The sequence below is a fragment of the Rhodococcus rhodnii NBRC 100604 genome, assembly GCF_001894925.1.
In the GTDB taxonomy this organism is placed as follows: Bacteria; Actinomycetota; Actinomycetes; order Mycobacteriales; family Mycobacteriaceae; genus Rhodococcus_F; species Rhodococcus_F rhodnii.
The window spans coordinates 1-57,087 of record NZ_BCXD01000005.1; the positions used below are offsets into that span (position 1 = coordinate 1).

Annotated in this window: 52 protein-coding genes, 1 pseudogene and 1 riboswitch (1 of these 54 only partly in view); of the genes and pseudogenes, 23 read left to right on the top strand and 30 right to left on the bottom strand. The window is 70.3% G+C overall.

The window, feature by feature from the left end; translation table 11 throughout:
* Positions 1-246: 246 nt before the first annotated feature.
* On the top strand, positions 247-1,140 hold the full coding sequence (locus RR1_RS04520) for a LysR family transcriptional regulator (RefSeq protein WP_010839298.1): 894 nt from the start codon (positions 247-249) through the stop codon (positions 1,138-1,140).
* 40 nt (positions 1,141-1,180) lie between these two features.
* Here the strand turns inward: RR1_RS04520 and RR1_RS04525 are convergent, their stop codons facing one another.
* Complete coding sequence (locus RR1_RS04525) at positions 1,181-1,858, bottom strand: GAP family protein (RefSeq protein WP_010839297.1); 678 nt, start codon at positions 1,856-1,858, stop codon at positions 1,181-1,183.
* Entirely contained in the window at positions 1,855-2,346 is a 492-nt protein-coding gene (locus RR1_RS04530; RefSeq protein WP_071990764.1) for a tRNA (cytidine(34)-2'-O)-methyltransferase, read from the bottom strand. The genes RR1_RS04525 and RR1_RS04530 overlap by 4 nt, the downstream gene beginning before the upstream one ends.
* A 114-nt stretch (positions 2,347-2,460) precedes the next feature.
* On the opposite strand from RR1_RS04530, the gene RR1_RS04535 reads away from it, so the two are divergent.
* From RR1_RS04535 to RR1_RS04545, 3 genes are all read left to right on the top strand, one after another.
* Positions 2,461-3,066: a pentapeptide repeat-containing protein gene (locus RR1_RS04535; RefSeq protein ID WP_040774435.1), complete on the top strand. Its 606-nt coding sequence runs from the start codon at positions 2,461-2,463 to the stop codon at positions 3,064-3,066.
* 66 nt (positions 3,067-3,132) lie between these two features.
* Positions 3,133-3,993: a bifunctional methylenetetrahydrofolate dehydrogenase/methenyltetrahydrofolate cyclohydrolase gene (locus RR1_RS04540; RefSeq protein WP_010839294.1), complete on the top strand. Its 861-nt coding sequence runs from the start codon at positions 3,133-3,135 to the stop codon at positions 3,991-3,993.
* Positions 3,994-3,995: 2 nt separating this feature from the next.
* The gene (locus RR1_RS04545) at positions 3,996-4,280 is read left to right on the top strand and encodes a DUF3017 domain-containing protein (RefSeq protein ID WP_010839293.1); all 285 of its coding nucleotides are present in this window, start codon (positions 3,996-3,998) and stop codon (positions 4,278-4,280) included.
* Between the two features lie 24 nt (positions 4,281-4,304).
* Here the strand turns inward: RR1_RS04545 and metX are convergent, their stop codons facing one another.
* Together metX and RR1_RS04555 are read right to left on the bottom strand one after the other, a co-directional pair.
* Positions 4,305-5,429 (bottom strand): homoserine O-acetyltransferase MetX, encoded by a 1,125-nt coding sequence (gene metX, locus RR1_RS04550; protein WP_010839292.1) that lies wholly within the window; start codon positions 5,427-5,429, stop codon positions 4,305-4,307.
* Between the two features lie 23 nt (positions 5,430-5,452).
* Positions 5,453-6,799, bottom strand: a complete 1,347-nt coding sequence (locus tag RR1_RS04555; RefSeq protein WP_010839291.1) for a bifunctional o-acetylhomoserine/o-acetylserine sulfhydrylase — start codon at positions 6,797-6,799, stop codon at positions 5,453-5,455.
* A gap of 111 nt (positions 6,800-6,910) precedes the next feature.
* A riboswitch (SAM riboswitch) is annotated at positions 6,911-7,028 on the bottom strand.
* Between the two features lie 392 nt (positions 7,029-7,420).
* Between RR1_RS04555 and RR1_RS04560 the strand changes: the two genes are divergently transcribed.
* On the top strand, positions 7,421-8,644 hold the full coding sequence (locus RR1_RS04560) for an NADP-dependent isocitrate dehydrogenase (RefSeq protein ID WP_010839290.1): 1,224 nt from the start codon (positions 7,421-7,423) through the stop codon (positions 8,642-8,644).
* A 97-nt stretch (positions 8,645-8,741) separates the two neighbouring features.
* On the opposite strand, the gene RR1_RS04565 is transcribed toward RR1_RS04560, so the two are convergent.
* On the bottom strand, positions 8,742-9,482 hold the full coding sequence (locus RR1_RS04565) for a DUF427 domain-containing protein (RefSeq protein ID WP_010839289.1): 741 nt from the start codon (positions 9,480-9,482) through the stop codon (positions 8,742-8,744).
* A 148-nt stretch (positions 9,483-9,630) separates the two neighbouring features.
* Between RR1_RS04565 and RR1_RS04570 the strand changes: the two genes are divergently transcribed.
* Genes RR1_RS04570 through yhjD form a run of 4 tightly spaced genes read left to right on the top strand, consistent with a single transcriptional unit; the run spans position 9,631 to position 13,825 of the window.
* Positions 9,631-10,872, top strand: coding sequence for an MFS transporter (locus RR1_RS04570; protein ID WP_238559041.1), 1,242 nt, complete (start codon positions 9,631-9,633; stop codon positions 10,870-10,872).
* A 10-nt stretch (positions 10,873-10,882) separates the two neighbouring features.
* Positions 10,883-11,683 carry an exodeoxyribonuclease III gene (locus RR1_RS04575; protein WP_010839287.1) on the top strand — a complete coding sequence of 267 codons (801 nt, stop codon included), beginning with the start codon at positions 10,883-10,885 and terminating at the stop codon, positions 11,681-11,683.
* A 33-nt stretch (positions 11,684-11,716) separates the two neighbouring features.
* Entirely contained in the window at positions 11,717-12,757 is a 1,041-nt protein-coding gene (trpS, locus tag RR1_RS04580) for a tryptophan--tRNA ligase (protein ID WP_010839286.1), read from the top strand.
* A gap of 18 nt (positions 12,758-12,775) precedes the next feature.
* Complete coding sequence (yhjD, locus tag RR1_RS04585) at positions 12,776-13,825, top strand: inner membrane protein YhjD (RefSeq protein WP_010839285.1); 1,050 nt, start codon at positions 12,776-12,778, stop codon at positions 13,823-13,825.
* Between the two features lie 40 nt (positions 13,826-13,865).
* Here yhjD and RR1_RS04590 read toward each other — a convergent pair whose 3' ends face one another.
* From RR1_RS04590 to sdhC, 6 genes are all read right to left on the bottom strand, one after another.
* On the bottom strand, positions 13,866-15,134 hold the full coding sequence (locus RR1_RS04590; RefSeq protein ID WP_010839284.1) for a D-alanyl-D-alanine carboxypeptidase family protein: 1,269 nt from the start codon (positions 15,132-15,134) through the stop codon (positions 13,866-13,868).
* 84 nt (positions 15,135-15,218) lie between these two features.
* The gene (locus RR1_RS04595) at positions 15,219-16,205 is read right to left on the bottom strand and encodes a malate dehydrogenase (protein WP_010839283.1); all 987 of its coding nucleotides are present in this window, start codon (positions 16,203-16,205) and stop codon (positions 15,219-15,221) included.
* A gap of 121 nt (positions 16,206-16,326) precedes the next feature.
* The gene (locus RR1_RS04600; protein WP_010839281.1) at positions 16,327-17,094 is read right to left on the bottom strand and encodes a succinate dehydrogenase iron-sulfur subunit; all 768 of its coding nucleotides are present in this window, start codon (positions 17,092-17,094) and stop codon (positions 16,327-16,329) included.
* Positions 17,094-18,845, bottom strand: a complete 1,752-nt coding sequence (gene sdhA / locus RR1_RS04605; RefSeq protein ID WP_010839280.1) for a succinate dehydrogenase flavoprotein subunit — start codon at positions 18,843-18,845, stop codon at positions 17,094-17,096. Before sdhA ends, RR1_RS04600 begins: the two co-directional genes overlap by 1 nt.
* Before the next feature lie 15 nt (positions 18,846-18,860).
* Positions 18,861-19,316, bottom strand: coding sequence for a succinate dehydrogenase hydrophobic membrane anchor subunit (locus RR1_RS04610; RefSeq protein ID WP_010839279.1), 456 nt, complete (start codon positions 19,314-19,316; stop codon positions 18,861-18,863).
* A 1-nt stretch (position 19,317) separates the two neighbouring features.
* On the bottom strand, positions 19,318-19,722 hold the full coding sequence (sdhC, locus tag RR1_RS04615) for a succinate dehydrogenase, cytochrome b556 subunit (protein ID WP_071990763.1): 405 nt from the start codon (positions 19,720-19,722) through the stop codon (positions 19,318-19,320).
* 291 nt (positions 19,723-20,013) lie between these two features.
* Between sdhC and RR1_RS04620 the strand changes: the two genes are divergently transcribed.
* The 3 genes from RR1_RS04620 to RR1_RS04630 are packed head-to-tail and all read left to right on the top strand — an operon-like array spanning position 20,014 to position 22,856.
* Positions 20,014-20,415 carry a cytidine deaminase gene (locus tag RR1_RS04620; protein ID WP_040774425.1) on the top strand — a complete coding sequence of 134 codons (402 nt, stop codon included), beginning with the start codon at positions 20,014-20,016 and terminating at the stop codon, positions 20,413-20,415.
* Positions 20,412-21,734: a thymidine phosphorylase gene (locus tag RR1_RS04625; RefSeq protein ID WP_010839276.1), complete on the top strand. Its 1,323-nt coding sequence runs from the start codon at positions 20,412-20,414 to the stop codon at positions 21,732-21,734. The genes RR1_RS04620 and RR1_RS04625 overlap by 4 nt, the downstream gene beginning before the upstream one ends.
* A gap of 9 nt (positions 21,735-21,743) precedes the next feature.
* A complete protein-coding gene (locus RR1_RS04630; protein ID WP_010839275.1) occupies positions 21,744-22,856 on the top strand; it encodes an adenosine deaminase in 1,113 nt (370 codons plus the stop codon).
* A gap of 24 nt (positions 22,857-22,880) precedes the next feature.
* Here RR1_RS04630 and RR1_RS04635 read toward each other — a convergent pair whose 3' ends face one another.
* From RR1_RS04635 to RR1_RS04655, 5 genes are all read right to left on the bottom strand, one after another.
* Complete coding sequence (locus tag RR1_RS04635; protein WP_010839274.1) at positions 22,881-24,200, bottom strand: SatS C-terminal domain-containing protein; 1,320 nt, start codon at positions 24,198-24,200, stop codon at positions 22,881-22,883.
* Positions 24,201-24,264: 64 nt separating this feature from the next.
* Positions 24,265-24,597, bottom strand: coding sequence for a YbaB/EbfC family nucleoid-associated protein (locus RR1_RS04640; RefSeq protein WP_010839273.1), 333 nt, complete (start codon positions 24,595-24,597; stop codon positions 24,265-24,267).
* Positions 24,594-24,938, bottom strand: a complete 345-nt coding sequence (locus RR1_RS04645) for a hypothetical protein (protein ID WP_010839272.1) — start codon at positions 24,936-24,938, stop codon at positions 24,594-24,596. Before RR1_RS04645 ends, RR1_RS04640 begins: the two co-directional genes overlap by 4 nt.
* A gap of 56 nt (positions 24,939-24,994) precedes the next feature.
* Positions 24,995-26,146, bottom strand: coding sequence for a C40 family peptidase (locus RR1_RS04650; RefSeq protein WP_010839271.1), 1,152 nt, complete (start codon positions 26,144-26,146; stop codon positions 24,995-24,997).
* A gap of 4 nt (positions 26,147-26,150) precedes the next feature.
* Entirely contained in the window at positions 26,151-26,483 is a 333-nt protein-coding gene (locus RR1_RS04655; RefSeq protein WP_010839270.1) for a type VII secretion target, read from the bottom strand.
* Positions 26,484-26,611: 128 nt separating this feature from the next.
* Here RR1_RS04655 and upp point away from each other — a divergent pair, with 128 nt between their 5' ends.
* Entirely contained in the window at positions 26,612-27,235 is a 624-nt protein-coding gene (gene upp, locus RR1_RS04660) for a uracil phosphoribosyltransferase (protein ID WP_010839269.1), read from the top strand.
* 3 nt (positions 27,236-27,238) lie between these two features.
* Here the strand turns inward: upp and RR1_RS04665 are convergent, their stop codons facing one another.
* Complete coding sequence (locus RR1_RS04665) at positions 27,239-28,840, bottom strand: phospho-sugar mutase (protein WP_010839268.1); 1,602 nt, start codon at positions 28,838-28,840, stop codon at positions 27,239-27,241.
* Positions 28,837-29,667: a purine-nucleoside phosphorylase gene (locus RR1_RS04670; protein WP_010839267.1), complete on the bottom strand. Its 831-nt coding sequence runs from the start codon at positions 29,665-29,667 to the stop codon at positions 28,837-28,839. The genes RR1_RS04665 and RR1_RS04670 overlap by 4 nt, the downstream gene beginning before the upstream one ends.
* Positions 29,668-29,687: 20 nt before the next feature.
* On the opposite strand from RR1_RS04670, the gene RR1_RS04675 reads away from it, so the two are divergent.
* The 3 genes from RR1_RS04675 (at position 29,688) to RR1_RS04685 (ending at position 32,890) form a co-directional block, all read left to right on the top strand.
* A complete protein-coding gene (locus tag RR1_RS04675) occupies positions 29,688-30,389 on the top strand; it encodes an enoyl-CoA hydratase/isomerase family protein (RefSeq protein ID WP_010839266.1) in 702 nt (233 codons plus the stop codon).
* A 108-nt stretch (positions 30,390-30,497) separates the two neighbouring features.
* Entirely contained in the window at positions 30,498-31,733 is a 1,236-nt protein-coding gene (locus RR1_RS04680; RefSeq protein ID WP_143153712.1) for a M20 family metallopeptidase, read from the top strand.
* A complete protein-coding gene (locus tag RR1_RS04685) occupies positions 31,730-32,890 on the top strand; it encodes a M20 family metallopeptidase (protein ID WP_010839264.1) in 1,161 nt (386 codons plus the stop codon). The genes RR1_RS04680 and RR1_RS04685 overlap by 4 nt, the downstream gene beginning before the upstream one ends.
* 28 nt (positions 32,891-32,918) lie before the next feature.
* Here RR1_RS04685 and RR1_RS04690 read toward each other — a convergent pair whose 3' ends face one another.
* The gene (locus RR1_RS04690; RefSeq protein ID WP_010839263.1) at positions 32,919-33,392 is read right to left on the bottom strand and encodes a gamma-glutamylcyclotransferase family protein; all 474 of its coding nucleotides are present in this window, start codon (positions 33,390-33,392) and stop codon (positions 32,919-32,921) included.
* A 110-nt stretch (positions 33,393-33,502) separates the two neighbouring features.
* Here RR1_RS04690 and RR1_RS04695 point away from each other — a divergent pair, with 110 nt between their 5' ends.
* Positions 33,503-34,909, top strand: coding sequence for an NAD(P)H-quinone dehydrogenase (locus RR1_RS04695; protein ID WP_010839261.1), 1,407 nt, complete (start codon positions 33,503-33,505; stop codon positions 34,907-34,909).
* 209 nt (positions 34,910-35,118) lie between these two features.
* Positions 35,119-36,300 carry an aminotransferase-like domain-containing protein gene (locus tag RR1_RS04700; RefSeq protein ID WP_010839260.1) on the top strand — a complete coding sequence of 394 codons (1,182 nt, stop codon included), beginning with the start codon at positions 35,119-35,121 and terminating at the stop codon, positions 36,298-36,300.
* Here RR1_RS04700 and glpK read toward each other — a convergent pair.
* Positions 36,285-37,790, bottom strand: coding sequence for a glycerol kinase GlpK (gene glpK / locus RR1_RS04705; RefSeq protein ID WP_010839259.1), 1,506 nt, complete (start codon positions 37,788-37,790; stop codon positions 36,285-36,287). The genes RR1_RS04700 and glpK overlap by 16 nt on opposite strands.
* Positions 37,791-37,847: 57 nt before the next feature.
* Between glpK and glpD the strand changes: the two genes are divergently transcribed.
* On the top strand, positions 37,848-39,581 hold the full coding sequence (gene glpD / locus RR1_RS04710; protein WP_040774417.1) for a glycerol-3-phosphate dehydrogenase: 1,734 nt from the start codon (positions 37,848-37,850) through the stop codon (positions 39,579-39,581).
* 8 nt (positions 39,582-39,589) lie between these two features.
* Here the strand turns inward: glpD and RR1_RS04715 are convergent, their stop codons facing one another.
* Positions 39,590-40,951, bottom strand: coding sequence for an HNH endonuclease signature motif containing protein (locus RR1_RS04715; RefSeq protein ID WP_072713602.1), 1,362 nt, complete (start codon positions 40,949-40,951; stop codon positions 39,590-39,592).
* Between the two features lie 30 nt (positions 40,952-40,981).
* A pseudogene (locus RR1_RS22240) lies at positions 40,982-41,807 on the bottom strand (oxygenase MpaB family protein).
* A gap of 39 nt (positions 41,808-41,846) precedes the next feature.
* Between RR1_RS22240 and RR1_RS22245 the strand changes: the two are divergent.
* Complete coding sequence (locus tag RR1_RS22245; RefSeq protein WP_010839255.1) at positions 41,847-42,566, top strand: DUF1353 domain-containing protein; 720 nt, start codon at positions 41,847-41,849, stop codon at positions 42,564-42,566.
* 49 nt (positions 42,567-42,615) lie between these two features.
* Here RR1_RS22245 and RR1_RS04730 read toward each other — a convergent pair whose 3' ends face one another.
* The 8 genes from RR1_RS04730 to hglS form a co-directional block, all read right to left on the bottom strand.
* Positions 42,616-43,398, bottom strand: a complete 783-nt coding sequence (locus RR1_RS04730; RefSeq protein ID WP_010839254.1) for a DUF975 family protein — start codon at positions 43,396-43,398, stop codon at positions 42,616-42,618.
* Positions 43,399-43,562: 164 nt separating this feature from the next.
* A complete protein-coding gene (locus tag RR1_RS04735; protein WP_010839252.1) occupies positions 43,563-44,303 on the bottom strand; it encodes a DNA-formamidopyrimidine glycosylase family protein in 741 nt (246 codons plus the stop codon).
* 1 nt (position 44,304) lies between these two features.
* Positions 44,305-48,843: an ATP-dependent helicase gene (locus tag RR1_RS04740; protein ID WP_010839251.1), complete on the bottom strand. Its 4,539-nt coding sequence runs from the start codon at positions 48,841-48,843 to the stop codon at positions 44,305-44,307.
* Positions 48,844-48,910: 67 nt separating this feature from the next.
* Positions 48,911-50,299, bottom strand: coding sequence for an FAD-binding oxidoreductase (locus RR1_RS04745; RefSeq protein ID WP_010839250.1), 1,389 nt, complete (start codon positions 50,297-50,299; stop codon positions 48,911-48,913).
* Positions 50,300-50,344: 45 nt separating this feature from the next.
* Positions 50,345-50,827 carry an MmpS family transport accessory protein gene (locus RR1_RS04750; protein WP_010839249.1) on the bottom strand — a complete coding sequence of 161 codons (483 nt, stop codon included), beginning with the start codon at positions 50,825-50,827 and terminating at the stop codon, positions 50,345-50,347.
* Positions 50,828-50,848: 21 nt separating this feature from the next.
* Entirely contained in the window at positions 50,849-51,520 is a 672-nt protein-coding gene (locus tag RR1_RS04755; RefSeq protein WP_081634213.1) for an MmpS family transport accessory protein, read from the bottom strand.
* A gap of 113 nt (positions 51,521-51,633) precedes the next feature.
* The gene (gene amaB, locus RR1_RS04760; protein ID WP_010839247.1) at positions 51,634-53,163 is read right to left on the bottom strand and encodes an L-piperidine-6-carboxylate dehydrogenase; all 1,530 of its coding nucleotides are present in this window, start codon (positions 53,161-53,163) and stop codon (positions 51,634-51,636) included.
* A complete protein-coding gene (hglS, locus tag RR1_RS04765; protein ID WP_051111250.1) occupies positions 53,160-54,455 on the bottom strand; it encodes a 2-oxoadipate dioxygenase/decarboxylase in 1,296 nt (431 codons plus the stop codon). The genes amaB and hglS overlap by 4 nt, the downstream gene beginning before the upstream one ends.
* A 30-nt stretch (positions 54,456-54,485) precedes the next feature.
* On the opposite strand from hglS, the gene RR1_RS04770 reads away from it, so the two are divergent.
* The 3 genes from RR1_RS04770 to RR1_RS04780 all read left to right on the top strand — a co-directional run.
* The gene (locus RR1_RS04770; protein ID WP_040774312.1) at positions 54,486-54,950 is read left to right on the top strand and encodes an Lrp/AsnC family transcriptional regulator; all 465 of its coding nucleotides are present in this window, start codon (positions 54,486-54,488) and stop codon (positions 54,948-54,950) included.
* Positions 54,951-55,017: 67 nt separating this feature from the next.
* The gene (lat, locus tag RR1_RS04775; protein WP_010839244.1) at positions 55,018-56,340 is read left to right on the top strand and encodes an L-lysine 6-transaminase; all 1,323 of its coding nucleotides are present in this window, start codon (positions 55,018-55,020) and stop codon (positions 56,338-56,340) included.
* Positions 56,341-56,360: 20 nt separating this feature from the next.
* Positions 56,361-57,087, top strand: the 5' portion of a protein-coding gene (locus tag RR1_RS04780; RefSeq protein ID WP_010839243.1) for a tyrosine-protein phosphatase. It continues 122 nt past the right edge of the window; only the first 727 of its 849 coding nucleotides appear in the window; it begins with the start codon at positions 56,361-56,363; its stop codon lies beyond the right edge, outside the window.

The following is a 57,087-nucleotide window of genomic DNA, read 5'->3' on the forward strand; positions in this document are numbered from 1 at the left end:
CACCGATACGCGAGGGCGCCGGTGAGCGCCACGAGCAGCGTCGCGGCGCCGGCGGCGGCGCCGGCCGCGACGGCCCGCTCCGCTCCCGAACCACCCGCGCCGACGGCGACGATCGCGGTACCCATGACCGCTGCGAACCACTTCGGACTCATGGTCTCCACCGTCGCCGGATCGTCTCGCCGTCGGTAGAGCCCTCGTCGTTGATCGGTCACAAACAAGCCTTGTGGGATGGCCTATCCTGGGCGGATGGCGATGTCTCCTCGCGTCCCGGAACTGTCCGCGCTCGACGTACTCGTGTCGGTCGAGCGGTGCGGCAGCATGGGTGCCGCGGGCCGCGCCCACGGGCTGAGCCAGCAGGCCGTCTCGGCCCGTGTGCGCTCGGTCGAACGGCAGCTCGGCGTCAAGGTGTTCGACCGGGGGCCGAGCGGCGTACGACCGACCGCCGAGGGCGCACTCCTGCTCGAATGGGCGGGCCGGATCCTCGACGCCGCCGAGGAACTCGCGTCCGGCGTCGCAGCGCTGCGCGGGGAGCGACGCGGTGGTGTCGCCGTCGCCGCCAGCATGACGATCGCCGAGTACCTCGTCCCGGCGTGGACCGTCGTGATGCGCCGCCGCTTCCCCGACGTCACGACGACGGTGCGGCTCCAGAACTCCGCCGAGGTGATCGCCCGCGTGCAGTCGGGCGAGGCCGACCTCGGATTCGTCGAGGGCCCCGACATCCCGGCGACGCTGCGCAGCGCCCCCGTCGGCCGCGACCGGCTCGTCGTCATCGTGCCGCCCGCCCATCCGTGGGCGCAGCGCGAGTCCGTCTCGCTGACCGAGTTCGCGGAGACGCCGCTCGTGCAGCGTGAACCCGGCTCGGGCACGAGGACGACTCTCGAACAGGTCGTCCCCGGCATGGCGCCGCCCCTGCTCGAACTCAGTTCGGCCACCGCAGTGAAGGCCGCGGTGCTCGCGGGAAACGCGCCTGCCGTCCTGTCGTCGCTCGCGGTCGCCGCCGAGCTCGACGACGGCCGCCTCGCGCGCGTCGAGGTCGAGAGGCTCGCGCTTCCACGCACCCTGCAGGCGGTGTGGGACCCGGTGCGCGGCCTCTACGGTGCGGCGCGCGACTTCCTCGACATCGCGCTCGCCGCACGCTGACACGCCGGGGCCGGAACACGCCGGGCAGAAGAGGGCTGCGTCAGAACACGTCGGAGTGGTGGATCAGGGCGTCGACGACGAGCCCTGCACCCACGACGAAGAAGATCACTCGCACCGCGAGCGGACCCCAGCGAGTCAGCAGCCGCACGATACGCAGGTAGCGCCGCCGTGACCGGCGGCTGTTGCGCGTCGCGAGCGCGAGCACGAGCAGCGGCGGGATCAGCGCGATCGCGCAGTACACGACGACGATGACGGGCCAGGCCGCGGGAAGCGGATGCTGCGCGGCGATCATTGCGAGACCCGCCAGGTAGGGCAGTGCGGTCGGTGCCTGGATGATGCCGATCACGGCGCCGGCGGCACCGAGGACGGCGGGTTTCGAGCGGAGCTTCTCGGCCCACGGCGGCGCCTTCTGGTTGCGCGCCGGAATCAGCGCCAGGACGAGCAGCACGAGACCGATCGCGAGTTCGCCCCGATAGCGCGTCGCGGCGGTCAACTCGAAGTCGAGCCACGTCGTGAGCCAGTCGATACCCAGGACGGTGAGGATGCCGAAGGTCGTCGTCGACAGGAACACGCCCGCGACGAAGGCGAGTCCGCCCGGAACGGGCGAGCGGCGGCGCAGGCGTGCATCGAACACGACGGCCGTCGTCACACCCACGAGCAGGACGTCGAGTGAATCGAGGACGGCGAACCCGAGGAGGGCGAGCAGCAGAGCGATCACGAGCCGCGCACCGCCCCGGTGAAGCCCCGCTGGCGCCACACCTCGTACGCCGCCACCGCCGCCGCATTGGACAGGTTGAGCGAGCGACGCCCCGCGAGCATCGGGATCCGGACCAGATCGGTGATCCGCGGGTGCGCGAGCACCTCCGGGACGAGGCCGGTGGGCTCGGGGCCGAACAGCAGGGCGTCGCCGTCGCGATAGTCGATGTCGGTGTGGAAGGTCGCGGCATGTGCCGTGAACGCGAACACACGGGCACCGGGCACGGCGGCGAAGGCGGTGTCGAGATCCGGGTGGACCGTCACCGACGCGAGGTCGTGGTAATCGAGCCCGGCCCGCTTGAGCTTGGGCTCGGACAGATCGAAGCCGAGCGGTTCGACGAGGTGGAGTTCGCACCCCGTCGCGGCTGCCGTGCGGATCGCGTTTCCCGTGTTCGGGGGGATGCGCGGTTCGTGGAACATGATGCGGCACGGCGCCGGCGGACTGCTCATGACCGTCGATTGTCCACTCCCTGCCCGCGGCCCGGCGCCGCCGCCCCCGTGGCCGCCGCCGATTCCGAAGATCGTGACCCGAAACACCCCCGCGCGCAGCGCGATATGAAGACCATGGGAAGCGTGGGACAGCAGAGCGCGACCGTCGGCGGCGACTTCGCCGACCGGGAACTGCCCGCCGACTTCCGCGGCAGGCGGTTCCTGCGCTGCTCGTTCCGCGAAGCCGATCTCCACGCCGTGCACACGGCGGGCGCCGTGTTCTCCGAATGCGACTTCACGGGCGCCGACCTCGGGTCGTCGCTCCACATCGGGACGGCGTTCCGCAACTGCACCTTCCACGGCAGCAGGCTCACCCACAGCACCTTCCGGGCGTGCGAGTTCTACGGATCGACGTTCGAGCGCGCCGCGATGCGTCCCGTCACCTTCGAGGACGTCGATTTCACGCTCGCGGGGTTCGGTGGAGCGGACCTGCGGGAGATCGACTTCAGCGACTGCACGATGCGCGAGGCGAACCTCATCGGCGCCGACATGCGGCGCGCACGCCTGCAGTCCGTCGACCTCCTCGGTGCTCACGCCAGCGGCACCCGGCTCGACGGCGCCGACCTGCGCGGCGCGCACGTCGAGCCAGCCCTGTGGCGCGGATCGTCGCTGCGTGACGCGCGTATCGAACCCGAGCAGGCGGCCGCCTTCGCGGCGGCACACGGCCTGTGGGTGGGCTGACCGGCGCCGGTCGCGGTGGGCCGAACACCGGATCGGCGGCCGTGGACAGCGTGCGACAATGACGCCGTGACTGCGACGAGGCTCGACGGCAAGACCACCCGCGACGAGATCTTCGACGATCTCACCGACAGGGTCTCGGCCCTGCGTGAGCGCGGGATCGTGCCGGGACTCGGAACGGTGCTCGTGGGCGAGGATCCCGCGTCCGCGGCGTACGTCCGGGGCAAGCACAACGACTGCGCGAAGGTCGGCATCACCTCCATCGCACGCGAACTCCCCGGCGACGTGAGCCAGGCCGAACTCGACGCGACCATCGACGAGCTCAACGCCGACCCCGCGTGCACCGGCTACATCGTGCAGCTGCCGTTGCCCCGCCATCTCGACGAGAACGAGGCACTCGAGCGCATCGACCCCGACAAGGACGCCGACGGGCTGCACCCGCTCAACCTGGGCCGCCTCGTCCTCGGCAAGACCGCACCGCTGCCGTGTACGCCGCGCGGCATCCTGCATCTGCTTCGTCGCTACGAGGTCCCGATCGCGGGGGCGCACGTCGTCGTCGTCGGGCGCGGCGTCACCGTCGGCCGGCCGATCGGGCTGCTCTTCACGCGCCGCACCGAGAACTCGACCGTCACGTTGTGCCACACCGGAACCCGCGACCTCGCCGCGGAGGTCTCGCGCGCCGACATCGTCGTGGCGGCCGCGGGCGTGCCGGGGCTGATCACGCCGGAGATGGTGAAGCCGGGTGCCGCGGTCGTCGACGTGGGCGTGAGCCGTACCGAGGACGGCGCGCTGCGCGGCGACATCGCCGACGGCGTCGACGAGGTCGCCGGCTTCCTGTCGCCGAACCCGGGCGGTGTCGGCCCGCTCACCCGCGCCTTCCTGCTCGCCAACGTCGTCGAGCGTGCCGAACGGCTCGCCGACGAGGCGTGAGCATGGTGGCCGTGCGGCGCGAGGTGTCGCCGAAGCTGGCGATCGTCGCCGTCCTCGTCGTCATGGTGGTCGCGGTGGGCTTCGTCCTCGCCGACCGCTGGCGGCGCGGCGCGTTCGTGCTCGGTGTCGCCGTCGTGATCGCGGGCGTGCTGCGGCTCGTCCTGTCCGACGAGGCGGCCGGCATCCTGCAGGTGCGCAGCAAGCCCTTCGACGTCGGTGCGCTGCTCGCCGTCGGCGGCGCGATCGTGTTCCTCGCCGTCTCGATCGATCCGCTCGGCACCGACTGACGTAGCCGGACCGGGCCCCCGCGGTCAGCGGTGCGTGCGGGCCAGGTCCATCGTCTCGGCCAGCAGCTTCGCGACACCGTCCGCCTCCGTGAGGAAGCCGTCGTGGCCGTCACGCGAATCGAGCACCCGCAGTTCGCCGCTCGTCGGGATGTCCGCCGCGAGCTCCTCCTGCAACCGCAGCGGATAGAGCCGGTCGGACACGACACCCGCCACGATCGTGGGGGTGACGATCGAGGCGAGCGCCGCACGAACGCCGCCGCGGCCACGCCCGACGTCGTGACGGTTCATCGCCTCGCTGAGCAGTACGTACGTCCCGGCGTCGAAGCGGCCGACGAGCTTGTCCGCCTGATGTTCGAGGTAGCTCTGCACCGAGTAGCGGCCGCCGTCCCACGGGTCCTCGCCGTGCTGCGCCGAGTTGGCGAAACGGCTGTCGAGCTCGTGCTCGGTGCGATAGGTCAGATGCGCGATACGGCGCGCGATCCGCAGTCCGGCGAGCGGCGCACGGCCCGTGCCGTGATAGTTGCCGCCCTGCCAGTCGGGATCCGAGCGCACGGCCTCGATCTGCGTCGTCTGCGTACCGATCTGATCGGCCGTCGCGCGCGCACCGACCGCGAGGACCAGCGCTGCGGCGACCCGCTCCGGGTACTCGATCTCCCACTCGAGGGTGCGCATTCCGCCCATCGAGCCGCCGACGACCGCAGCGATCCGATCGATGCCCAGCAGGTCGAGGAGCATGCGCTCGGACGTCACCTGATCGCGGATCGAGATCCACGGGAACCTGCTGCCCCACGGCGCGCCGTCCGGGCCCGGTGACGCCGGACCCGTGCTTCCGCGACAACCGCCGAGCACGTTGACGGCGACGACACACCACTCGTCGGTGTCGATCGGGGCACCCGGCCCGATCATCCCCTCCCACCAGCCGGGGGAGGGATGTTCCCCTCCCGCCGGGCCGGTCACGTGCGAGTCACCCGTGAGCGCGTGCTCGACGAGGACGACGTTGTCGCGGTTCGGCGAGAGCCGCCCCCACGACTGCACCGCGAGCGTCACGTCCGGGACCTCGGCGCCGCTCTCGAGCTGCACGGTCCCGATCGGGATGCGAGTGAGCGTGCCGTCGGGACGCAGCAACTCGTGGGGAGAGAGCTCGTGCACGGGTGCCCTGTTCGTCGCTGCCGTCAAGATCGCGCCGCCGCCAGTCCGGTGCGCAGGTCCGCGAGGATGTCGTCGATTCCCTCGATGCCGACCGCCAGCCGCACGAGGCCCGGCGTCACACCTGCCGCGAGCTGCTCCTCGGGGGAGAGCTGCGCGTGCGTCGTCGACGCCGGGTGGATGACGAGCGAGCGGACGTCGCCGATGTTCGCGACGTGGCTGTGCAGGGTCAGCGCATCGACGAACTTCTTGCCGGCGTCGACGCCGCCCTCGAGCTCGAACGCGACGATCGCACCCGCGCCCTTCGGGGAGAGCGCCGCGGCGCGCTCGTGCCACGGCGACGACGGCAGACCCGCGTAGCTCACCGACGTGATGCCGTCGCGGCCCTCGAGGAACTCGGCGACGGCGGTCGCGTTGGCGACGTGCCGTTCCATCCGCAGGCTCAGCGTCTCGATGCCCTGTGAGATGAGGAAGGCGTTGAACGGCGAGATCGCGGACCCGAGATCACGCAGCAGCTGGACGCGCGCCTTGAGCGCGTACGCCGGTGCGCCGAGCTCGGCGAACACGACGCCGTGGTAGCTCGGGTCGGGCTCGGTGAAGCCGGGGTGACGGCCCTGCGTCCAGTCGAATGTGCCGCCGTCGACGATCACGCCGCCGATCGCGGTGCCGTGACCGCCGAGGTACTTCGTCGCGGAGTGGACGACGATGTCGGCGCCGTGCTCGAGCGGACGCAGCAGGTACGGCGTCGCGACGGTGTTGTCGACGATCAGCGGAAGGCCGTTCTCGTGTGCGACGGCCGCGATGCCCGGGACGTCGAGGACGTCGTTCATCGGGTTGGAGATCGTCTCGCCGTAGAACGCCTTGGTCTCCGGCCGCACCGCGCTGCGCCACTGGTCGAGGTCGTCGGGATCGTCGACGAACGACACGTCGATCCCGAGCTTCGGGAGCGTGTAGTGGAAGAGGTTGTACGTGCCGCCGTAGAGGCGGGGGCTCGACACGATGTGATCGCCCGCGCCGGCGATGTTGAGGATCGCGAAGGTCTCGGCGGCCTGGCCCGACGCCAGCAGCAGCGCCGCGACGCCGCCCTCGAGGGCCGCGATCCGCTGCTCGACGGCGTCCTGCGTCGGGTTCATGATGCGGGTGTAGATGTTGCCCGGCTCGGCGAGCCCGAAGAGCGCGGCGGCGTGATCGGTGTTGTCGAACGTGTAGGACGTCGTCTGGTAGATCGGCAGTGCGCGGGCCCGCGTCGTCGCGTCGGACGTCTGGCCGGCGTGGATCTGCTTCGTCTCGAACGCCCACGCGGCGGGATCGGCGGCGGGGGTGTCGGTGCCCTCGGTCGTTGCGGTGGCGGGGGCTTCGATGGGATCGGTCATCGCGATGCGCTCCGGAATGTGTGTCGTGACTTCGTGTCGGAAGAACCTGGGATGGGGCCTATCCGCGACGACAACACAGGACACGTACTCGCATGCTGCACCTCCACGTCGGATCCGCGCTTGTCGCCCGACTCGCCTGATCAGGAAACCAGGTCATCACCCGGGGCACCCCGCCGCGGAGGAGGGTTGCCGGCCAGCTAGCCGGGGCTTCGTGCTGGCACTCATGACCTGCCGCCGATCTTAACCGAGGGTGGCGGCACTCCCGAATCGGGTCGCGGAATGCATCTGAGCAGCGGAAAGTTACCGATGGGTAGGGCCACTCGGCGCACCCCGGCGGTGAAAAGCGACATTGCTAGCAGTACGCTTGTCTTGTTTGGTTCGGACCTCGCAGGAGGTCCTGGGCAACGACTAGCCTCGATGTGGACGAGCTCGTGCGAGTTCGATGCACCCGTGTGTTGGACACGGCTGCGAGAGCGAGACGGCGAGTTCGACACGGCGAGGCTCCATATCGTTCGCGGACCACCCACAAAGTGCGTTCGTGGTCGTGCACCACTCGTGGTCGTGCACACGGGGAAACTTCCCACGGCGGCCGAAGGAAACTCAGGAGGACGCGAAGCACCCATGTCCAAGATCAAGGTTGAGGGGACGATCGCCGAACTCGACGGCGACGAGATGACGCGCATCATCTGGCAGTTCATCAAAGACAAGCTGATCCATCCGTACCTGGATGTGAATCTCGACTACTACGACCTCGGCATCGAACATCGCGACGCGACGGACGACCAGGTCACCGTCGACGCCGCGAACGCCATCAAGAAGCACGGCGTCGGCGTCAAGTGCGCCACCATCACGCCCGACGAGGCCCGCGTCGAGGAATTCGGCCTGAAGAAGATGTGGCGGTCGCCCAACGGCACCATCCGCAACATTCTCGGCGGCACGATCTTCCGCGCGCCGATCATCATCTCCAACATCCCGCGTCTCGTCCCGGGCTGGTCGAAGCCGATCATCATCGGGCGTCACGCGTTCGGTGACCAGTACCGCGCGACCGACTTCAAGGTCCCCGGTCCCGGCACCGTCACCATCACGTACACGCCCGAGGACGGCAGCGAGCCGATCGAGCACGAGCTGGTGAACTTCCCCGAGGCCGGCGGCGTCGTCCAGGGACAGTACAACTTCACGAAGTCGATCGAGGACTTCGCGCGCGCGTCGTTCAACTACGGCCTGCAGCGCAACTACCCGGTCTACCTGTCGACGAAGAACACCATCCTCAAGGCGTACGACGGCGCGTTCAAGGACATCTTCCAGCACGTCTTCGACGCCGAGTTCAAGGCGGAGTTCGACGCCGCGGGCCTGACCTACGAGCACCGCCTCATCGACGACATGGTCGCGTCGTCCCTCAAGTGGGAGGGCGGCTACGTCTGGGCGTGCAAGAACTACGACGGCGACGTCCAGTCCGACACGGTCGCGCAGGGCTTCGGCTCGCTGGGCCTCATGACCTCGGTGCTGCTGACGCCGGACGGAAAGACCTGTGAGGCGGAGGCCGCGCACGGCACCGTCACGCGGCACTTCCGTCAGCACCAGCAGGGCAAGCCGACGTCGACGAACCCGATCGCCTCGATCTTCGCGTGGACGCGCGGACTCGAGCATCGCGGCAAGCTCGACGGCACCCCCGAGGTCATCGCGTTCGCGCAGGACCTCGAGGACGTCGTCATCAAGACCGTCGAGAGCGGTCAGATGACGAAGGATCTCGCGATGCTGGTCGGCGGCGACCAGGGCTACCTCACCACCGAGGAGTTCCTGTCCGCCCTCGACGAGAACCTGCAGAAGGCACGCTCGAACGCCTGATCTGCCCGGCTCTCTCCACCACCCCTGTCGGCGCAATGTCACACACGGTGTGCGTTCGATGCACACGCTGTGACATTGCGCCGTCCGCGTGGAAGGGTCAGGTGTTCGGTGCCGGGTCGATCGTCGTCTCGAAGCGCTCGTGGTAGAAGCACACGAGCCCGGCGATCGCGGCCGCTCCGTCGAGCGGGGCGTCGTAGGTCCATGCGACGTCGGTGAGCAGCCGCCCGCCGACCTCCGCAGTCCAGTACGACGCCTCGCCCTTGTAGGGGCACACCGAGCGCGCGTCGGTCGCCGTCAACGGCACCGCGACGTCCTCACGCGGGACGTAGAGCCGCGCGAACGGAAATCCCGTCTCGAACAGCATCCGCGCACGGGTCGTGTCGACGAGAACATCTCTGCCGGCGACGATGCGCACGTGCCGTGAACTGCGGCGGACGTCGACGCGGTGATACGGATCGCGCGGATGTCCGATCACTTCGTCGTCCTCCTCGAGCCACTCGAAGTCGTCGTGTGTGAACACGAAGTACGACGCGAGATCGGGATCGCTCAGCCGGTAGACCGACCCGCGCCGTGTCTCGTCGCCACCGGCGACGAACTCGGTTCCGGGCGCGGTGTGCTCGTCGCTCGGCTGCTCCGCGGCGACGAGCGCGACCGCGACGTCGACGCCGGGGATCGCGTAGCTCGGGACGTAGTGGCCGGGCTCCCACACCAGGACGGCGGCGGTCGTGTCGGCGACGACGCGCCGGTCACCGCGGGCGAGGGCACGCACCCGCGCGTGGATCGGCTGCCAACGCAGTTCCTCGCGCATCGCCGCCATGCCGCCCATGTGCATCGCCATACCTCCGAGTGTGCCCGGTCGCGGCGGCGGCCGTGAGTCATCTCACGTGCGTGGACGGAACAGCGCGCGGTGCGGTGACATTGTGCTTCGGGTGGCCGATTCACGGCCTCACCCGCCATCCCCTCCCCGTTCGCAGGAGAACCGCGTCGTGACGACAACGGACACTCGCCTCCAGGACTCGGGCCCGGTGCCGAGCCCGGGCGCCCGGCGCCTCGCGTTGCTGGCGCTCGCGCTGGGCGGCTTCGGCATCGGCACGACCGAGTTCGTGTCGATGGGACTGCTGCCCGAGATCGCGTCGAGCCTCGGTATCGGCGAACCCGTTGCCGGTCATGCCATCTCCGCCTACGCGCTGGGTGTCGTGATCGGCGCCCCCGTCATCGCCGTGACGACGGCGCGCGTGCCGCGCAAGGCGCTCCTCGTCGCGCTCACCGCGGTGTTCGTCGTCGGCAACGCGGCGACGGCGATCGCGCCGACGTACGAGACGCTCGTCGGAGCCCGCGTCCTCGCGGGACTGCCGCACGGCGCGTACTTCGGCCTCGCCGCCCTGGTCGCCGCGCACATCGCCCCGCCCGGCGCCCGGGCGCGCAGCGTCGCGAGCGTCATGCTCGGCCTCTCGGTCGCCAACGTCGTCGGCGTCCCCGTGGCGTCGTGGCTCGGCCAGACCTTCGGCTGGCGCGCCGCGTTCGTCCTGGTCACGCTGATCGGGATCGTCACGCTGGTCGCCGTCGCGGCCCGCGTGCCGCATCTCGGGTCGATGCCGCAGAGCCGACCCGTCGCCGAACTCGGTGCGCTGCGCAGCCCCCAGGTGTTGCTGACGCTGCTCGTCGGCGCGGTCGGCTTCGGCGGGCTGTTCGCCGTCTACACCTACATCTCGACGTCGCTCACCGACGTCGCAGGGATGCCCCGGTCGTGGGTGCCGATCGCACTCATGGTCTACGGCCTCGGGATGGTCGCCGGAAACATCGTCGGCGGCCGGATCGCGGACCGCGCGCTGATGCCGGGGCTGTATGCCGCGATGGGGTCGATGGCGGTCATGCTCGCGGTGTTCGTCGTCGCGCTCCAGCACCCGGTGTCGGCGCTGATCGTGTTGTTCCTCGTGGGGCTGTCGGGCGCCGCGGCGATCCCGGCGCTGCAGACTCGGCTCATGGACGTCGCGGGCGACGCGCAGACCCTCGCCGCCTCGCTCAATCACGCCGCCCTCAATGCCGCGAACGCGTTCGGTGCGTGGATCGGCGGCGTCGTCATCGCCGCCGGTCTCGGTTACACGGCGCCCGCCGCGGTCGGTGCGCTGCTCGCGGCGGCCGGTGTCGCGGTGCTCGGCGTCGCGAGCCTGTACTCGAGACGCGACGAGCGCCAGCGTCATCAGGTCGTTGTCGGGGGCGTTCGTTAGCCTGTCGCCCGTGCCGCACATCATCACCACCGTCAACGTCAACGGCGTCCGCGCCGCCGCGCGCAAGGGGCTCACCGGGTGGCTCGCGGCCACCGAGGCCGACGTCGTGTGCCTGCAGGAGACGCGCGCGTCGGACGCGCAGTTGCGCGAGACGCTCGCGGACGCGCTGGCGGAGGGCTGGCACGTCGCCTCCGCCGAGCCCGCCGCGAAGGGACGCAACGGCGTCGCCGTACTCTCGCGCCGTCCGGCCGACGCCGTGCGCGTCGGGCACGACGACGGCGAGTTCATGGACGCCGGACGCTATCTCGAAGCCGACTTCGACGATCTGACCGTCGCGTCGCTGTATCTGCCCAGCGGCGAGGTGGGCACGCCCCGGCAGGACGAGAAGGACCGCTTCCTCGCGTCGTTCGCCGAGTATCTCGGCCGGACGCAGGCCGCTGCCGGCGCCGCGGGCCGCGAGGTCGTCGTGTGCGGCGACTGGAACATCGCGCCCGCCGAACTCGACATCAAGAACTGGAAGGGCAACCTGAAGAAGTCCGGGTTCCTGCCCCACGAGCGGCAGTGGCTGGCCGATCTCGCGGCCGCGGGCTGGGTCGACGTCGTGCGCGCACTGCATCCCGGTACGGAGGGCCCGTACTCGTGGTGGTCGTATCGCGGCAAGGCCTTCGACAACGACGCGGGCTGGCGAATCGATCACCACCTCGCCACGGCGGGACTCGCGGAGCGCGCGAAGTCCGCGGTCGTCGAGCGTGCGGCGGCGTACGACGAGCGCTGGTCCGATCACGCGCCCGTGACCGTGCAGTACCGGTGAACCCTCGCCCGGGGCGCGTGGGAAAATGACGGCATGTCCACTCCTGCAGACGATCGCTCCAACCCCGATCGCACGACGAAGCCCCGGGTGCTCTCGGGAATCCAGCCGACGGCGGACTCGTTCCACCTCGGCAATCTGATCGGAGCGGTTCAGCAGTGGGTGCCGCTGCAGGACGAGTACGACGCGTTCTACTTCATTCCCGACCTGCACGCGATCACGGTCTCGCAGGATCCGAAGGAGCTGCGCCGTCGCACCAAGGTCGGTGCGGCGCAGTTGCTCGCCCTCGGTATCGACCCGAGGCGCTCGACGCTGTTCGTGCAGAGCCAGGTTCCCGAACACGCCGAGCTGGCGTGGGTTCTCGGCTGCATCACGGGATTCGGCGAGGCGAGCCGGATGACGCAGTTCAAGGACAAGTCGGCCAAGCAGGGCAGCGACAACACGACCGTCGGCCTGTTCACGTATCCGGTCCTCATGGCCGCCGACATCCTGCTGTACCGCCCGCAGCGGGTTCCGGTGGGGGAGGACCAGCGCCAGCATCTCGAACTCTCGCGTGACCTCGCCGCGCGGTTCAACTCGCGGTACGGCGACACCTTCGTCGTCCCCGAGGCGCACATCGTCAAGGAGACCGCGAAGATCTACGACCTGCAGGACCCGACGTCGAAGATGAGCAAGTCGGCGTCGAGCCCGAACGGCCTGATCAATCTGCTCGACGACCCGAAGGTCTCGGTCAAGCGGATCAAGTCGGCCGTGACCGACAACGAGCGCGAGATTCGCTACGACCCCGCCGCCAAGCCGGGCGTGAGCAATCTGCTCACGATCCAGTCGTCGCTCACCGGGACGCCCGTCGCGGACCTCGTCGCCGGGTACGAGGGCAAGGGGTACGGCGATCTCAAGGGCGACACCGCCGAGGCGCTCGTCGAGGTCGTGACGCCCGTCCGTGAGCGCGTGAACGAATACCTCGCGGACGAAGCCGAACTCGATCGTGTCCTGGCTTCCGGTGCGGAGCGCGCTCGCCAGGTATCGTCCGACACGTTGGCCGATGTGTACGACAAGGTCGGATTTCTGCGAACGTAGCGGCGAAAGGGACGCGGAGTGGCGGACGCGAAGGCAGTGTCGGACGCGAAGGACGACGAACCGGGCTTTCTCGATCGCCAGCGGGCGAAGCGTCCGTGGTTCGACCACGTGATGCGTGCGGCGAATCGCTATCAGGACCAGAACGGCGACGACTACGCCGCCGGGATCACGTACTTCAGCATCCTCTCGCTCGTCCCGATCCTCATGGTCGTGTTCGCGATCGCGGGCTTCGTCCTCGCCGGGCAGCCGCAGTGGATCGAGGAGATCAAGAACTCGATCACGACGAACGTTCCCGGTGGGCTCGGCGACACGCTCTCGGATCTCGTCGATTCGGCGATCGGCGCGCGCTCGACGGTCGGTGTCTTCGGTCTGCTCGGTGCCGCGTACGGCGGTCTCGGCTGGATGGCGAACCTCCGCAACGCACTGACGGCGATGTGGGAGACCACGCACGAGCAGGGCAGTTTCGTCAAGACCAAGCTCGGCGACGCCGGGGCGTTCATCGGTCTCGGTGCCGCGATGATCGTGTCGTTCGGCCTCTCGGCCTTCGGCAGCGGACCGGCGCTGCAATGGCTGCGCGACACGTTCGGTCTCGAGGACGTCGTCGGCTTCGGTGTCGCCGTGAAGGCCGTGACGATCCTCGTGTCCGTCGGCGCGATGTGGGCCGTGTTCGTGTGGGTGATCGCGCGGTTGCCGCGCGAACCAGTCGCGATCCGGAGCGCCGTGCGCGCGGCACTGCTCGCGGCCGTCGCCTTCGAGATCTTCAAGCAGGTCGGCACGATCTACCTGCAGTCGGTCACCAGCGGGCCCGCGGGCGTCGCGTTCGGCCCGATCATCGGTCTGCTCGTGTTCACCTTCTTCACGTGCCGCATGATCCTGTTCTGCACCGCGTGGGCGGCGACGACGCGCGAGAGCATGGCCCTCGCGCACGTCCCGGCACCGCCGCCGGCCGTCATCACTCCCCGCGTCGAAGTGGCCGAAGGCCCCGGCATCGCACGGGGGATCGCCCTCGTGGGTGCCGGGGCCCTCACCGCTCTCGGTGTCGGCGGCCTCCTGCGCCGCCGACGCTGAGCTCGGCCTCGGTGGTGGCCGTCAGGCGCACCGGGGTGTGTCAGCCGCGATGATCGTGGCGGCGCTTCTGCATCCAGGCTGCTCCCAGCAGCGCGAGCACGACGCCGACACCGGTGGTGACGACCCCGGCGCGGACGCCTGTGTCGCTCGACTGTGCGGCCGCCTCCGTCAGCTCTGCGGTGGCGGCCGTATTCGTCTCCGCGGGAGCGGGATTCGAGGGGGGCAGCGCCGCGAGTTCGACGGCGGGCTCGGGTTCGGGCTGGTTCAGCGTTCCGACCGAGACGCCGGCGGGCTGGGCGAACGCCCAGTCGAGCAGGTACGTCGCCTGCTGCCACGGGCGGACCGAGGTGAGTTCGCCGCCCATCATCGTGACCTGGAGCGTGCGGCCGTCACGGTCGGCGGCGCCGACGTAGGTGTGACGCGCGGCGTCGGTGAAGCCGGTCTTGCCGCCGATGGCGCCCGGGTAGTTGTAGAGCATCCCGTTGTCGTTCGTCAGCACGAACCCGGGCCGGTCGTAGTCGGCGGGATCGTTCGGATCCTTGGGGTAGCCGGGGAAGAACACCTCGGGCGCCGAGACGAGCTCGCGGAAGGTGGGGTTCTGCAGCGCCGCGCGGAAGATGAGCGACATGTCGTACGGCGAGCTGCTCATGCCGGGCCCGTCGAGGCCGGACGGCGTGGCGGCGCGCGTGTCCAGAGCGCCCAGCGAATGCGCCTTCGCGTTCATCTTGTCGAGGGTCGCGGGAACGCCGCCCATCTCACGCGCGAGCATGTTGGCGGTGTCGTTGCCGGACGCCATCATGAGGCCCTGCAGGACGGTGTGGATCGAGTAGGTGCCGTGCGGGCCGACGCCGACGCGGCTGCCGATGATGTCCTCGTCCTCCTGGAGCGCGACGACGGTCTTGTTCATGTCGAGCTCGTCGAGGGCGACGAGTGCGAGCAGCACCTTGATGACGCTCGCGGGCCGGTAGCGGCCGTGGGCGTCGTGTGCGGCGATCACCTCGCCGGTGTTCACGTCGGAGATCATCCAGCCCTGGGCGTCGACGCCACCGGGCAGCGGTGGGGCGTCGGGAGCGGCGACGAAGTCGCACGAGCCGAGCGCGTCGCCGCCGACGGGCGGGTTCGGGACGGGGAGCGGCTCGGGGCCGGGGGTGTCTACGGGGTTCGCGGCGGGCGCGTACCGGAGCGGGCAATGGTCTGCTGTTGCTGGCGCGGGTGCTGCGGCAGCGGTCCCGGCGAGTGCGCCGGAACCGCCCAGCGCGACGAGGAGACTGCATGCCGCGGACGCCGCGACTTTCCGTGGTGAGTGCATCGCGTTACGAGCGTATGGACCGAATGGCGACATGGCTAGGCAATCTCCGGCAAATGTGACGAGAGCATCACGAAAAGGTCTCTGTCAGGCGAAGCCGAGTTCGCGCACGGCATCGCGCTCCGCCACGAGTTCCGCGACCGAGGCATCGATGCGCGCCCGAGCGAATTCGCCCAGGTCGAGTCCCTCGACGACCTTCCAGTCGCCACCGTCCGAGGTCGCCGGAAACGAGCAGACGAGACCTTCCGGCACCCCGTACTCGCCGTGCGAACGCAGAGCTACCGAGGTCCAGTCGCCGTCCGGGGTGCCGAGCACCCAGTCGTGGACGTGATCGATCGCGGCGTTCGCCGCCGACGCGGCGGACGACGACCCGCGCGCCTCGATGATGGCCGTTCCACGCCGCGCGACGGTGGGCACGAAGTCGTTCTCGAGCCAGTCGCGATCCTGTGCGATGTCGGCGCCCGCGCGATCGCCGACCCGGGCGTGGAAGATGTCCGGATACTGCGTGGCCGAGTGATTGCCCCAGATGGTCACCCGCGAAATGTCGCGGGCCGCGGCTCCGGTGTGCTTGCCGAGCTGCGCGATCGCACGGTTGTGATCGAGCCGGGTCAGCGCGGTGAACCGCTCGCCGGGCACGCCCGGTGCGTTCTCGGCCGCGACGAGCGCATTGGTGTTCGCGGGATTGCCGACGACGAGCACCCGAACCCGGTCCGACGCCACGTCCGCGATCGCACGCCCCTGCTCCTGGAAGATCGCGCCGTTCGCCGACAGCAGGTCCGCGCGCTCCATGCCCTTCGACCGGGGCCGCGATCCGATGAGCAGCGCGATGTCGGTGCCGTCGAACGCGGCGCGCGCGTCGTCGTACACGTCCAGCGAGTCGAGCAACGCGAACGCGCCGTCTTCGATCTCCATCGCGGTACCCTCGGCCGCGCGCACGGCGCCCGGCAGGTCGAGCAGCCGCAGCTTCACCCGGATTCCCTCGCCGAGCATGTCGCCGGCGGCGATCCGGAACAGTGCCGCGTAGCCGATGTTCCCCGCCGCCCCGGTCACCGTGACGGTCATCGTGTCGCTCATGGGCCGAACACTAGCCCTGCCACGAACGCATCCGGCCCCGGTGTGATCGATGTCGACGGGATTCGACACAGATCACACCGGGGCCGGACGCGAGGTGCAACAGCAGGTTGCGCAAGCGAGATCAGCGGCTGAACAGCAGCGCGCGCTTGACCTCCTGGATCGCCTTGGTCACCTGGATGCCACGGGGGCACGCCTCGGTGCAGTTGAACGTCGTGCGGCAGCGCCACACGCCGTCCTTCTCGTTGAGGATGTCGAGTCGCTCGGCGGCACCCTCGTCGCGGCTGTCGAAGATGAACCGGTGCGCGTTGACGATCGCGGCGGGGCCGAAGTAGCTGCCGTCGCTCCAGTACACGGGGCACGACGTCGTGCAGCACGCACAGAGGATGCACTTCGTCGTGTCGTCGAACCGGGCACGATCGTGCTGGCTCTGGATCCGCTCACGCGTGGGCTCGTTGCCGGACGTGATGAGGAACGGCTTGACGGCACGGAACGCGTCGAAGAACGGCTCCATGTCGACGACGAGATCCTTCTCGACGGGCAGCCCGCGGATCGGCTCGATCGTGATGGTCACCGGCTTGCCGTCGGCGGGCAGCATGTCCTTCATGAGGAGCTTGCACGCCAGGCGGTTGACGCCGTTGACGCGCATCGCGTCGCTGCCGCAGATGCCGTGTGCGCACGACCGGCGGAAGGTGAGGGTGCCGTCGAGGTAGCCCTTCACGTACAGCAGGAGGTTGAGCAGACGGTCGGTCGGCAGCGCGGGGACCTGGAAGCTGTCCCAGTGCTGCTCCTCGCTCACCTCGGGGTTGAAGCGGGCGATCTTGAGCGTGACGATCGTCGCGCCCTCGGGGACGGCGGGCAGTGCGGGTGCTTCTGCGGCTGGCGCTGACATCAGTACTTACGCTCCATCGGCTCGTAGCGAGTCTGGACCACCGGCTTGTAGTCGAGACGGATGTCGGAGAGCAGGCCTTCGCCCTCCTTGTAGGCCATCGTGTGCTTCATGTAGTTCGCGTCGTCGCGGTCCGGGAAGTCCTCGCGTGCGTGGCCGCCACGCGATTCCTTGCGATTGAGGGCGCCGACGACGGTGACCTCGGCCATCTCGAGCAGGAAGCCGAGCTCGACGGCTTCGAGCAGGTCACTGTTGTAGCGCTTGCCCTTGTCCTGCACGACGATGTGGTTGTAGCGCTCCTTGAGTGCGCGCACGTCCTTCAGGGCCTGCGTGAGCCGCTCCTCGGTGCGGAACACCGACGCGTTGTTGTCCATCGACTGCTGGAGTTCGGTGCGGATGTCCGCGACGCGCTCGTTGCCGTGATCGGACAGGATGAGCGCGAGCCACTCGTCGACCATGCCCTCGGGACGCTCCGGCATGTCGACGAAGTCGTGGCTGTTCGCGTACGCGGCGGCGGCGATGCCCGCGCGGCGGCCGAAGACGTTGATGTCGAGCAGCGAGTTGGTGCCGAGACGGTTCGCGCCGTGCACGGAGACACACGCGCACTCGCCGGCCGCGTAGAGGCCGGGAACGATGTTGTCGTTGTCGCGCAGCACCTCGCCGTTGATCTTGGTCGGGATGCCGCCCATGACGTAGTGACACGTGGGGTAGACGGGCACCGGCTCCTTGACGGGGTCCACGCCGAGGTAGGTGCGCGAGAACTCCATGATGTCGGGGAGCTTGTCGTTGAGGGTTTCCTCGGGGATGTGCGTGACGTCGATGAGGACGTAGTCCTTGTTCGGGCCGGCGCCGCGGCCTTCGAGGACCTCGAGGACCATCGACCGCGCGACGATGTCGCGGGGCGCGAGGTCCTTGATGGTGGGGGCGTAGCGCTCCATGAAGCGCTCGCCGTCGGCGTTGCGCAGGATGCCGCCCTCACCGCGGACGGCCTCGGAGATGAGGATGCCGAGGCCCGCGAGTCCCGTCGGATGGAACTGGTGGAACTCCATGTCCTCGAGCGGCAGGCCCTTGCGGAAGACGATGCCCATGCCGTCACCGGTGAGGGTGTGCGCGTTGGAGGTCGTCTTGTACATGCGGCCCGAGCCGCCGGTCGCGAACACGATCGCCTTCGAGTGGAAGACGTGGATCTCGCCGGTCGCGAGCTCGTACGCCACGACGCCGGTCGCGACCGGGCCTTCGGGCGTCTCGGTGAGGACGATGTCGAGCGCGTAGAACTCGTTGAAGAACTCGACGTCGTGCTTGACGCAGTTCTGGTACAGCGTCTGCAGGATCATGTGGCCCGTGCGGTCCGCCGCGTAGCACGCGCGCCGGACGGGGGCCTTGCCGTGGTCACGGGTGTGGCCACCGAAGCGGCGCTGGTCGATCTTGCCCTCGGGCGTGCGGTTGAAGGGGAGACCCATCTTCTCGAGATCGAGGACGGCGTCGATGGCCTCCTTGGCCATGATCTCGACGGCGTCCTGATCGGCGAGGTAGTCACCGCCCTTGACCGTGTCGAAGGTGTGCCACTCCCAGTTGTCCTCCTCCACGTTCGCGAGCGCGGCGCACATGCCGCCCTGCGCCGCGCCGGTGTGGCTGCGGGTGGGGTAGAGCTTGGTGAGGACGGCCGTGCGCGCGCGGGGGCCCGCCTCGATGGCAGCGCGCATGCCGGCGCCGCCGGCGCCGACGATGACCACGTCGTAACGATGTTCCTGCATTGAGTCTGTGCTCCCCTAGCTCGCGGAGATGTTGGGGTCGAAGGTGAAGATCACGTAGGTACCCAGGCCCATGATCAGGATCATCGAGATCGCGAGGATCGCGTTGAGCCAGAATCGAGTGGAGTCCTTGCGCGAGTAGTCGGCGATGACGGTGCGCAGACCGTTGCCGCCGTGCAGCTGGGCGAGCCACAGCATGAGCAGATCCCACACCTGCCAGAAGGGGCTGGACCAGCGGCCCGCGACGAACGCGAAGTTGATGCGGTGCACGCCGTCGTCGAGGATCAGCATGATGAAGAGGTGCCCGAGGACGAGCACGACGAGCGCGAGGCCCGAGAAGCGCATGAACAACCACGCGTAGAGCTCGAAGTTGTTCTTGGCCTGACGCCGCGGTGCACGCGGGTTGTCGAGGCTCGCCGGCCGGTCGAAGGTCTTGCCGAGGCTCACGGCCTCGTTGCCCGAAGTAGTCGCCATGTCAGTGCCCCGCGAACGTGTTGTAGAGGATGCGGCCCGCGCCGGGGATCATCACGACGAACCACACGCCGAGGACGACCCAGAGCATCACGCGCTGGTACTGCGGTCCCTTGGACCAGAAGTCCACGAGCATCACGCGGATACCGTTGAGCGCGTGGTACAGCACTGCGGCCACGAGCCCGATCTCCATGAGCCCGACGATCGGATTCTTGTACGTTTCGATGATCCGGTCGTACGTGTCGGGATCGACGCGCACGAGGGCGGTGTCGAGCACGTGCACGAACAGGAAGAAGAAGGTCAGTACGCCAGTGATCCGGTGAAGTACCCAGGACCACATACCGGGATCGCCCCGGTAGAGCGACCGCGTGCGCTCCCGCTTGGGAGCGGCTTCAGCCGTGGTTGTCATCGAGTGCTATGCCTCCAACGTCTTTGGTGGACGGGCGAGCCGTGGGGCTGTGGGCCACTCGTGCCGAAGCGCCTGGCGCATCGGTGACATTCGACCCTGATTTCGAGCATGACTCGACACCATCCTGAACCGACTTCACTGAACTCTAAACCCAAGAGAATCGGCGGAACTAATTCGCTCCCCGATTCGTACCCGCGGGGTCCGGCAAATGAGGTTTGCCTAACCGAATGGCGGGAGGGCTCAACGGGTTCGGTGTGCCGCGTCCGTCACACCGTGCCAGGATATGTGGTCATGGTGGCAGTAGAGTGGGATGTGTTGCGGCGCAAAGCGCATGACATCGCGGCGGGCGCGTGGGCACCCTATTCGGGGTTCCCCGTGGGTGCTGCCGCACTCGTCGACGACGGCCGAATCGTCGTGGGATGCAATGTGGAGAATGTCTCATACGGACTCGGGCTGTGCGCCGAATGTGTACTGGTCGGTAACTTGTTCACCTCCGGTGGCGGGCGTCTGATCGCCCTCGCATGCGTCGACTCCGACGGCGCCGTTCTCATGCCGTGCGGGCGCTGCCGGCAGGTGCTCCACGAGCACGGAGGCCCGGGCCTCCTCGTCGATCATCGCGCCGGGCCGGTACCCCTGTCAGCGCTTCTGCCCGACGCGTTCGGGCCCGACGAGGCGGGCAGGCTGACCCGATGAGCGGCGACGCGTTCGACGCGGTGTCCGTCGTCGTCGCCAAACGCGACGGCGCCGAGCTGTCGACGGCGCAGATCGACTGGATCGTCGACGCCTACACCCGCGGCGATCGCGTCGCCGACGAGCAGATGGCGGCCCTCGCGATGGCGATCTGCCTGCGCGGGATGACCCGGCGCGAGACCGCGGACTGGACCGCGGCGATGGTGCGCTCCGGCACCCGGCTCGACTTCCCCGGCCTCACGCGGCCCACCGTCGACAAGCACTCGACGGGCGGTGTGGGCGACAAGATCACGCTCCCGCTCGCGCCCCTCGTCGCGGCGTGCGGCGCCGCGGTGCCGCAACTGTCCGGGCGCGGGCTCGGGCACACCGGCGGGACGCTCGACAAGCTCGAATCCCTCGCCGGCTGGCGCGCCGATCTCACCGTCGACCGGATGCGTGCCGCGCTCGCCGATCCCGGGGTGGGCGCTGTCGTCGCCGCGGCGACCGAGGATCTCGCACCGGCCGACCGCAAGCTGTACGCGCTGCGCGACGTCACGGGCACCGTCGAATCGATCCCACTCATCGCGAGCTCGATCATGAGCAAGAAGATCGCCGAGGGGACGGGCGCGCTCGTGCTCGACGTCAAGGTCGGCTCCGGCGCGTTCATGAAGACCGCCGACGCCGCGCGCGAACTCGCGGTCGCGATGGTCGAACTCGGCGCGGACGCGGGCGTCGCGACGAGTGCGTTGCTCACCGACATGTCCACACCGCTCGGCGCCACCGTCGGCAACGCCCTCGAGGTCCGCGAGTCGTGCGAGGTCCTCGAAGGCGGCGGGCCGGCCGACGTCGTCGAGCTCACCCTCGCGCTCGCCCGGGAGATGCTGGCGGCCGCGGGGCTGGACGCGGTCGATCCGGCCGACGTCCTGCGCAGCGGCGCGGCGTACGACCGCTGGCGGGCCATGGTGCGCTTCCAGGGCGGTGATCCCGACGCGCCGCTGCCGACCGCGCGGCACACCGACATCGTCACCGCCGACGCCGACGGCGTCGTGACGGCGATCGACGCGCTGCCCGTCGGGCTCGCGGCGTGGCGGCTCGGCGCGGGTCGCGAACGGCAGGGCGATCCGGTGCAGGCGGGGGCGGGCGTCGAGATCCACGCCGCGATCGGGGACGCGGTGCGCCGCGGCGACACCCTGTTCACGATGCACACCGACACCCCGGAGTACTTCGACGCCGCCCGCGAACGGCTCACCGCGGCGGTGACCCTCGGCGCCCACACCTCCGAACGGCGCGCCCCCGAACGACGCGCCCTCGTGATCGAGCGGATCGGCGGGTCCGGGCGTTAACGTCGTGCCATGACGCACTCGGAGCGCACATCCGCACAGTCCACGGTCGACATCGCCGCGCTGCCCAGCGTCCCCAAGGTGCTGCTGCACGATCACCTCGACGGCGGGCTGCGGCCCGCGACGGTCCTCGAACTCGCGGGGGAGTGCGGCTACACCGCCCTTCCCGCCGGCACCGCCGACGGCCTCGCGACGTGGTTTCGCGAGGCGGCCGACAGCGGCTCGCTCGAGCGCTACCTCGAGACGTTCGAGCACACCGTCGCCGTCATGCAGACCCCCGCCGGGCTCGAACGCGTCGCCCGCGAGTGCGCGGTGGATCTCGCCGACGACGGCGTCGTCTACGCGGAGGTCCGCTTCGCTCCCGAACAGCACCTCGACCGTGGACTGACGCTCGACGAGGTCGTCGAGCACGTCCTCGCCGGGCTGCGGTCGGGCGAGTCGCAGGCGCAGGCGTCCGGCCGGCGGATCCGGGTGGGTCTGCTGCTCACGGCGATGCGCCACGCCGCACGGTCGCGCGAGATCGCCGAACTCGCAGTCCGCTTCCGCGACCGCGGCGTCGTCGGCTTCGACATCGCGGGCGCCGAGGCCGGCAACCCGCCCAGCCGGCACCTCGACGCGTTCGAGTACATGCGAGACGCCAATGCACACTTCACGATCCACGCGGGGGAGGCGTTCGGGCTGCCGTCGATCCACGAGGCGATCGCGTTCTGCGGGACCGACCGGCTCGGCCACGGCGTCCGCATCACCGACGACATCGACCTCGGACCGGGCGGCGAGGCGCGGCTCGGGCGCCTCGCGAACTACGTCCGCGACAAGCGGATTCCGCTCGAACTGTGCCCGAGCTCCAACGTGCAGACCGGGGCCGTCGACGCCCTCGAGAACCACCCGTTCGATCTGCTCGCGCGGTTGCGGTTCCGCGTCACGGTCAACACCGACAACCGGCTCATGAGCGACACGAGCATGAGTCGCGAGATGGCGCGGCTCGTCGAGACCTTCGGGTACGGCTGGCCCGATCTCGAACGGTTCACCATCAACGCGATGAAGTCGGCGTTCCTGCCGTTCGATCAGCGGCTGGCGATCATCGACGACGTCATCAAGCCGGGCTACGCCGTCGTGATGGGCTGAGTGAGGCCCGCGCGGGGCCGGTGCTCACTCGGTGTGGTCGAGCCGCGTCTCGAACTCCTGCTCGAGGTCGCGCCACGCCTGCGACTCCTGATCGAACGGGGCGCTCGGCGCGAGCCGCGACGGATCCGGCTCCAACAGGAACGACACGTACCAGCCGAGCGGGGTCGAGGTCGCGAGCGCGATGTCGACGGCGTCGTCGCCAGCGAAATCCGCTGCATCGGTGAACAGTTCGACGGCGAGCTCGAGTTGCTCGGTGTCGACGGCGGTGGGGCCGTCGGCGAGATCGTCGGCGATCCCCGGCAGGACGTAGACGTTGTCGTCGGAGACCTCGATCTCGAGCGAGCCGTCGACCGCCGCGATCTGCACCTGCTCGTACGTGCTCACGCGCGCGAGTGCGTGGTCGTGGTTGTCGGCGAGGAAGCGGGCGAGTGCCCGTTCCGTCGTGAACACGAAGATCCGGCCTGCGTTGCCGAGGAAGACGGCGTCGTCGCCGACGTAGCAGCGGAGCGTGAACAGTTCCTGGCCGGTCGTGATGATGCGGATGGGATCGATGCCCACCTCGCCCCAGAAGCCGCCGTCGTCCTCGTCGGCTTCGTCCTCGTCGACGGTGCCCCGAAGGACGGGCGCGACGGGTGCGGCGGCTATGTCGCTGCGCGTGCCGTCGTCCTCGTCGTCGTCGTCCGCGTCGATCTCGAGGTCGTCGTCGAACTCGTCGGTGTCGTCCTCGGTCGTCGTCGTGTTCTCGTCGGCGGCGACGATCTCGGCCTCGGCGACGGCGAGTGCCTCGGCATCGACCTCGGGCGAGGCGAGGACGTCGTCGATCGCGTCGAGGACGGCGTCCCACCCCTGGGCGATGGCACCGCCGATGCGATCCCACGCGGCCTCGCCCTCACGGCCGACGAAGGCGTCCGGGCCGGCGCCGAGCGAGCGGAACACGAGATTGGACGCGAAGAACTTGGTGACATCGTCGAGTTCGCAGACGTCGCCGATGGTGCGTGCCATGTCGAGTGTCTCGCCGAGTTCGGTGACGACGTCGGCGCTCGGGTCGCTCGCCGCGAGTTCCGGAACGCCGATGAGATCGAAGCGGAACCGGTCCTCGGGCTCGAACTCGGGCGCGCCGAGCGCGGTCACGAGCTTCCACGACGGGTGTTCGACGAGGTCGTTGTCGTCGTTCGTGCGGACGAAGGCGGCCAGCTCGGCGGTCGACTCGAACCCGTAGAGGTCCTCGTCGTGACCGAGCAGCGCCTCCCACTCGTCGTCGCCCTCGCGCCACGAGGGGGCCCACAGCGTGACGTAGTCGCCGTCGGTCAGCCCGAGTTCGATGGGAACGATGTCGCCAGCCATGGCCGAAGCCTATCGACCCGGACGCCGAATCAGTAGCGGGGTTCGGTCACTCCGGTCACTCGGGTCACCGGGGCGGATCGGCGAAGTCGTCGGCGAACGTCGCCATCAGCTGCTCGCGGTGTGCCGAGGCGTCGGCGGCGGCACGCGAGGCGGTCTGCGTCACGAGCATCGCGACGTGGGCGGCGTCGTGGCGTGCGACGGCGTCGTCGATCCACAGCCCGACGAGCGCGCCGTTGCCGTCGACCTCGGCCGTCACGAGCCCGTCGGGGCTGCTCGCGCGCCCACGGACGCCCTGCAGATCGCCGAGGGCCTGGTCGAGTACCGCGACCTGGTTCTGGACCCGCTCGACGATCGCGTCGATGTCCGGGGCGCCGGGTGCGGGCTGTGGTGTCGTCATACGGGCCTCATCCAGCTCGTGGGTGCGCTCTCGGCTTCGTCCTGGGAGCGTTGCGTCTCGGCGACCTGGGCGCGCGTGGGCAGTCCGAGCCGGTCGAGGATGTCGCCCGGAACGCCGGCGCGGGCGAGATCGTCGCGACGGCGCGCACCCGCCTCGAGGGCCGAGCGCCGGCACAGTTCGAGGATCTCGTCGGCGAGCCGTGTGCCGCCGTAGCGCAGCTCGCGCGGGTCGATCCGGATCGCGAGCGGCAGTCCCTGCTCGGTGGTGCGCACCGTGACGGTCCTGGCACGGTTGCTCACGGCCGCCGTCGCGGGCGGTGCGGGTGGGGGAGTGGGAAACACGGGGCTCCGATCGGTCGACGGGCGGGGACGGCGGGGAACGTGTTCGGGCCGGGCGATCACGTGGTCGGGCGGTAGAAGCCCATGAACGCCATGCCGCTGTTCGTGGTGCGGATCGGCCCGACCGAGACGGGATCTCCTGCCTCGACGAGCTGTCCGTTGCCGATGACCATCGCGACGTGGCCGTCCCACACCGCGAGGTCACCGGCCATGAGTTCGTTCGAGTCGACCGGGATGCCGACGTTCTGCTCCTGCGCGAGGCGCGGCAGGCCCACGCCCGCCTCGCCGTAGGCCCATTGCGTCAGACCGCTGCAGTCGAGGCCCTGGCCGGGGGTGGTGCCGCCCCACACGTACGGGACGCCCTGCTGCGAGAGGGCGTTGCGTACGGCGTCCGCGGCGGCCTGGTTCGGGGCGATCGCCGTGGTTCCGTCGGGCAGGACGACCCGAACGCCCTCGCCGCGGTCCGCGGCACCGCTCGTGCCCGTGGCCGCGGAACCGGGGGCGGCGCCCACCGCTGCTGCCGCCGGGGAGACGCGCGAATCGGACGGGGCGAAGAGCCCCGAGATGCCCGACGTGCCGGAGCCGCCGAGCGCCGAGGCCGCCGTCGTGGTCGCGGCGCTCAGCGGGCTCGCGGGGGCTGCGGCGGCCGTGGTGGTGGCAACGCCCGTGGCCGCCGCTGCACTCGTCGTCGCGGCGCCGCCGGGCGGTTCGGGGACGGCGACGGGGGTGCACGCGCGCATCGCGGCGGTGTAGCCGTCGAGTTCGGACCGCACGCGCGCCACGACGGCCGAGGCGCGAGAGAGGTGTTCGAGCGCGAGCGAGACGAGGACGCCGAGGCCGGCCGGCGTGGCGAGCGCGGGGAGGGCTGCCGTGGCGACCTGCACGAACGACTGCGCGATGGCGCGCAGCTCTTCCGTTCCTGCGCGGATGCACTCGGCGGCCTCGGCGACGATCGCGGCCATCTCCTCGCCGCGGTCGGCGATCGCGGTGGCGGACCGCTGCGCCTCCTCGGTCCGGACCAGTGCGGCCGTCGCGGCGGTGCCGTTCCACTCGCCGTGGACTGCGGCGACGGCGCGGCGTCCGGAGTCGTGGACGCGCTCGACGGTGGCGGATGCGCTGCGCAGTGCATCCGCGGGGCCACCGCCCGGCAGGACACCCGTGCCCAGGGTGTCGGCGAGATCGAGGATCGGTTTCGCGAGCAGATCGATCATCGCGTCACACCTCCATCGTGGCGGAGAGCGCGGCCGTGCCGGAGAGGGCGGTCGCGGTCGCGTCGTCGGTGCCGGTGTACGCGGACACGCTCGCGTCGGCGGCGGCGCTCACGCCGGAAAACACCGCCGACAGCCGCTCGATCGAGCAGACGTGATCGGCATGCGCCGCGGCGAAAGCAGCCACGAAGTCTCCGCCCACCAGCCCGAACACCGGTCCCAGCAGTGCCGGTCCTGCCGCCGCGGCCGTCGCCGCGGCTCCGAGCAAGTCCCCGGCGACGGCTGCCGCGGCGGCGGAGAAGTCGGCCACCGCGCCGGTGTCGACGTCGAGATCGGTCATCGAAGCCCCCCAGTAGATCGAGTCCCACCCGCTGCCGATCGGCTCCTGCGTCGATCGGGCACCTCACACTAGTGTGACGCAGCTGCCGTGCATTCGGTTCCCCGGCTGTCGGCCGATATTCTGCGCCCATGAACACACGCGTTGTCGACCACCCGCTCGCCGCGACTCTCCTCACGACGCTGCGCGACTCTCGCACCGACAACGCGGCGTTCCGGGCCGCGCTGCGGAGCCTGACCCACATGCTCGTCTACGAGGCCATGCGGGACGCGCCGGTGGCCCGGTTCGACGTCGAGACACCGCTCACGACGACCGACGGATTCGCCCTCGCGAACCCGCCGCTGCTCGTGCCCGTGTTGCGAGCGGGGCTCGGCATGGTCGACACCGCGTCGCAGCTCGTGCCGCAGGCGGGGGTCGGCTTCGTCGGCATCGCCCGCGACGAGGAGACGCACCAGCCCGTGCCGTACCTCGAGTCGCTGCCGGCGGATCTCTCGCCCACGCCCGTGTACGTCCTCGACCCGATGCTCGCGACGGGCGGCTCGATGCTCCACACCATCGAGCTTCTCGTCGCCCGCGGTGCGGCGGACATCACGGCGGTGTGCGTCGTCGCGGCTCCCGAGGGCGTCGCGGCACTCGAGGCGAGCGGCCATCCCGTCCGGCTCGTCACCGCTGCCGTGGACGCGGGCCTCGACGACGACGCCTACATCGTCCCGGGACTGGGCGACGCGGGCGATCGTCAGTTCGGTCCGCGCTGACCTTCAGCCGATCTCGCCGCGCAGTGCGGCGAGCCGCTGCCGCGCCCGGGCGCGAGCGTCCGTGAGGGCGGCGCGGCTCGGCGTGGGCTCGACGACCTCGAGATAGAACTTGATCTTCGGTTCCGTGCCCGAGGGCCGGACGACGAGGCGACACGAATCGCCCTGGAGCACAACGGCGTCCGTACGCTGCGAGCCCTCGGTGGCCGCGAGGTCGGTGGTCGAGACCCGCTCGCCCGCCAGTGTGTCCGGCGGCCGCGTGCGCCAGCGCGTCATGACCTCGGTGATCCGGGCGCGGTCGCGTGCTTCGAGCGACACCTGGTCGGCCGCGTACACCCCGAACTCGACCGCGAGGTCGTCGAGCCTGCTCGCGACGGTCTCGCCGCGATCGCGCAGCGTCGCGACGAGGTCCGCTGCGACGACCGCCGCGGAGATCCCGTCCTTGTCGCGGACGGCGTCCGGGTCGACGCACATGCCCAGCGCCTCCTCGTACGCGTAGACGAGCCCGTCCCCGGCACGCACGAGCCATTTGAATCCGGTGAGCGTGCGCGCGCAGCGGGCTCCGCGTGCGGGGGCGAGCACGTCGAGCAGGGTCGACGACACGATGGTCGTCGCGACGAGTGGATCGGGTTCGCTCGTGCGGGCGAGGACGTGTTCGGCGAGCAGGACGCCGGTCTCGTCGCCGCGCAGCATGCGCCAGCCGTCCGGGGTGGGGATCCCGACGGCACACCGATCGGCGTCGGGATCGAAGGCGATCGCGAGGTCGGCGTCGACGCGCCGGGCGAGCGCGAGCAGTGCGTCGGTCGTGCCCGGCTCCTCCGGATTGGGTTTCGGCGCCGTCGGGAAGTCGGGGTCGGGGGCGAACTGCTCGTCGACGACGTGCACGTCGTCGAAACCCGCACGCCGCAGCGTCGCGACGCCGAGTTCGCCGCCGACGCCGTGCAGCGTGGTCAGCGCGATCCGGACGGACCGGTGCGGTGCGGACACGAGCGACGCCGCACGTGCGACGTACCGCGCGACGACGGCGTCGTCGCTCACGGCGACCGGGGTGCGCGGGATCCGGTTCGTGGGACCGGCTCCCGCGATCGCGGCCTCGATCTCGCGATCGGCGGGGGAGACGAGTTGCGCGCCGCCCTCGACGTACACCTTGTAGCCGTTGTCGCCGGCGGGATTGTGCGACGCCGTGATCTGGACGCCGGCCGCGGCGCCGAGTGTGCGGACGGCGTACGCGACGACGGGCGTGGGGAGCGCGCGCGGCAACAGGACGACCTCGAAGCCGGCACCGGCGAACACCTCGGCGGCGGCGTGGGCGAACTCCCGGGAGCGATGCCGCGCGTCGTGGCCGACCACGATCGGCTCGCCGTGGGGGTGGGTCGCGGCGAGGTGCTGTGCGAGACCGGCGCTCGCGCGCAGCACGACGGCGAGGTTCATGCCCGCGGGGCCGGGCCGGAGCGGCCCGCGCAGGCCCGCCGTCCCGAAGGCGAGCGGCTGCGCGAACCACTCGGTGAGCTCGGCCGGGCTCGCGGCGCGCAGTGCGGCCGCGTCGGCGGGGTCGGGATCGGCCGCGATCCAGCGCTCGACGTCTCGCCGAAAGGTGCTGTCGTTCACAGTCGTCCGACGAGCGACCGCAGCAGCCCGCCCATCCGTGCAGCCGACGCGGCGCCGGCCGCGAGCACCTCGGCGTGATCGAGATGCTCGCCCGTCATCCCGGCGGCGAGGTTGGTCACGAGCGAGATGCCGAGCACCTCGGCGCCGAGCGCGCGGGCGGCGATCGTCTCGTGGACGGTCGACATCCCGACGAGGTCGGCGCCGAGCGTGCGGAGCATGCGGATCTCGGCGGGCGTCTCGTAGTGCGGGCCGGGCAGTCCCGCGTACACGCCCTCGGCGAGGGTGGGGTCGATCTCGCGGGCCAGGCCGCGCAGCCGGGACGAGTAGGCGTCGACGAGATCGACGAACTCGGCCCCGACGAGCGGGGAGCGGGCCGTGAGATTGAGGTGATCTGCGATGAGGACCGGTTCGCCGACACTCATCCCGTCGCGAATCCCGCCGGCGGCGTTGGTGAGGATCACGGTGCGGGCGCCCGCGGCGACCGCCGTTCGCACCGGGTGCACGACGTGCGCGAGCGGGTGGCCCTCGTACGCGTGCGTGCGGCCGAGCAGGACGAGCACGTTCCGGGAGCCGACGCGCACGGATCGGACGACGCCCGCGTGGCCGTGCGCCGACGGCGGGGTGAAGCCGGGGATCTCGCCCATCGGCACGACGGAGTCCGGTTCGCCGAGCACATCGGCGGCGTCGCGCCAGCCCGAGCCGAGGACGACGGCGACGGCGTGCTCGGCGACACCGGTGCGCTCGGCGATCACGGCGGCGGCAGCAGCGGCGTCGGGTGCGGCCTGTGCGCGCTCGAAGGGGGGCTCGGCGGACTCGGGTGCTGTCATGGGGCGATAGTCTCCCACTCATGCCGTACTTGGATCGCGATGGCGAGGTTGTCGTTCTCTACCTGGGCAACGAGAACGAGACCGACAACGAGAACCGTTTCCACCCCGATTGGATCGACCGCGTGCACGCGCTGCTCGACGAGGTCGAGGCCACCGAGGGTCCCGCCGCGCTCGTGACCACCGCGACCGGCAAGTTCTACACGAACGGTCTCGACACCGATCACGTGTTCGCGAACCTCGGTGCGCTGCCGGAGTACCTCGATCGCGTCCACACCGTGTACACGCGGCTGCTCGCGTTCCCGATGGCGACGGTCGCGGCCGTGCAGGGGCACGCGTTCGGCGCGGGCGCGATGCTCGCGCTGGCCCACGACTTCCGCGTCATGCGCGCCGACCGCGGCTACTGGTCGCTGCCCGAGGTCGACCTCCAGATGCCGTTCACCGTCGGCATGGCGGGACTGCTCGAGGGGCGCCTGCCCAAGCAGACCGCGGTCGAGGCGATGACGACCGGCCGCCGGTACGGCGGCGAGGACGCGAAGGCCGCCGCGATCGTCGAGGCCACCGCGGGCGAGGGCGACGTCCTCGCCGTTGCCGTCGAGCGGGCGCGTGCCCTCGCCGGCAAGCGTGGCCCCAATCTCGGCGGGATCAAGCGGAGCCTGCACGTCCGCACGCTCGAGGCGCTGGAGACTCCGACGGCGAGCAGCTCGTTCTCGTTCGGGCAGTGACACGAGCGGAGCGGTGACGCCGGGCGGTGGGACAATCGGGTGGTGACCACCCGACCGCAGTCGCCGGCTCCCCGTGTTCGTGACTCCACCACGAGCGCGGTCGCGGAGATCACCGGCGAGCTCGTCGCGCTGTCGCGTGCGCTGCACGCAGAACCCGAGCTGGCGTTCGAGGAGTTCCGCGCGTGCGAACGCATCACGAACCTGCTGCGCCGTCTCGGGTTCGAGGTGCGGACGGGTGTCGCGGGCCTGCCGACGGCGTTCGACGCGCGGTTCGGCAGCGGTGACCTCGAGATCGCCGTGCTCGCCGAGTACGACGCGCTGCCGGGCATCGGTCACGCGTGCGGCCACAACATCATCGCGGCGAGCGCCGTCGGCGCCGGTCACGCGCTGGCCCGGGTCGCCGACGTGCTCGGCATCACGGTCCGGGTGATCGGGACTCCCGCCGAGGAGACCGGCGGCGGCAAGGTGCTCATGCTGCATCGCGGTGTGTTCGACTCCGTCGCCGCCGCCGTCATGGTGCATCCGGGCCCGGTCGACATCGTGGGCGCCGTGTCGCTCGCGCTCGCCGACGTCGCGGTCGAGTTCCGCGGCGTCGAGACGCATGCGTCGGCGGCACCCGAACTCGGCCGCAACGCCGCGGACGCCGCGACCGTCGCCCAGGTGGCCGTCGGGCTGCTGCGGCAGCATCTCGCGTCCGATCAGCAGATCCACGGCATCGTCAGCGACGGCGGTGACGCTCCGAACATCGTTCCGGCGCGGTCGGAGATGCTCTACTACCTGCGCGCGCGGTCGGCGGAGTCGCTCGCCGACCTGACGCGGCGCGTCGAAGCTGCTTTCGCGGGTGCGGCGCTCGCGACGGGGTGCACGCACAGCGTGCGCACGGTCTCGCCGACCTACGAGGAACTGTCCCCGGACGCGGTGCTCGCGGCGGCGTACCGCGACGAGATCGCAGCACTGGGCCGCACCCCGATTCCCGCGGCGGCGGAGGAGTCGCGCCCCTTGGGCAGTACCGACATGGGTAACGTCACTCGGGTCGTCCCGGGAATCCATCCGATCATCGGCGTCGAGTCCGGCGGTGCGGTCACGCATCAGCCGCAGTTCGCCGCCGCGTGCGTGGGCCCGTCCGCCGAGCGCGCGATCGTCGACGGAGCGCTCGCGCTCGCAGGGGCGATCGCGCGGGTCGCGACGGACGACGTGCAGCGCGCCCGTCTGCTCGACGGCGTTGCGCGGCGCCGGAGCGGCATCGGTGATGCGGGATCGGGCGGAGACGGTGCGGGGTCGGTCGGAGACGGTGCGGGGTCGGCCGGAGACGGCGGATCCCACGAAGGAGAGGAGCGGGCGTGAACGCGGCGGTCGAGCGGTGGATCGAGGAGCACGGAGAGGAACTGTCGCGGTGGCGCCGTCACATCCACGCACATCCCGAACTGGGCTTCCACGAGTTCGCGACGACCGAGTTCGTCGCGAATGCGCTCGCGGGTGCCGGGCTGAGCCCGAAGGTGCTTCCCGGCGGCACGGGACTGACGTGCGATCTCGGCCCCTCGACGGGGCCGCGGCTGGCACTGCGGACCGACATCGACGCGCTCCCGATGCAGGAGATGACGGGTGCGAGCTACGCGTCGACCGTCGACGGCGTCTCGCACGCGTGCGGCCACGACGCCCACACCACCGTCCTGCTCGCGACGGGGCTCGCGCTCGCGTCGGCCGGTGACCTGCCGGTCGGGGTGCGGCTGATCTTCCAGCCCGCAGAGGAACTCATGCCGGGCGGGGCGATCGCCGTCGTGCGCTCGGGTGCGCTCGAGGGCGTCGAGCGGATCTTCGCGATCCACTGCGATCCGCGCATCGAGGTCGGCCGGGTCGGTGTCCGGCTCGGCGCGATCACGTCCGCGGCCGACACCGTGAAACTCGTCCTGAGCTCGCCGGGCGGCCACACGTCACGACCGCACCTCACGACGGATCTCGTGTACGCGATGGCGTCCGTCGTGACGGGTCTGCCGGGCCTGCTCAGCCGCCGGATCGATCCGCGCACGGGCACCGTCATGGTGTGGGGTGCGGTGAACGCCGGCCGCGCGCCGAACGCGATTCCGCAGCGCGGCACGATGGCCGGCACGGTCCGGACGGGCGATCACGCGACGTGGGCGATGCTCGAGCCGCTCGTGCGGGAGATCGTGGCGGGCCTGCTCGCCCCGACGGGCGTCGAGTACGAGATCGAGTACCGGCGCGGTGTGCCGCCCGTCGTCAACGACGAGGTGTCGACGCGGATGTTCGAGGAGTCCATCCGGTCGCTCGGGCCCGACGCGCTCGCCGAGACGCCGCAGTCGGGCGGTGGCGAGGACTTCTCGTGGTATCTCGAAGAGGTGCCGGGGGCGATGGCCCGGCTCGGCGTGTGGACGGGGCGTGGGCCGCAGCTCGATCTGCACCAGCCGACGTTCGATCTCGACGAACGCGCCCTCGAGGTGGGAGTGCGCGTGTTCACCGATCTCGTGACGTCGTACCGGCGGTAGCGCCCGTACCGGTGGCCACGCGCGGAGGTCAGCTCTCCGAGGTGCCGGGTCCGACGTTGCGGCTGTTACGAGTTCGCAGCTCGCGCACGTAGTCGTCGGGTGCTCCCGCGACTTCGGCGGCGTCGGCGACGACACCGAGATAGCGTGCCGACGGCAGGCCTCCCTCGTACGCGTCCATGACGTACAGCCATGCGAGGACGGCACCGGACTCGGTGTCGATGCGCACCCGGATCTTGCGGTGGATGCCGAGTTCGGAGCCCTCCCAGCGGTCGAGACTGCGCTCGTCCTCCTCGGGCACGTCGTAGAGGACGACGAACACGCGCGCGTCGTCGTGGCGGTCCTCGACGACCGTCGCGAGCGCGCCCTCCCAGCCGATGTCGCCGCCGCTGAAGGTCAGCCGCCAACCGTGGAGCCACCCGGTTCCCGCCATCGGCGAGTGGGGGCAGCGCTGCATCATCTGTTCGGGGTCCATGTTGGACCCGTACGCGGCATAGATCGGCACGGGCGCCAGCCTAACGGCTGCCTTGTAACCTGATGTGTGCAGTGCGTGCGAGCCACACCGGAGATCCCGGCCCATCCGGCTCGCGTGCGAGTCGACGATGTGGAGGACGAATGGCAACCCGGATCGTGATCATCGGCGGTGGCCCGGCCGGTTACGAAGCGGCGCTGGTGGCAGTCCAGCACGGCGGTACCGTCACGGTGATCGATTCGGACGGGATCGGCGGTGCGTGCGTGCTGTTCGACTGCGTTCCGTCGAAGACCTTCATCGCCTCCACTGGTATCCGCACGGACATGCGCCGCGCCACCGATCTCGGTATCGAGATCGATCCGAGCATGGCGAAGGTCTCTCTCGCACAGATCAATTCGCGCGTCAAAGCGCTCGCGCAGGCGCAGTCCTCGGACATTCGTGCGCGGTTGCAGGCCGTCGGCATCGAGGTCCTGGGCGGTCGTGGCGAACTCATCGACACGCAGCTCGGGATGGCCGCGCATCAGGTCAAGGCGACGCTCGCGAACGGCGAGGAGCGGGTGCTCGACGCCGACGTCGTCCTCGTCGCGACCGGTGCGAGCCCGCGGGTGCTGCCCGGCGCGGTTCCGGACGGCGAGCGCATCCTCAACTGGCGTCAGCTCTACGACCTCGACGAGCTGCCGTCGCACCTCGTCGTCGTCGGTTCGGGTGTCACGGGCGCCGAGTTCGTCTCCGCCTACACCGAGATGGGCGTGAAGGTCACGCTCGTGTCGAGTCGTGACCGCGTGCTGCCGGGGGAGGACGCCGACGCGGCGCTCGTCCTCGAGGACGCGCTCGCGGAGCGCGGCGTCGAACTCGTCAAGCACGCGCGTGCGGACGAGGTGGAGCGCACCGAGGACGGCGTGATCGTCAGGATGTCGGACGGCCGCACCGTCGAGGCGAGCCATGCACTCATGACGGTCGGCTCGGTGCCGAACACGGGCGGGCTCGGCCTCGAGCGAGTCGGCATCGAACTCGACCGCGGCGGCTACCTCCGCGTCGACCGCGTCTCGCGCACCACGGTCGCGGGCATCTACGCCGCGGGCGACTGTACGGGCCTGCTGCCGCTCGCATCGGTCGCGGCGATGCAGGGGCGCATCGCGATGTACCACGCGCTCGGCGAGGGCGTCAGCCCCATCAAGCTCAAAACCGTTGCGTCCGCGGTGTTCACGCGCCCCGAGATCGCCACCGTCGGTGTGAGTCAGGCTGCGATCGACAACGGTGACGTGCCGGCACGTACCGTGATGCTGCCGCTCAACACCAATCCGCGCGCCAAGATGTCGGGGCTGCGACGCGGCTTCGTCAAGATCTTCTGCCGGCCCGCGACGGGTGTCGTCATCGGTGGTGTCGTCGTCGCGCCGGTCGGTTCGGAGCTGATCCTGCCGCTCGCGATGGCGGTGCAGAACAACCTCACCGTCAACGACCTGGCGAACACCTTCTCGGTGTACCCGTCGCTCACCGGATCGATCACCGAAGCGGCGCGGCAGCTGATGCGCCACGACGATCTCGACTGACCGCGACCGCGCGGTCCGACGCGCGAGCGTCTCACAGCACATCATCTCGAATGGTGGGATAGATCTTCCGTGGGTTGGGATGCCTGTGCGACAGTGGCGATGCGGGCACGCGACACGGCAGCCCGCCGATCGCTGCACCGTCCCGCCGCCCGGGTGATCCCCGGTGGCCCGAAGGTACGTCCCATTCCTTCGTGCTAACCGGAGTCCTCGTGCCCACACTCTCGTGCCGGATCGCCGATCTTCGTGGATCGGCGATCCGGGATCTGCTGTCGCTCACCGCTCGACCCGAGATTCTGAGTCTCGCGGGCGGGCTGCCCGCCCTCGAACTCGTGCCCCACGAGCGGATCTCCACCGTCCTCGCCGAGGTCGGCGCGGACCCTCGCGCCTGGCAGTACGGCGAGACGGCGGGCGCGGGACTGCTGCGTGAGGTGCTCGCGGCGAGGGAGACGGCTCGTCTCGGTCGTGCGGTGGGAGTCGACGAGATCGTCGTGACGCACGGCTCGCAGCAGGCGCTGAGCCTGCTCGCGCAGGTGCTCGTCGATCCGGGCGATCCGGTGATCGTGGAGTCGCCGGTCTACCCGGGTGCCGCGGGTGCGTTCGCCGCCGCCGGTGCGACGTTGGTGGGTGTCCCACTCGACGGCGACGGGATGCAGACGGAGATACTGGAGGAATACCTCGCTGAGGGGCTCCGGCCGCGAGTCCTCCACACGGTCAGCACCTTTCACAATCCGGGTGGTGCCGTGCTCGCAGCGCCGCGCCGTCGGCGGCTGGCCGAGCTTGCCGAACGGTACGACTTCTGGATCGTCGAGGACGATCCCTACGGGGACCTCTGGTTCGACTCCCCGCCGCCGGACCCGGTCGCTGCTCATTCGACCCGCGTGTTACGGCTCTCGAGCGCATCGAAGACCTTGGCGCCCGCACTGCGCGTGGGCTGGCTCCACGGCGACCGCGCAGTGTGCGCCGGCGTGGAACGACTGAAGCAGAGCGCCGATCTCTGTGGCTCCACGCTGACGCAACTCGTCTGCGCGCGGCTGCTCGCGGACGGCCGATGGTTCGACGCGCATCTCGGCCGAGTGCGCAGGGACTACGCGGCGCGGGCTGACGCCCTGGTGGCCGCTCTGCGAGCCCGTTTCGGCGACGCGCTGTGGCTCGAACCGGTACGCGGCGGGATGTTCGCCTGGGGGCGGTTCGGGGACGGCACCGACACCGACCGGCTGTTGCGTACGGCGGTCGAGCACGGTGTCGCGTTCGTGCCCGGCAGTGCGTTCGCCGTGGGGGAGGAGGACGCCGCGCAGCTGCGATCGAGCCTGCGCCTGTCGTTTGCGACGTGCCTGCCCGACACACTGGTGGAGGCCGCGGACCGGCTGGCGCTCGCTCACGCCCAGTCGTAGCTGCGTTCCACCGCCCGATTCCACGCGGCGAAGAGCCGGTCGCGCTCGTCCGCGTCCAGCTGCGGCTCCCACGTCGTGTCGACCGCCCACTTCTCGCGCAGTTCGTCGGTGTCGCGCCAGAAGCCGGTCGCGAGCCCCGCAGCGTAGGCGGCGCCGAGCACCGTGGTCTCGATCATGCGGGGCCGCACGACGGGCATGTCGAGGATGTCGGCCTGGAACTGCATGAGCAGGTCGTTGACGACCATGCCACCGTCGACCTTGAGCTCGCTGAGATCGACGTCGGAGTCGCTCAGCATCGCGTCGATGACCTCGCGCGTCTGATACGCCGTCGCCTCGAGTGCGGCGCGGGCGAGATGGCGGCGGTCGACGTAGCGCGTCAGCCCGACGATCACCCCGCGCGCATCCGGCCGCCAGCGGGGCGCGAACAGCCCCGAGAAGGCCGGGACGATGTACGCGCCGCCGTTGTCGTCGACCTCCGCCGCGAGCGTCTCGACCTCGGGGGACGACGAGATCACGCCGAGATTGTCGCGCAGCCACTGCACGAGTGAGCCGGTGACGGCGATCGACCCCTCGAGTGCGTAGACGGCGTCGGCGTCGCCGATCCGGTAACAGACCGTGGTGATGAGGCCGTGATCGCTGAACACGGGTTCGGTGCCGGTGTTGAGCAGCACGAAGTTCCCCGTGCCGTACGTGTTCTTGGCGTCGCCGGGCGACAGGCACGTCTGCCCGAACATCGCCGCCTGCTGATCCCCGAGGATCCCGGCGATCGGCACGCCGGGAAGCGACCCGCGCTCGCGGACGTGTCCGAAGACCTCGGACGAACTGCGGATCTCCGGCAGCATCGACATCGGGATACCGAGCGCATCGCAGATCTCCGGATCCCATTGCAGCGTGCGGAGGTTCATCAGCAATGTGCGCGAGGCATTGGTCACGTCGGTCGCGTGGACGGCGCCCGAGCCGTCGCCGGCGTTCGTCATGTTCCACAGCAGCCAGCTGTCGACGGTGCCGAAACACAACTCGCCCCGCTCGGCGCGCTCGCGGACGCCGTCGACGTTGTCGAGGATCCACCGCAGCTTCGGGCCCGAGAAGTACGTCGACAGCGGCAGCCCCGTCCGGTCGCGGAAGCGTTCGGTGCCGCCGTCGCGCGCGAGCTCGTCGCAGATCGTGGTGGTCCGGGTGTCCTGCCACACGATGGCGTTGTAGACGGGTTCGCCCGTCGCGCGGTCCCACACGACGGTCGTCTCGCGCTGATTCGTGATCCCGATGGCCGCGACCTCGTGATAGCTCACGTCGCCCTTCGCGAGGGCGCGCGCGATCACTTCACGTGTTCCCAGCCACAGTTCGGTCGCGTCGTGCTCGACCCACCCGGCGTGCGGGAAGATCTGCCGATGCTCCTGCTGTGCACTGCTCACCGGGTTGCCGTCGTGATCGACGATCACACAGCGACTCGACGTGGTGCCCTGGTCGATTGCGACGATGTACTGAACCACGACTGAAGAACCTACTAGCCTGGGATCGAATGCGTCCCGATCCCGGCAGGAGTGGGTGTGAGCAATCAGTCGGACATCGTCGAGCTCGGTCCGGACGATCGCGCACGGACCTGGGAGCGACTGCAGAAGGAGCACTTCGACGTCGTCGTGATCGGTGGCGGGGTCGTGGGCTGCGGGGCTGCGCTCGACGCCGCGACCCGCGGATTGAAGGTCGCCCTCGTCGAGGCGCGGGATTTCGCGTCCGGCACGTCGAGCAGATCGTCGAAGATGTTCCACGGCGGGCTGCGCTATCTCGAACAGTTCGAGTTCGGCCTGGTCCGGGAGGCGCTGCGGGAGCGGGAACTGTCGCTGACGACGCTCGCGCCGCATCTCGTCAAGCCGCTGCGCTTCCTGTTCCCGATCGAGCATCGCGTGTGGGAGCGGCCCTACATCGCCGCGGGCATCTTCCTCTACGATCGCATGGGCGGTGCCACATCCGTTCCCGCGCAGAAGCATCTGACTCGCTCGGGTGCGCTGCGGCTGGCCCCGGCGCTGCGCCGCGACGCCCTCGTCGGCGGTATCCAGTACTACGACACCGTCGTCGACGACGCCCGGCACACGATGACCGTCGCCCGCACGGCAGCGCAGTACGGCGCGACGGTGCGGACCTCGACGCAGGTCGTCGGCTTCCTCAAGGAGGCGGATCGGATCTCGGGCGTCCAGGTCCGCGACGTCGAGACCGGACGTGTCGCCGAGGTGCAGGCGAGTGTCGTCATCAATGCGACGGGCGTGTGGACCGACGAGATCCAGGCGCTCTCGCGGGGGCGCGGCAGGTTCCGGGTGCGGGCGTCGAAGGGCGTGCACATCGTCGTGCCGCGCGACCGGATCGTGAGCGACGCGGCGATCATTCTCCGCACCGAGAAGTCCGTGCTGTTCGTGATTCCGTGGGGGAGCCACTGGATCATCGGGACGACCGACACAGACTGGAATCTCGACCTCGCGCATCCGGCCGCCACCCGCGCCGACATCGACTACATCCTCGAGCACGTGAACACCGTGCTCGTGACGCCGCTGGTGCCCGACGACATCGAGGGCGTCTACGCGGGACTGCGGCCACTGCTCGCGGGGGAGAGCGACGAGACGTCGAAGCTCTCGCGCGAGCACGCGGTCGCGCGCGTCGCCCCCGGGCTGGTCGCGATCGCCGGCGGCAAGTACACGACCTACCGCGTCATGGGAAAGGACGCCGTCGACGTTGCCGCGCAGGACATCCCGCTGCGGGTCGCCGACTCGGTGACGGAGAAGGTCCCGCTGGTCGGCGCCGACGGCTACTTCGCGCTCGCGAATCAGACGGCGCGGCTGGGGGAGCGGTACGGGGTGCATCCGTACCGAGTGCGGCATCTGCTCGACCGCTACGGGTCGTTGATCGACGACGTCCTCGGCGCTGCCGACGACGCACCCGAACTCCTCGAACCGATCACGGATGCGCCGTCGTATCTGCAGGTCGAAGCGGTCTACGCCGCGACCGCGGAGGGTGCGCTCCACCTCGACGACATCCTGGCGCGGCGCACGCGCATCGCGATCGAGTACGCGCACCGTGGGATGAACTGCGCCGAGCAGGTCGCGGCGCTCGTCGCACCGGTCCTCGGATGGAGCGACGAGCAACGCGAATTCGAGGTGCAGACGTATCTCGCGCGCGTGCGCGCCGAGATCGAGTCGCAGGCACAGCCGGACGACGAGTGCGCGGACGAACTCCGTCTCGCGGCACCCGAGTCGCGGCCCGAACTGCTCGAACCCGTCGTCGAGGTGAGGTAGGCAGCGCGTCACGCTCCTGCTGCCCAGAAGGCGGGCGGGTCGGGTTCGGTGTCGTAGACCTGCCCGTCGGGCATGGTCCAGCGCAGCAGCCCGTCGCCGAGTTGCTGTAATGTCATGTGGCCCTGGGTTTTCCAGCGGTGGTGGCGTCGGCAGAGGCAGGCGAGGTTCGCTTCCTCGGTCCGGCCGCCTTCGCTCGGGTTGGCGTGGTCGAAGGGGACCGTGTGGTCGATGTCGCACGACGTTGCTGGGACGGGGCAGTGCGGGAAGCGGCACACCCCGTCACGTGCGCGGATGCGATCCGCGAGGGCGCGTGGGATGCGGTATCGCAGGGCTGCGATGTCCGGAGCGGGCTCGATCGGGTCGACGGCGCTGACGTGGATGCGCTGGGTCGCCGAGTGTGTGATGGCCGCGCGCACGGTCTCGGGATCGAGCGGACCCACACCGGGCAGGAACCCGACGGTCGGGATCGCTGCCGAACCGCCGCCAGGGGCACTCGCGGCACCGGCACCGGCACCGGCACGGGCACCGGTACCGGCACCGGCACCGAACGATCCGCCACTGAACGACCCGAAACCGATCGAGCCGTCGCTCACGACGATCTGCACCAACGGGCCACGCTTGCCCGCAGCCGGGACCGCCGTCGCGCAGTCCTCGCGTCCGCACCCACACGTGAGCCGCCCGCTCCCGTCCGCCAGAGCAACGAGTGCGTCCGCGTGACGCTGCGGCATCGACCGCTCGTCACCCGCGCACACGTCGCCGATGGCCATTTCCTTGAGCCGATTCCAGATCGTCGCAGCATCCAGCGAGGGGAGTTCGCCCGACAGGAACGCCATGCCGTCGTCGCACTGCTTGACCGAGATGTACCGCTCCTCCTTCGCACGAGCAGAACGCTCGGCGAAACCGTCCCGGTCGTACCGCGCCACCAACCGCCGCAGCCGTTCGCCGATCCGCCGCGGCGGTAACCGGTCGATCGGGCCCCGCGCGAACAGCGCTGCTTCCACGATCCGCGCCTTCTCATCCGACAGATTCTGTAGCAGATTGTGGATCGTGCGGACCTGCGCCATATCCAACTCACCCGATGCAAAAGCCTCGTCGGTCAACGGCAACCGCGTTTCGAGGTCCTCGCACAGCGTGATCGCGAACCACACCCGGTTCTCGCTCATCCCCAACGCCAGTGCAGCCTCGTTCGCGGCAGACTCACCCGGCATCAACACGCTCACCGACGTTTCCGCCGCCACCCGCGCCGCATGAAACGCACCGATCGCACGAATCTGCCGATACTCCGCCCGCGCGAGCACGCGTTTGGACTCGACCACTCCCGCCACGTCTACCAGCTCGTTTCCCGAGCCGCCCCCACCCAAATCGAACATACAAGCGACCCTAGCCCAAGGGTCCGACACTCATTTCTCGGCGAGTCCCGGCGCGGTCGCACGGAGCGGGTTGTAGTGCTGCGGCAGGTCCCTGCGGTCCGGCGGTGGCAGGTTGCGCAGTGGTCCGAGCAGTTCGCGAACCGGCGGATCGTAGAGCCCGACAGTCAGCCAGACCGCACTGCGGGTGAGCGGAATCCGAACGACGCGCCACACAGATTCGGGCAGCCACGGCGTGAGCGGCGGGACGGCCAGGCTGCGCAGATCGAGAACGTCGCGGTCGCCTTGTTGTCCTCGAGGACGGTGTGGCACATGTGATCCCAGTAGCGCTCGAAGTCGTCCCAACTCGCGGAGACGGGCGCATGCTCATCCCGTACATGCGGTACCACGTGACGTGTTCGTCGAAGAGGCGCCGCTTCTCGTCGTCGCCCAGCGGGCCGATGAAGTGCTCGGCGGTGCGGAGCATCCCGACGAAGAACGTCGCGTGCGCCCAGTAGAAGGTGTCGGGGTCGAGCGCGTGACAGCGGCGACCCTGCGCATCGACACCGGAGATACGGTCGTGGAAGTGCCGGATCTGCGCGCCCGTCGACGGCGCCCGATCGCCGTCGTACACGACGACGCCGATCGGATACAGCGACCGAAACAGCCGTTTCCACCCCTCGGTGAAGAACTCCGAATGCTGCTCGACGGCTGCACCGAGACCGGGGTGCATGTTCTGCATCGATCCCGCCCAGAGCCCTTGCAGCAGTCCGCGCCAGTCGCCGAAGTACTTCCACGTCGACGATTCCGGCCCCAGCGGGTCGAGAACCCTGTGGCATGCACGCCGTGTCCGGGAGCGGTTCGCCGTCCCGTGCGTCACTCTGGTGGGCGACCCAGAATTCGACAGTGAGGGGTGGGAATGCCGTTTCAGCGGTCGGAGGACGATCCGAGGCGTCCCGAGCCGAGGCTCCGGGTCCTGGACACCACGTTCTTCGAGCTCGAGTCGGAGTTCGTCTACGTGTTCGGCCGGGCCGTGATCCGGGTGCCCAGCGGTCACCCGCGGATGCTGCGCACCGATCTCGCGTCGATCCCCGGACCGCTCCACGGCCTCGTGACGCCGTACGGCCGGCAGTTGTTGCCGGCGATCCTCCACGACGACCTGTGCCGTCGCGCGCTCGCGCAGGACGACGGCAACGAGTATCGACGGCGTGCCGACGACATCTTCCGGAACGCCCTGATCGACGAGGGCGTCGGACGGTTCCGCAGCCGAATCCTGTGGCTGGGAGCCGAAGTCGGCAGATTCTGGACCTTCACGGAATACGCGCGGTTCGCGCTCGTCGCGACGCAGGTCCTCGGGACCCTGGCGTGGTTCGTCGGCGTTCCCGTCGCTCTCGCGGCCGGGACGTGGTGGCTCGCTGCGGTGTTCGCGGTCGCGCCGTTCGTGCTGTCGCTCGCGTGGCGACGTGACCTGCCCGTCGCGCTGCTGGGCAGTCTCGTGCTCGTCGTCGTCGCGCCGGTGTACGCGGTGACGGTGGTGGCGTCGGCCGTTCTCTGGATCCCCGACGCGCTGCGCTGGCTACGGGGCGGACGGGAAGGCCGGCGCCCACCGTTCGGTGCGCCCACAACCGGCCTGCGGTGACGGGCGACGGGGCGCAGGTGCGGGTGCATGCGGACGCGCCGGTACGACCTCAGTAGCCGACGGCCTGGCGGTAGAAGGCGGTCGTGAAGAGGGTTGTCAGCGGGAGGATGGCGAAGAATCCCAGTCCGAACGTGGCCAATCCGACGAACGACAGGCCGAGCTGGATCAGGAAGGCGATCGAGAACTGTCCGAAGTTGCTCGTGGCGATCCTGACGCTGTCGACGATCGCCTCGATGGGCTTGCGACCGTGAGCGACAGCGGGCTGCGCGAACGTCACGGCGAGCCCGAAGACGATGCCGGGCAGGACGAGGAGCAGGGTCCCGACGAGTGTCCCGAGCAACACGAGCATCGCCACCCCAATCGCGGGGCCGATCCGGGCGAAGTCGAAGAAGGACGAGAAACCGATACGGCCCGTCGTCGCATCGAGGTATGCCGCGCGAGCGAGCATGGGTGTGAAGAACACGCTGATCGCGAATGTCACCAGGAAACCGACGAACGGAACGAACGAGCCGGCCACCGTCGCGAGGAACGCGACGGCGACGAAGCCCACCCACGGCCACGGGTTCGTGAGGAACCTGACCCACGCCTGGCCGAACGCGGCACCGGCGGACACCGGATAGTCGCCGGGGACGCGCGCGAATCCCGCTGCACCGGGCGGTATTCCGTATTCTCCGGGCGGAAGGCCGTACTGGGGCTGGCCGTATTGCGGTGGCGGCGTGCCGAATTGCCCGTGCGGAGGCTGCCCGTACTGGGCCTGGCCGTACGGGGGTTGCCCGTACCGAGGCCCGCCTTGCGGATTCTGCCCGTACGGGTCCGGGTGCTGATCGGTCACGAGAAATCCCCTCCGAGTATCGAGGCAGACGCGTCGTCTGCGCTCGACGCCGTCGAGACGCGGTCCCCCTGGCCGCTGCCGACGTCGAGCGAGGAAATCGTAACCACAGGGACGACCGATCCGTCACCGCGCACGGTGGCGAATGGGTCACACTGTCAGCCGCCTCAGCCGGGTGGCTGGCACGAGGGGCAGTGGACGATCCGCTGGCCCGCCATCGTGCGCGTGACGAGCGCGGCGCCGCACCGCCGGCATCGGCGGCCCGAGCGGCCGTACACCCAGGGACGTCGCCGGATCGGATTGTTCTTGTCGGCGTGCATCATCCGATGGGCGAGACGCACCATCGCCGCCGAATCGACCTTCGACACGGGCGTCACGGGATCGACGCCGCGCAGGAAGCACAACTCGTTGCGATACACGTTGCCGATCCCGGCCAGATTGCGCTGATCGACGAGGGCCTCGCCGATCGGGCGGTCACCGTCCGCCGCGAGATTCGCGGCGGCGCGCTCGGCGTCCCAGTCGGGACCGAGCAGGTCGGGGCCGAGGTGGCCGACGACCTCCGCCTCACGATCCGTGGGGAGGATCTCGGTGATGCCGAGTGCGAACCCGACCGCCTCGTGGTCCGTGGTGGCGAGCACGATCCGCGCTTCGTGGGCGGGGCGCGCCCACCGTCCGCCGGACGGATACACGTGCCACGCGCCCTCCATCTTCAGGTGCGTGTGTACGGTGCGGCCGCCACCACGAATCAGCAGATGCTTGCCGCGGCTGACGACGTCGTCGATGCGCACTCCCGTGAGATCGACTGTGGCGTAACGAGGTACACGCACATCGCTCTCGATGAGCTCGCGGCCCTCGAGGGCTCCGCGGAGCAGCGCGGCCGTCCGCCACACCGTGTCTCCCTCGGGCACGTCAGCCTCGCAACCGGAAGCCGCGCGGCGTCGCGGCGAAACCGGCCTCGGTGAGGACCGCCGCGAACTCGCTGCCGTGGATCGACTCGCCGTCCACCTTCTCCACGACGATGCGGTCGATCCTCCGCGCGCGCACGGCATCGGCGAGCGCCGAGACGGCGGTGCGGGATGTGCCGGGATCGTCGCCGAACGTCAGCAGGGTGCGGCCGCCGCGCTCGACGTAGAGCGCGAGCGCGCCGTCCACGAGAACCACGATGCCGCCTGCCTTGCGCCCTGGACGGTGACCGGGACGTTCCTCGGTGGTGCGAGCCGGCCACGGCAACGCGGCTCCGTAGGGATTCGCGGGATCCGCTGCAGCCAGGACCACTGCGGGGCTCGCGGCGTGCCGTCCCTCGATCGTGTCGCCGTAACCGCGGAGCCGGTCCACGACGTGCGGCGCCGCGAACTGCGCACCACCCAGGGTCTCGACGAAATGCCCACGCCGGCAACGGCCGTTCTCCTCGAACCGCGCGAGCACCTTGTACATCACCGCGAACCCGCCCGGTACGCCCTCGTTCACCACGGCGCCGCGCGTCACGACGCCGTACCGCTCCAGCAGCACCTCGGCGGTCGCGGAGGCACGCAGCGTCGGGTCGGCCTCGGGCGCCGGCACCAACGACCAGCGGCCCCCGACCGTCGGCGGACCGCCGCGCGACGGCAGTGTCCCGACGCGATACGACCGCGCTCGCGGCGCGCGGCGCACCGAGCGATGCGCCGTCGTCCGTCGCGACGTGTCCGAGAGCAGGGCGCGCAGCGGAGCGAGCGTGTCGTTGCCGACGTGACCGAGCCACACCAGTTCCCACAGAGCGTTCGCGAGTACGGTGTCGTCGCTCGACCCCAGCGCGTCCGACAACTGGCGGAAGAAGTACCCGCCGCCCCCGGAGAGAGTGTCGAGGATCTGCTGCTGCATCTCCGAGAGATCTGCGGCGGCGGGCGGTGCGAGCGTGAGCGGTGCGCCGTCGGCGGGATGCAGCGCGACCCAGCCGTCCTTGCCCGAGATCGCGCCCGCGCCCACCCACAGCACCTCGCCCGTCGCGGTCAGTTCGTCGAGCATCGCGGGGGAGTAGTCGGCGACCCGGCTCGGCAGCACGAGCGACTCGAGCGCCGAGGCAGGGATCGGGACGCCCGCGAGCTGGTCGATCACGGTCGCCACGCCGTCGACTCCGCGCAGACCACCGACTCCGCGCAGGTCACGGCCCACGTGCTGCCACGCGGGCAGGAACCGGCCGAGTGTCGCCGTCGAGACCGGTTCGACCTCCTGCCGCGCCGCCGCGAGCGAGCGGCGCCGGAGCCGTCGCAGCACCTCGGCGTCGCACCACTCCGATCCCGCACCACCGGGCCGGAAATCTCCTTCCACCACCCGCTTTCGGACGGCGAGCCGCGCGAGCGTGTCGCGCACCACGGCGGGACCGAGGCCGAAGCGCTCCGCGGCGTCGGACGTCGTGAACGGGCCGTGCGTGCGGGCGTATCTGCCGACGAGATCGCCCAGCGGGTCATCGACGGGTTCGATGAACGCGGCCGGAGTGCCGATCGGCAGCGGCACTCCCAGCGCATCCCGCAGGCGGGCGGCGTCCTCGACGGCTGTCCACCACTCCCGGCCGGCGAAGGTGACGTGCAGGGCACGCTTGCTCGCGACGAGCCCGCGCAGCCATTCGGCGGGGTCCGACTCGCTGCGCTCGGCGACCTCGTCGGGCGTCATCGGGCCGAGCAGCCGCAGCAGATCCGCGATGCCCTCGGCGTCGCGCGCCTTGCGGTCGGGCACGAGGCGCTGCAGTTCGAGTTCCGCCCGGGCGAGGACGTCGGCGTCGAGCAGCTCGCGCAGCTCGACGCGTCCCAGCAGCTCCGAGAGCAGGGTCGAGTCCAGCGACAGTGCGGCGGCGCGCCGCTCGGCGAGCGGGCTGTCGCCCTCGTACATGAACTCGCCGACGTAACCGAACAGCAGCGAGGTCGCGAACGGTGACGGCGAGGCAGTCTCGACCTCGACGAGCCGCACCGAGCGGCGTGCGATCGCGGTGAAGAGCCGGTGAAGTGCGGGGAGGTCGTAGACATCCTGCAGGCACTCGCGCACCGTCTCGAGGAGGATCGGGAAGGTCGGATACCCGCGCGCGACGTCGAGCAGTTGCGCCGAACGTTGCCGTTGCTGCCACAGCGGCGCCCGCTTTCCCGGATTGCGGCGCGGCAACAGCAGGGCGCGCGCGGCGCACTCGCGGAAGCGCGACGCGAACAGTGCGGAGCCGCCGACCTGTTCGGTGACGATGTCGTCGATCTCGTCGGGATCGAAGACGAACAGATCGGCACCGGGCGGATCGTCCTCGGTGTCGGGGAGCCGCACGATGATGCCGTCGTCCGACGCCGTCGCGTTCGACTCGATCGAGAGCCGCTCGCGCAGCCGTGCGCCGACGGCGAGCGCCCACGGCGCGTGGACCCGCTGGCCGTACGGCGAGTGGAGGACGAGCCGCCAGTCGCCGAGTTCGTCGCGGAACCGCTCGATGACCAGCGTGCGGTCGGACGGGACCTGGCCCGTCGCGGCGGCCTGCTCGTCGACGAGCTGGACGAGATTGTTCGCGGCGTTCTCGTCGAGCCCGGAGGCGCGCAGGTCCGTGAGGACGTCGTCGCGGCCCGTGTGGGCGACGTCGCGCAGGAACGCACCGAGCGCCGCGCCGAGTTCGGCCGGGCGTCCCGGACCGTCACCGTGCCAGAAGGGAAGCCGCCCGGGCATGCCGTACGCGGGGGAGACGAGGACGCGGTCGTAGGTGATCTCCTCGATCCGCCAGCTCGTCGCGCCCAGTGCGAAGACGTCGCCGACGCGCGACTCGTACACCATCTCCTCGTCGAGTTCGCCGACGCGAGAGGACTTCTCGCCCACCATGTACACCGCGAACAGGCCGCGGTCCGGGATCGCGCCACCCGACGTGACGGCGAGCCGCTGCGCGCCGGGCCTGCCCGTGAGGGTGTTCGCGTCGCGATCCCAGACGATCCGGGGCCGCAGTTCGGCGAACTCGTCCGACGGATAGCGGCCCGCCAGCAGATCGAGCGTCGACTCGTACGCGGACCGCGGCAGCGTCGCGAACGAACCGCTGCGCCGGACGGTGTCGAACCAGTCGTCGACGTCGAGCGGTTCGAGGGCCGTCGCGGCGACGGTCTGCTGCGCGAGGATGTCGAGCGGGTTCGCGGGGATCTCGACCGCCTCGATCTCGCCCCGCGTCATCCGCCGCACCGTGACGGCGCAGTGCACGAGATCGGTGCGGTGTTTGGGAAAGACGATGCCGCGGGAGATCTCGCCGACCTGATGGCCTGCACGGCCGACCCGCTGCAGGCCGCTCGCGACCGACGGCGGCGCCTCCATCTGGACGACGAGATCGACCGCGCCCATGTCGATTCCGAGTTCGAGGCTGCTCGTCGCGACGACGCACCGCAGCCGTCCCGTCTTGAGGTCGTCCTCGATGAGGGCGCGCTGATCCTTGCTCACCGACCCGTGGTGCGCGCGTGCGAGCAGGGTGTCGCCACCGTAGTTCACCTCGGTGGGCGACCCCAGTTGCGCGGGCGGCGCGCCGTCGCGCTCGACCGCGGCGCCGATGCGCTCGGCGTACAACTCGTTGAGCCGTGCGGTCAGTTTCTCCGCGAGCCGTCGTGAGTTCGCGAACACGATCGACGATCCGTGATCGAGGATCGCGTCGACGATCTGCTCTTCGACGTGCGGCCAGATCGAGCCCGCCTGCGGCGTCGCCGACGACGACAGCTCGTCGGGCTCGGTGAGGCCCAGTTCGGTCATGTCCTCGACCGGCACCCGGACGGTGAGATCGAACGTCTTCGGTGCGGGCGGCGACACGATGCGGACGGGCGCCGCGCCCGCGAGGAAACGTGCGACGGCGTCGTGCGGGCGGACCGTGGCCGAGAGCCCGATGCGTTGGGCGGGCCGCTCGAGCAGGCCGTCGAGTCGCTCGAGCGACAACGCCAGGTGCGACCCGCGTTTCGTGCCCGCGACGGCGTGCACCTCGTCGACGATCACCGTCTCGACCCCCGCGAGGGTCTCGCGCGCCGACGACGTGAGCATGAGGAACAGCGACTCCGGCGTCGTGATGAGGATGTCCGGCGGGTTCTTCAGCAGCGAGCGGCGGGCACTCGGGGGAGTGTCACCCGAACGCACCCCGACCGAGACGTCCGGTGGGGCGAGGCCGAGCCGCTTCGCCGTCTGCGTGATGCCGACGAGCGGAGCGCGCAGGTTGCGCTCGACGTCGACGCCCAGCGCCTTCAGCGGCGAGATGTAGAGGACACGCGTCGAGGGCGGCGCGTCGTCGGGACGGGGCGCCGACGTCAGCCGGTCGAGCGACCACAGGAACGCCGAGAGCGTCTTGCCCGAGCCGGTCGGTGCGACGACCAGCGTGTGCGCGCCCGCGGAGATCGACTCCCACGCACCCAGCTGAGCTGCGGTGGGCTCGGAGAAGGCGCCCGCGAACCACTCACGCGTGGCCTGCGAGAACCGGTCGAGTACGTCGCTCACCCTTCCAGTGTGCCCCCGGGGTGTGACACGTACCCGTGGTTGCGGCCCGACCTCCGGGGTCGAGGCGTCACAGCACGGCGCCGGGGTTGAGGATTCCGGTGGGGTCGAGCGCGTGCTTGATGCGGCGGGTCAGGTCCATGACGTCGGGGCCGACCTGATCCGGCAGCCACGCCTTCTTGAGCCGGCCGACGCCGTGCTCGCCCGTGATCGTCCCGCCCAGTGCGATCGCGAGCGTCATGATCTCGCCGAACGCGACGTGCGCTCGCGCCGTCATGTCGGCGTCCGCCGGGTCGTGGACGATGAGCGGGTGCGTGTTGCCGTCGCCCGCGTGGGCGATGACGGCGATCGTGACGTCCCGCTCGGCTGCGATCCGCTCGATGCCGGTGATGAGATCGGGGAGTGCGGGGAGCGGTACGCCGACGTCCTCGAGCAGGAGCGGGTCGATCCGCTCGACCGCCGGAATCGCGAAACGGCGTGCGGCGGTGAAGGCCTCGCCCTCGTCGGGATCGTCCGTCCGGAACACCTCGGTGGCGCCGCGCCGCTCGAACGCCTCCGCCATGAACGCGGCCTCCCGCTCGCACTCGCCGCCGACGGCATCGGACTGCGCGATGAGCATCGCGCGCGCCGACCGGTCGAGCCCCATCTTCAGTGCGTCGTCGACCGCCGCGATCGTGACGCCGTCCATGAACTCGAGCATCGCGGGACGCATCGTCCGGGTGATGTCGAGGATCGCTCCCGTCGCGTCCTCGACTCGCGCGAACGACGCGACGACGGTGCTCGCGGGCGGCTGCGCGGGAACGAGCCGGACCGTCACCTCCGTGATGACGCCGAGCGTTCCCTCGCTGCCGACGAACAACTTGGTGAGCGAGAGCCCCGCCGAATCCTTGAGCCGCGGCCCGCCGAGCCGGACGGCGGTGCCGTCGGCGAGAACGACCTCGAGTCCGAGGACGTAGTCCGTCGTCACGCCGTACTTCACGCAGCACAGTCCGCCGGCGTTCGTCGCGGCGTTGCCGCCGATCGAGCACATCTCGAACGACGACGGATCAGGTGGATACCACAGCCCGTGCTCGGCGACCGCGCGCTTGACCTCGGCGTTGAGCAGTCCGGGCTGGACGACGGCGGTCCGCGTCACCGGATCGACGGTGATCTCGCGCATCGCCTCCGTCGTCAGGACGATGCCGCCGTCGATCGCCGTCGCACCGCCCGACAGCCCCGATCCCGCACCGCGCGGTGTCACCGGGACGTCGTGGGCGCTCGCCCAGCGCAGCACCGCCTGGACGTCCTCGGTCGAGCCCGCGCGGACGACGGCCAGTGGCGTCCCGGCGGCGGGATCCTTGGCCCAGTCGCGCCGATACGTCTCCACGACATCGGGGTCCGTGACGAGGCGCGAAGGGCCGGGTCGCGAAGGGCCGAGGACTTCGGCCAACTCGGCGAGCCGTGCGTCGGTTGCGGTCATGTCCGAACCGTGAACCGGATCACACCGAATGTCAACCGTGGCGCGTCAGTGCCCTGCCGCGTCGACGACGCACGTCGCGTTCGCGTAGGGACCCGACGACGTCTGCTCCGAGATCGTGTGACCGTTCGCGATCACGCGGCAGGTGATGGGCGTGTCGCCGCCGCCGTTCGTCGCGGTCAGCGTCAGCCACTTCTCGGGGGTGTCGATCGTGACCTGCGTGTTCCACGGCAACGGCGCGCCGCTCTCGGTCGATGTTCCGTAGTTCTCACCCGTGTAGGTGAGCGACGTGCTCGTGCCCTCGCCGTCGACCTCGTACCGGATGTCGACCGCCTCGCTCGCTGCCTGGCCGCCCGTGGGCGACGTGGGCGAGCCCTCCGTCGCCCCCGCCGTCGTGGTCGTGGCGGTGGCCGTCGCCGCCTCGCCGCCCCCGTCGCCGTTGCCGCATCCGGTGAGGATGGCGGCCCCGCCCAGTGCGAGCGCGAATCCGGCTGCCACCGTTCGCGCGGTGCGTGATCGTGTCGTCGTCACAGGCGTCTCGTCCTCTCGCAGTCACTCGCCGGCGTCGCCGGAGCAGCTCACGTTGGCGTACGGGCCGGACGAGGTCTGCTCGGCGATCTGGTTGCCGTCGGCGAGGATCCGGCACGTGATGGAGCCGCCGTCGGATCCGTTGCTCGCCGTCATCGTCACGAACTTGCCGAGACCGTCGATGTCGACGTCGCGGCTCCACGGCAGCGTCGCATTCGTCTCCTGCGCCATGTCGAGATTCGTGCCCGAGTACGTGACCGTCGCGCCCGTACCCGTGCCCTCCACCTGATAGGTGACGGACACCGAGCGATTCGACTCCCGGTCGATCTCGCTCGCGACACCACCGAACAGTGCGACACAGCCGGCGAAGAGCAGCACGAACGCCAGGATCACGCCGAGCAGCACCCACGGCCAGATGCGGCGCTTCTTCTGCTGCGGCGGCGGGTACGGGGGCGGGGGATAGCCGCCCTGCCCGTACCCCTGCTGCCCGTACGGCTGCTGTCCGTAGCCCTGTTGGCCCGGTTGCCCGTACGGCTGCTGGCCGTAGCCCTGTTGTCCGTACGAGCCCTGTTGTCCGTACGGTTGTTGGCTCCCGTAGCCCGGTTGCCCCGTCTGCCCGTACTGCGGCGGGCCGTCCGACCGGTCGTGGTCGTCGTCGGATCCGGTCCCGCCCGGCCCCGGTGGCTGAGTGCTCATCGACTGTCCTCCCGTCGGGCCGAACACGGCGAATCCGGTGACTGGAAGGTTACTCGCGCGCAGGCCTGGCGCGGCTCGGAATCAGCGGACGGTCACGGCGGCAGCGGTTTTCGTCAGCCGAACTCGACCCCCTGGGCGAGCGGGAGTTCGCTCGAGTAGTTGACGGTGTTCGTCGCACGCCGCATGTACGCCTTCCACGCGTCCGACCCGGACTCCCGGCCGCCGCCCGTCTCCTTCTCGCCGCCGAACGCACCGCCGATCTCCGCCCCCGACGTGCCGAGATTGACGTTCGCGATACCGCAATCGGAGCCGTCGGCGGCCAGGAAACGCTCGGCCTCGCGCTGATCCGTCGTGAAGATCGCCGACGAGAGTCCTTGTGGCACATCGTTGTGCATCGCGATCGCGTCGTCGAACTCGTCGTAGGCCATGACGTAGAGCACGGGCGCGAAGGTCTCCTCGCGCACCACCGACGACTGCGTGGGCATCCGCACGAGCGCGGGCCGCACGTACCAGCCGGTGTCGCCGACGCGGTCGCCGCCGCACACGACGGTGCCGCCGTCGGCTCGCGCCTTGTCCAGTGCCGCGCTCATCGCGTCGTACGCTCGCTCGTCGACGAGCGGCCCGACGAGCGTCCCGGCGTCGAGCGGGCTGCCGACGGTGAGCGTCCGGTACGCCGCTTCGATTCTCGACGTGAGTTCGTCGACGATCGACGAGTGTGCGACGACGCGCCGCATCGTGGTGCAGCGCTGGCCGGCGGTGCCCGCGGCGGCGAACACGATGCCTCGTACCGCGAGGTCGAGGTCCGCGGACGGGCCGACGATCGCTGCGTTGTTGCCGCCGAGTTCGAGCAGGCACCGGCCGAAGCGCGCCGCGACCTTCGGGGCGACGGCGCGGCCCATCGCCGTCGAGCCGGTCGCACTCACGAGCGCGACGCGCGGGTCGTCGACGAGAGCCGAGCCGATCTCGGCGTCGCCGAAGACGACCGAGTGCAGCCCGTCCGGCGCGTCGGTGTCGCGGCACGCACGGGCGAGCAGCGTGTGACACGCGAGTGCGGTGAGCGGGGTCTTCTCGGAGGGCTTCCACACCACGGTGTCGCCGCACACCAGGGCGATCGCGGTGTTCCACGACCACACCGCGACGGGGAAGTTGAACGCCGAGATCACGCCGACGACGCCGAGCGGATGCCACGTCTCCATGAGCCGGTGGCCGGGCCGTTCGGAGGCCATCGTCCGGCCGTAGAGCTGGCGCGAGAGGCCGACCGCGAACTCGCAGACGTCGATCATCTCCTGCACCTCGCCGAGTGCCTCGGAGCGGATCTTGCCCGCTTCGAGGGTGACGAGTTCGGCGAGGTCCTCCTTGTGGGCGACGAGGAGTTCGCCGAGTCGGCGTACGGTCGCGCCGCGGACGGGGGCGGGCGTCGTGCGCCACTCGGCGAATGCGGCCGTGGCCGCGCCGATCGCGGCGTCGACGCCGGCCACCGACGTCGCGGGGACGGGCTCGAGGTCGGTGCCGGTGACGGGGGTGCGCGCCGTGAGGGTTCCGGGTCCGGGGGCCGTCGCCGTCGCGCCGATGCGGCCGAGTGCGGCACGGGCGCGCTCGGTCAGTTCGTCGGGCCGGGGGAGGATGAGTGCGGTGTCGGTCACGGTGTGATCCTCTCGGAACGAGTTCGGCTCTGCTGGTCGTACAGCGTGAAGGGGTCGTGGACGGGACGGTCGATCGCGCCGGCGAGGTGCTCGGCGGTGTAGCGGTCGCGGGCGGTATCCGGGGAGTCGCGGTCGTCGCGCGGCGCCGCCGGATCGTCGAGATTCGAGCGGAAGATCCCCGCGGCCGACGCGGGAAGGAAGTCCTCGTACACGATGGGGACCCGTCGCACCGCACCGTCGGCGTCGCGGACCGACTCGAAGTACGCGAGCCCCTGCTCGTCGAGTTCCCGTTCGGTCGAGGGGAACTCGTGCTCCCACGTCTCGGCGGGACTGTCGGCGAGGGCGTCGTAGCGCGCCCGGCCCCGCGGTGTCAGTGCGATGCCCCGCGCCTCCACCTCACCGAACCGGACGCGGACCGGGCCCTCCGATACGGTGCCGTCGGCGTCGCGGAAGGCGCGCGGCTCTGCGAGCGCACGAAAGGACGTCTGCCGCAACAGCACGTCCGGGCCCGCCCAGCGCGGCGGGCCCTGAATCCGGTCGATCATCGCGATGCCGCGGTCGGTCATCCGCCGGTAGAGCTCGTCGATGTCGAGAACTCGGGGCGTCAGATGGTTGATGTGCGTGCTCGTGACGCCCGCGATGTCGGCTGCGACCGGCGAGACGGCCTCGAGCTCGCGGTACCACCCGCGATCGATCGGCTCCCGCGACAACGCGAACGCCGCCGTCGCGAGCTCGACGAACCGGCGTGAGTCCGCATCGGGCAGGCCCGCCTCACGGTCGGCGCGGTGCGCGAGCGCGAGCAGTTCGTCCGGGAACAGCCGGCGCGCGGCGACGAAGCGGCGCACTCGCCGCGCGAGATCGGCGTCGAAGAAGCGTCCGTCGCCCGTCGTGAGCATCGAGGTGAAGACGCGGAACGGGTTGCGCGCGAGCTCGGCGGGCGAGGTGGGCCGGAACGCCGTCGAGACCACAGGGATCGGGGTGCTCGCGGTGCGGAGGTCGTAGTACCCCACCGGGTACATGCCGAAGCCGGCGAACACCGCCGCGACGTGGGCGAGTTCGGTCTCCGACCCGACACGGATCGCGCCGTGCCGCTCGGCAGTGACGCGCTCCAGGCTGCCGAGCCGCTCCGCGTCGCGCGGATGATTACGGGCGTGATCGCGGTTCACCTCGGCGGTGACGTCCACGAGCGTCGTGTACGCCGGGACCTCGCGGCCGTACATCCGCGACAGCGCCGCGGCGAAGGCTGCGCGCAGCCGCGACTGCGGCACCCGAGCCGGGCAATCGTCGTCCATGGTGCCTACCTCCTGGGATAACCTGCGGATGTGGTGGAATCCTCGCGGCACGACGGGTCCGGTGGCACGCTCGACGACGTCGACCGCGTCCTGTTGCGCGAACTGGTCGACGACGGGCGAGCCACCCTCGCAGCCCTCGCGGAGAAGGCGGGGCTGTCGGTCTCGGCGGTGCAGTCTCGCGTGCGCCGGCTCGAATCGCGCGGTGTCATCGAGGGGTATTCGGCGAAGGTCGATCCCGACGCCCTCGGCCAGTATCTGTCGGCGTTCGTCGCGATCACTCCTCTCGATCCGTCCGCTCCCGACGACGCGCCCGAGCGCCTGCGTGCGCTGCCCGCCGTCGAGGCGTGCCACTCGGTCGCGGGCGAGGAGAGCTACGTCCTCATGGTGCGGGTGGCCTCGCCGCGCGCCCTCGAGCACCTGCTCCAGGAGATCCGCGCGACGGCCAACGTCCATACCCGCAGCACCATCATCCTTCAGACTTTTTACGAACGGTAGTCGACCAGGCCGTATTTTTTCCATCGCATCTCTGTTGTTTCGGTAAATGTGTGCCTACAGTGGGGCCATGACCACAACGCCGCTCCGCGAGCGCGCGATCGGGCCGGCCGACGTCCATCGCGTACTCGCTCGCTCGATCCTCACCGACGGCTTCGACCTCGTCCTCGACCTCGACCGCTCACGAGGCGTGCGCATCGTGGACGCCCGCGACGGCCGCAGCTACCTCGACATGTTCGGGTTCTTCGCCTCGTCGGCGCTCGGGATGAACCATCCGGCCCTCGCCGAGGACACCGAGTTCTGCACCGAACTCGCGCAGGCCGCACTCGGCAAGCCCAGCAACTCCGACATCTACACCGTCCCGATGGCGCGGTTCGTCGACACCTTCGCGCGCGTGCTCGGCGATCCCGCGCTGCCCCGGCTGTTCTTCGTCGACGGTGGCGGGCTCGCCGTCGAGAACGCCCTCAAGGTCGCGTTCGACTGGAAGAGCAGGACGAACGAGCGCAAGGGCATCGGCTCGCATCGCGGCGGCGCCGTCCTGCATCTCACCGAGGCGTTCCACGGCCGCACCGGCTACACGATGTCGCTCACCAACACCGACCCGATCAAGACGGACCGCTTCCCCCAGTTCGACTGGCCGAGGATTCCCGCGCCCTACCTGCAGGACGGCCGCGACGTCGAGGCCGCCGAACGTGACGCGCTCGCCGCAGCGGAGGACGCCTTCGCCGCCTACCGCGACGACATCGCGTGCTTCGTCGCCGAGCCGATCCAGGGCGAGGGCGGCGACCATCACTTCCGGCCGGAGTTCTTCCAGCGGATGCAGGAACTGTGCCGGCGGCACGACGCGCTCTTCGTCATGGACGAGGTGCAGACCGGTTGCGGACTCACCGGCACGACGTGGGCGTACCAGCAGCTCGGGGTCGCTCCCGACGTCGTCGCCTTCGGGAAGAAGACGCAGGTGTGCGGCGTCATGGCCGGGGGGCGAGTCGACGAGGTCGTCGACAACGTGTTCGCGGTCTCCTCGCGCATCAACTCGACGTGGGGCGGCAATCTCGCCGACATGGTCCGGGCCCGCCGCATCCTCGAGGTGATCGAGTCCGACGGCCTCGTCGCCGCGGCCGCCGCACGCGGCGCCCACCTGCAGGGGCTGCTCGCCGGCCTCGCGGAGCGTCACCCCGAGGTCACCGAACCGCGCGGACGCGGCCTCATGTGCGCGTTCTCGCTCCCCTCGGCGCGGCGTCGCGACGACGTCGTCCGGCTCCTGCGCGACGACGAACACGTCCTGATCCTGCCGAGCGGCGAGCGCAGCATCCGGTTCCGGCCGCCGCTCACCGTCGCCGACGCCGAACTGGACGAGGTGGTCGCCGCGATCGACCGGGTGCTCGCCCCCTGACGGCCGGTAGCGTTGCCGGTATGACGCCTCGGTCGGACCCGGTCACAGCCATTCCGAACTTTCGCGACGTCGGAGGGCACACCGTCGCCGACGGCGTCGTGCGTACCGGCGTCCTCTACCGATCGGTCGACCTCTCGCGCGCGACCGTCGAGGACGTCCACGCGCTCGAAGAGCTCGGCATCGCGACGATCTTCGACCTGCGGACCGAGAGCGAGCGCGACGCGGCGCCGGACCGGCTGCCGGCGCACAGCCGCGTCGTCGATCTCGATGTGCTGCGGGACAAGAAGGTTCGCGACGTCCCCGCCCAGATGCAGCGCGTACTCTCGGATCCGTCGATCGCACGGGACACCCTCGGTGCGGGCCGCGCGTACGCGTACTTCCGCGAGAGCTACCGGGACTTCGTCGTGCTCCCCAGCGCCGTCGAGTCGTATCGGTCCTTCTACGGCGACCTCGCGTCCGGGACCGCGCCCGCACTCGTCCACTGCACGACGGGCAAGGACCGCACCGGGTGGGCGGCGGCGGCACTGCTCGCGCTGCTCGGCGTGAGCCGCGACGAGGTCTACCGCGACTACCTGCTCACCAACGAGTTGCTGCTCCCCGCACTCGGCAGCGTGTTCGAGCGTTTCACGTCGAGTGGCGGCGACCCCGAACTGCTCCGGGCCGTACTCGGCGTCCGCAGCGAGTACCTCGACGCGGCGTTCGACGCGGTGACGACTCGCTTCGGCGACGTCGAGACCTACTTCGCCG

What these genes read in the sequence shown, in the direction of transcription:
- RR1_RS04520 (WP_010839298.1), top strand. Translation starts at nt 247, where the DNA reads ATGGCGATGTCTCCTCGCGTCCCGGAACTGTCCGCGCTCGACGTACTC.
- RR1_RS04530 (WP_071990764.1), bottom strand. Translation starts at nt 2,346, where the DNA reads ATGAGCAGTCCGCCGGCGCCGTGCCGCATCATGTTCCACGAACCGCGC.
- RR1_RS04535 (WP_040774435.1), top strand. Translation starts at nt 2,461, where the DNA reads ATGGGAAGCGTGGGACAGCAGAGCGCGACCGTCGGCGGCGACTTCGCC.
- RR1_RS04545 (WP_010839293.1), top strand. Translation starts at nt 3,996, where the DNA reads ATGGTGGCCGTGCGGCGCGAGGTGTCGCCGAAGCTGGCGATCGTCGCC.
- RR1_RS04555 (WP_010839291.1), bottom strand. Translation starts at nt 6,799, where the DNA reads ATGACCGATCCCATCGAAGCCCCCGCCACCGCAACGACCGAGGGCACC.
- RR1_RS04560 (WP_010839290.1), top strand. Translation starts at nt 7,421, where the DNA reads ATGTCCAAGATCAAGGTTGAGGGGACGATCGCCGAACTCGACGGCGAC.
- RR1_RS04565 (WP_010839289.1), bottom strand. Translation starts at nt 9,482, where the DNA reads ATGGCGATGCACATGGGCGGCATGGCGGCGATGCGCGAGGAACTGCGT.
- trpS (WP_010839286.1), top strand. Translation starts at nt 11,717, where the DNA reads ATGTCCACTCCTGCAGACGATCGCTCCAACCCCGATCGCACGACGAAG.
- RR1_RS04590 (WP_010839284.1), bottom strand. Translation starts at nt 15,134, where the DNA reads ATGCACTCACCACGGAAAGTCGCGGCGTCCGCGGCATGCAGTCTCCTC.
- RR1_RS04595 (WP_010839283.1), bottom strand. Translation starts at nt 16,205, where the DNA reads ATGAGCGACACGATGACCGTCACGGTGACCGGGGCGGCGGGGAACATC.
- RR1_RS04600 (WP_010839281.1), bottom strand. Translation starts at nt 17,094, where the DNA reads ATGTCAGCGCCAGCCGCAGAAGCACCCGCACTGCCCGCCGTCCCCGAG.
- sdhA (WP_010839280.1), bottom strand. Translation starts at nt 18,845, where the DNA reads ATGCAGGAACATCGTTACGACGTGGTCATCGTCGGCGCCGGCGGCGCC.
- RR1_RS04610 (WP_010839279.1), bottom strand. Translation starts at nt 19,316, where the DNA reads ATGGCGACTACTTCGGGCAACGAGGCCGTGAGCCTCGGCAAGACCTTC.
- sdhC (WP_071990763.1), bottom strand. Translation starts at nt 19,722, where the DNA reads ATGACAACCACGGCTGAAGCCGCTCCCAAGCGGGAGCGCACGCGGTCG.
- RR1_RS04620 (WP_040774425.1), top strand. Translation starts at nt 20,014, where the DNA reads ATGGTGGCAGTAGAGTGGGATGTGTTGCGGCGCAAAGCGCATGACATC.
- RR1_RS04625 (WP_010839276.1), top strand. Translation starts at nt 20,412, where the DNA reads ATGAGCGGCGACGCGTTCGACGCGGTGTCCGTCGTCGTCGCCAAACGC.
- RR1_RS04630 (WP_010839275.1), top strand. Translation starts at nt 21,744, where the DNA reads ATGACGCACTCGGAGCGCACATCCGCACAGTCCACGGTCGACATCGCC.
- RR1_RS04635 (WP_010839274.1), bottom strand. Translation starts at nt 24,200, where the DNA reads ATGGCTGGCGACATCGTTCCCATCGAACTCGGGCTGACCGACGGCGAC.
- RR1_RS04640 (WP_010839273.1), bottom strand. Translation starts at nt 24,597, where the DNA reads ATGACGACACCACAGCCCGCACCCGGCGCCCCGGACATCGACGCGATC.
- RR1_RS04650 (WP_010839271.1), bottom strand. Translation starts at nt 26,146, where the DNA reads ATGATCGATCTGCTCGCGAAACCGATCCTCGATCTCGCCGACACCCTG.
- RR1_RS04655 (WP_010839270.1), bottom strand. Translation starts at nt 26,483, where the DNA reads ATGACCGATCTCGACGTCGACACCGGCGCGGTGGCCGACTTCTCCGCC.
- upp (WP_010839269.1), top strand. Translation starts at nt 26,612, where the DNA reads ATGAACACACGCGTTGTCGACCACCCGCTCGCCGCGACTCTCCTCACG.
- RR1_RS04670 (WP_010839267.1), bottom strand. Translation starts at nt 29,667, where the DNA reads ATGACAGCACCCGAGTCCGCCGAGCCCCCCTTCGAGCGCGCACAGGCC.
- RR1_RS04675 (WP_010839266.1), top strand. Translation starts at nt 29,688, where the DNA reads ATGCCGTACTTGGATCGCGATGGCGAGGTTGTCGTTCTCTACCTGGGC.
- RR1_RS04695 (WP_010839261.1), top strand. Translation starts at nt 33,503, where the DNA reads ATGGCAACCCGGATCGTGATCATCGGCGGTGGCCCGGCCGGTTACGAA.
- RR1_RS04715 (WP_072713602.1), bottom strand. Translation starts at nt 40,951, where the DNA reads ATGTTCGATTTGGGTGGGGGCGGCTCGGGAAACGAGCTGGTAGACGTG.
- RR1_RS22245 (WP_010839255.1), top strand. Translation starts at nt 41,847, where the DNA reads ATGCCGTTTCAGCGGTCGGAGGACGATCCGAGGCGTCCCGAGCCGAGG.
- RR1_RS04745 (WP_010839250.1), bottom strand. Translation starts at nt 50,299, where the DNA reads ATGACCGCAACCGACGCACGGCTCGCCGAGTTGGCCGAAGTCCTCGGC.
- RR1_RS04755 (WP_081634213.1), bottom strand. Translation starts at nt 51,520, where the DNA reads ATGAGCACTCAGCCACCGGGGCCGGGCGGGACCGGATCCGACGACGAC.
- hglS (WP_051111250.1), bottom strand. Translation starts at nt 54,455, where the DNA reads ATGGACGACGATTGCCCGGCTCGGGTGCCGCAGTCGCGGCTGCGCGCA.
- lat (WP_010839244.1), top strand. Translation starts at nt 55,018, where the DNA reads ATGACCACAACGCCGCTCCGCGAGCGCGCGATCGGGCCGGCCGACGTC.